The following is a 57,671-nucleotide window of genomic DNA, read 5'->3' as shown; positions in this document are numbered from 1 at the left end:
AATGGTCAATTTCGTGCTGGAAGACGATAGCAATAAGTCCCTTAAGACGCAGCTTTATCTCCTTATTATCAAGGTCGACTCCCTTAACAGTGACTCTAGCATATCGCGGCACGAAACCAGGGATGGTCTCATCCACAGACAAACAGCCTTCGCCGCCAGTTAAATAAGACTTTTCAACAGAATGACTGATTATTTTAGGATTAAACAAGCAATAGCTGTAAAGTTTTCCATCCTCATCTTTAGCATGAACAGCAATCATGCGTTTTGGAACATTAATCTGTGGTGCTGCAAGGCCCACACCGCCCCTTAAGCCATACTTTTCAGCTTTTTCAGGGTCTTGGCTATTTATTAAATACTCCATCATGCTTTGTAAAATCTGTTTGTCTTCCTCGCTGGCAGGCAGAGAAACTTCTTCTGCTACATTTCTTAATGTCGGATGACCGTCACGAATGATATCCTTCATCGTTATCATACTGATCACGTCCTTTTGCATACATAAAATGATAAATACGAATATAAGTCTAACAGACAAATGCTAAAAAGTTAATCTTTTGGAATTCATCCAAAATTATATGAAAAATAAAATACTAGAATAAGTAATATAAAAGAAGAGAACGGAATAGCTTTTAATAGAAGATTACTATTTGGGTTTTCGTAAAGGTATTTGCCCTTATGTTTCACAAATGGCAGAATAGAGTGGTTATATCATAAAACCATACAGCATTATATTTATACTTAATAGCAAATGAAACGAGAGTGGGGAGGATATAATTGAAAAAAGCGAAAAGACTGGCAGCAGCAGCACTTATGATTGTCATTATTACCAGCTTGTCCGCTTGCAAGGGCTTCGAATCTTCTGGTGAAAAAATGCATGGCAAGCTGGAAAAGGTAGTAGAGCTAGAGAAAGAGTTTGAGGATCAGCAAGATCCGCTAGTAAAACTAGAAAAGAGTGAACAAGAGATTTACGCCAACATCATCTCGTTAGGGCTCGAAAAAATGGATGAAATAAAAAGTCTCTCAGATGAGGCACTTGCATCAGTAGCCAAACGGGAAGAATATATGAATAAAGAGGAAGAAAGCATCCAGAAATCAAAGGAAGCTTTTAAGAAGGTTAAACCAATTATTGAAGATATGGATGAAGATGAAAAAGACCTTAAAGCAAAAGCAGAGGAGTTATACAATGTCATGATAGACAGGTATGAAGTGCATGACCAATTATATGCAAATTACACTACCGGCTTAAAGTATGATAAAGAGCTGTATGAAATGTTTAAAGACAAAGATGTAAAAATAGATGCGCTTGAAGAGCAGATTAATAAAATTAATGAAGTATATCAAAAAGTGCTTGCCAATAATGAAGAGTTTAATAAATTGACGAAGCAATACAATGAACAGAAGCTCGATTTTTATAAAAAAGCGGGAGTCGAAATTAAAGTAGAAGAAACACAAAATAAATAGACTAAAGTAAGCGTCTTAAGAGATTGGATGCCAGATAGGTATTGGATGTATATTCATTTACTTATCTGGGCATTCATTACACTAGGGCGCTTTTTGTTTTACATAGGCGTTTTTTAGGATGTTTTCGACAAAATGGCGAGCTGGAAAAAAATGTTGATATTATAATACAGATTCGGATAGTGTTATTTTTATAGTACAGATATATAACAGCTGATAATACAGTTTAAATAAATTTTTTTTAGCAAAATAAAAAAATACACAAAAAACATAGTACTTTAAGATTGACGGATAATATTTATGTATATTAAACTTATACATGTATTAAAAAGTTGTATTAATATATTTTATTGTACTTATTGATACAGAACATACGGATACCGAATTATTTATAAAGACGTTTTTTCTAGCGGATTTTGTGGAAAACTGCATAAGTATGGTTTTTTTTAAGTTGAAAAACAATGTGGAGGATAAACTAGAAAGCGCTGTCTAACTAGGTTACCACATTTTCATTACCATGAAACAACGAAAAGAAAATGCGTTAGATTTTTTTTGATGCGTCTTTTTAAAAAGAAAGGAAAGGGTGGCTTAAATGGCTTCTAAAACGAAGAAGGCTCAATTAGATGTGCAAGCACAGCTTGAACAAGTAGAAAACCAATTTCAAACACTTCAGATTCTAAATGAAGAGGGCGAAGTGGTAAATGAATCTGCAATGCCTGATTTAAGTGATGAGCAATTACAAGAATTGATGACTCGCATGGTGTACACTCGTATTCTTGACCAACGCTCAATTTCTTTAAACAGACAAGGTCGTCTAGGTTTCTATGCACCGACTGCAGGTCAAGAAGCTTCTCAATTAGCTTCTCAATTTGCATTGGAGAAAGAAGATTTTATTCTTCCAGGATATCGTGATGTTCCTCAGTTAATCTGGCACGGACTTCCTTTATACCAAGCATTCTTATTCTCTCGTGGACATTTCAAAGGTAACCAAATGCCTGAAGGTGTTAACGTAATTTCACCGCAAATCATCATCGGTGCACAATACATCCAAACTGCTGGTGTAGCACTAGGTATGAAAAAACGCGGAGCGAAATCAGTAGCTATCACATACACAGGTGACGGCGGTGCTTCACAAGGTGACTTCTATGAAGGTATTAACTTTGCTGGTGCATTCAAAGCTCCTGCTATCTTTATCGTACAAAACAACCGTTTCGCAATCTCTACTCCAGTTGAAAAACAATCTGCTGCAAAAACGATTGCACAAAAAGCAGTTGCTGCTGGTATCCCAGGTATCCAAGTAGACGGAATGGATCCATTGGCTGTTTATGCAGCTGTTAAAGATGCTCGTGAAAGAGCTGTTAATGGTGAAGGTCCAACATTGATCGAAACACTTACTTATAGATATGGTCCACATACAATGGCTGGAGATGACCCAACTCGCTACCGTACATCAGATCTTGATAGCGAATGGGAAAAGAAAGATCCATTGGTTCGCTTCCGTAAATTCCTAGAAAACAAAGGAATCTGGAACGAAGAAAAAGAAAACGAAGTAATCGCTCGTGCTAAAGACGAAATTAAAGAAGCAATCAAACTTGCTGATGCTGAACCACAGCAAAAAGTAACTGACTTGATCAACAACATGTTTGAAGAGCTTCCAAATAACTTGAAAGAACAATATGAAATCTATGCAGCAAAGGAGTCGAAATAAGCCATGGCGCAAATGACAATGATTCAAGCAATCACTGATGCGTTACGCACAGAATTACGTAATGACCCGAACGTTTTAGTATTCGGTGAAGACGTAGGTGTTAACGGCGGTGTATTCCGTGCAACGGAAGGACTTCAAAAAGAATTCGGCGAAGATCGTGTATTCGATACTCCGCTAGCTGAATCCGGTATTGGTGGTTTGGCTGTAGGTCTTGGTCTTCAAGGCTTCCGTCCAGTTCCTGAAATCCAATTCTTCGGTTTCGTATATGAAGTAATGGACAGCATCAACGGTCAAATGGCTCGTATGCGTTACCGTTCAGGCGGACGTTACAATTCACCTGTTACTATCCGTTCTCCATTTGGCGGTGGTGTTCATACTCCTGAGCTTCACTCAGACAGCTTAGAAGCACTTGTAACAACTCAACCTGGTTTGAAAGTTGTTGTTCCATCAACACCTTACGATGCAAAAGGTCTATTGATTGCTGCGATCAGAGACAATGATCCAGTTGTTTTCCTTGAGCATTTGAAATTATACCGTTCATTCCGTGAAGAGGTACCTGAAGAAGCGTACACAATCGAAATCGGTAAAGCAGACGTTAAACGTGAAGGTAAAGACCTATCATTGATCGCTTACGGTGCAATGGTTCACGAATCACTTAAAGCTGCTGAAGAACTAGAAAAAGAAGGATACTCTGTAGAAGTTGTTGACTTGCGTACAATCAGCCCATTGGATGTTGATACAATCGTTGCTTCTGTTGAAAAAACAGGAAGAGCTGTTGTAGTTCAAGAGGCGCAAAGACAAGCAGGTATCGCTGCACATGTTATCGCAGAAATCAACGAGCGCGCTATCCTTAGCCTAGAAGCTCCAGTATTGCGTGTAGCTGCTCCTGATACTGTTTATGCATTTACACAAGCTGAGAACATTTGGCTTCCAAATTACAAAGATATCATTGAAACAGCTAAAAAAGTCCTTACTTTCTAATAAAGTAGTTATTAGTCAGGGATAATAAGAAGCAACGTAAATAATGGAAATGTAGGAGGTTGAATTACTTTGTCTTTTCAATTCAGATTACCGGATATCGGTGAAGGTATCCACGAAGGTGAAATCGTAAAATGGTTTGTTAAACCAGGCGATAAAGTTCAAGAAGACGACGTTTTGTGTGAAGTACAAAACGATAAAGCAGTAGTAGAAATTCCGTCTCCAGTTGACGGTACAGTAGAAGAAGTACTTGTAGAAGAAGGTACAGTTGCAGTTGTAGGTGATATCCTAATCACTTTCGATGCTCCTGGTTATGAAGACATTCAATTTAAGGGCGACCATGGACATGACGCTCCTAAAGAAGAAGCTAAAACAGAAGCTCAAGTACAAGGCACAGCAGAAGCTGGCGATACTGTAGCTAAAGAACCAGTCCAAACTCCTGCTGCTGCAGAAGAAGTGGATCCAAACAGACGCATTATCGCTATGCCATCTGTACGTAAATATGCTCGTGATAAAGGTGTGGAAATCCGCACAGTATCTGGTACTGGCAAAAACGGCCGTATTTCAAAAGAAGATATCGATGCATTCTTGAACGGTGGAGCTGCTGCACCTGCTGCAACAGAAGCTGCTGAAGCTACTCCAGCTGCAGAACAAGAAGCACCAAAACCACTTGCGATTCCAGAAGGCGACTTCCCAGAAACTCGCGAAAAAATGAGCGGTATCAGAAAAGCAATCGCTAAAGCGATGGTAAACTCTAAACATACAGCTCCACACGTAACACTTATGGATGAAGTAGAGGTTTCAAACCTTGTTGCTCACCGTAAGAAATACAAAGAAGTTGCTGCTGCTAAGGGTATTAAATTAACGTTCTTGCCATATGTTGTTAAAGCATTGACAAGTGCATTAAAAGAATTCCCAGCACTTAACACTTCTTTAGATGATGCTACAAGCGAAATCGTTCACAAGCACTACTACAACATCGGGATCGCTGCTGATACTGAAAAAGGACTTCTAGTTCCTGTTGTAAAAAATGCTGATCGTAAAGGAATTTTCAATATTTCTAACGAAATCAACGAACTTGCTGGTAAAGCTAGAGACGGTAAACTTGCTCCAGCTGAAATGAAAGGTGCTTCTTGCACAATTTCAAACATTGGATCTGCTGGCGGACAATGGTTCACTCCAGTTATTAACCACCCAGAAGTGGCTATCCTTGGAATCGGACGTATTGCAGAAAAAGCGATCGTTAAAGACGGCGAGATTGTTGCTGCACCAGTATTAGCTCTATCTCTAAGCTTCGATCACCGCATGATCGACGGAGCTACTGCTCAAAATGCAATGAATCACATCAAGCGTTTGCTAAACGATCCAGAACTATTGTTAATGGAGGCGTAAAAACATGGTAGTTGGAGATTTTCCTATTGAAACAGATACTATAGTCATTGGTGCTGGCCCTGGTGGGTATGTAGCTGCAATCCGTGCGGCGCAACTAGGACAAAAAGTAACAATCGTTGAGAAAAATGTATTGGGCGGAGTTTGCTTAAACGTAGGCTGTATCCCATCAAAAGCATTAATCACAGCAGGTCATCGTTTTGAGACTGCTAAGCATTCTGACGATATTGGGATTACTGCTGAAAATGTAAAAGTAGATTTCTCAAAAGTTCAAGAATGGAAAGCAAGTGTTGTTAACAAGCTTACTGGCGGTGTAGAAGGCCTTCTTAAAGGAAACAAAGTAGATATCGCTTATGGCGAAGCATACTTTGTTGATGCTAACACACTAAAAGTAATGGATGATAAGTCATCTCAAACTTACACTTTCAAAAATGCAATTATTGCAACTGGATCTCGTCCAATTGAAATTCCTGCATTCAAATACTCTAAACGTGTTCTAGATTCTACTGGTGCACTTTCTCTTAAAGAAATTCCAGAGGAAATCGTTGTTATCGGTGGAGGTTATGTAGGTACTGAGCTTGGTGGAGCATACGCTAGCTTCGGAACTAAAGTAACTATTCTAGAAGGTGCTGACGATATCCTTAACGGTTTCGAAAAGCAAATGTCTTCATTGGTAGTTCGCAACTTGAAGAAAAAAGGTGCGGAAATCATTACTAAAGCAATGGCTAAAGGTGTCGAAGAAACAGATACTGGCGTTACTGTAACATATGAAGCAAAAGGTCAAGAGCAAAAGATCGAAGCTGACTATGTATTCGTAATGGTTGGAAGAAAACCAAACACAGACGAACTAGGTCTTGAACAAGTAGGAATTGAACTTGCTGAACGCGGACTTATCAAAACTGATAAGCAATGCAGAACTACTGTAAGCAATATCTTTGCAATCGGTGATATCATTGAAGGACCACCACTTGCACATAAAGCTTCTTATGAAGGTAAAATTGCTGCAGAAGTTATCGGTGGTCACAATTCTGAAATCGATTATCTTGGAATTCCTGCTGTTGTGTTTGCTGAGCCAGAATTGGCTACAGTTGGACACACAGAAGCTTCTGCTAAAGAAGCTGGAATCGAAGTTACAGCTGCTAAATTCCCATTCGCTGCTAACGGCCGTGCACTTGCACTTAACCAAAGCGAAGGTTTCATGAAGCTTGTTACTCGTAAAGAGGATGGCCTAGTAATCGGTGCTCAAATCGCTGGTGCAAACGCATCTGATATGATCGCTGAACTTGGTCTAGCAATCGAAGCAGGAATGACTGCTGAAGACTTGGCAATGACTATCCATGCTCACCCAACATTGGGAGAGATCACTATGGAAGCTGCTGAAGTAGCAATTGGTAGCCCAATTCATATCATTAAGTAATAATAAAAAAACCTCTCTTTATAGAGAGGTTTTTTTTGTATTATTTAACAGTTTTCTATGCTTGGGTGCTGAGAATGGTTTGCAAGTTTGAGGGGACTATATAATGGAAGGAAAAATCGTTATTATACGGCATGAATTGTGAGGACATGCATAAATATAGTGTATCATACTTACATTTCATAATGGACGAACTTAAGCGGAATGGAGAGTGGGGTGTTTTCCTTGAAGGTTTATACGACAATTCTACTGCAACTTATGTTATGGAGCGGTTACTCTATCATTGAATGGCTGTCAGAACATGACCTTTTCATTTATAAAGTGGTGATGTTTGGCGTGTTTTTATACTTGGCTGTTATACTAGGGAATTACGTAAATAGGTCGCAAAGGAAAACCATGCTGGCTACTGCCATAAGTCTTTCTATTTATGGCTCCTTTCAGATGATTATGAGTATCATAGCAGTCGTTTAAGAGTGAATAAGGGTTCCTATCAATGTTTAGCATAACTTCTTGCCTTCCAGTCATTGTGGGCGTCTCACGCAACATTATATACAAATAAAAAAAGCCTTCTATAATAGAAGTCTTTTTTCATATAGTAGATCTTTAAAAATTAAAGTTCATCTTTTTTATCTTTTTTTCTGCCATTTTTATTAATTGCTTTTGTGCTGAAGCTTGCAACTACTGTGTATACACTGAAAATTAATAAGAAATAACAGATGAATGTAAACACAAGTGGAAATGGTTGAAGCTTTGTTTCCGTTTCTAAAGGTGATTGGAAAGTGAATTCAGCAGGGTAGGCATTTTCCTCTTCGGGTAATTGCACCTTTTGTTCAGCAAAGGGGATAGGTCCGCCAAAAACCAATGTTTCTTTCTGTTCTAACGGTTTTTTCTCTAAGTAGTTATGAAAGATGAACGGGGAACTTAAGCTGACGATAAGACTGATAATTGCAACTATAATAACTCTCTTCAATGAATAATTCTCCTATCTTTATCTATCTTTTCCCGCAAATAAATATATACGGATGCAGGTAGTTGCATCCGTATATGATTATGCAAATTTAAATTTAGCGGATAGCTTTATGTTCTTTAATAACGCGCAGTTTTTTGAAATCATAATCCTCAGGACCTTGCACAGGTAGTCCTGCTTCCATATTCCTGCGAATGTATTCCAGATTGTCCTCTGTAATAATTTCTCCAGGAATGAAAATAGGAATTCCCGGTGGATAGACCATGATGAATTCAGCAATAACTCTTCCAACAGAGTCATTAAAATCAACAAGCTCTGTTTCCGAATAGAACGCATCACGAGGAGTGACGGCAAGCAACGGTATATTAGGAAGCATTACTTTTGCTTCTACCTTGCCTGCTTTACTATGACATTCTTTGGACAGTTCATTTAATGCATGAAGGAGCATGTCTGCTTCTTTTTTTGTATCTCCTGGTGTAATAATACAAAGGATATTATATAAATCAGACATCTCTACTTCAATATTATAATGCTTACGCAGCCATTCTTCCACATCATGGCCTGTTAAGCCTAAATCCTTCACAGAAATAACTAGTTTAGTCGGATCAAAGTCGAAGGCCATAGATGAACCAACGATATCTTCACCTAAGCAATAAAGATGTTCGATTTCATTCACTCGTCTGCGAATGTTTTGGGCAAGCTCAATCGTATTATCAAGAAGTTTTTTTCCTTCTGTTGCTAAACGTTTTCTTGCTACATCTAATGATGCGAGCAATAAGTATGATGTGCTCGTTGTAGTCAGCATGCTCATAATCGCTTGGACGCGTTTATAATTAACAAGATTGCCCCTCATATTCAAAATGGAGCTTTGCGTCATCGAACCACCTAGCTTATGAACGCTGGTTGCTGCAATATCTGCGCCTGCCTGCATTGCTGACATTGGCAGCTCGTCATGGAAGTGTATATGCACACCATGAGCCTCATCGACGAGGACTGGTATATTATAAGAATGGGCTAAATCCACAATTTTTTTTAAGTCTGCAGCTATGCCAAAGTAAGTAGGATTTATTACTAATAAACCTTTTGCATCTGGATGTAAATCTAGGGCATGCTGAACAGCTTCCACTGTTATACCATGCGAAATGCCAAGCTCTTTATCCACTTCTGGGTGGATGAATATTGGAATAGCACCAGCAAAAACAATGGCAGACATAATAGATTTATGAACATTTCTTGGTACGATTATCTTATCTCCTGGACCACAAACGCTCATAATCATGGTCATAATGGCGCCGCTGGTTCCTTGTACCGAGAAAAAGGTATAATCAGCACCAAATGCTTCCGCTGCCAATTTTTGCGCTTGTTTAATAATTCCTTTCGGTTGATGAAGATCATCAAGTGGACCAATGTTTATTAAATCGATGGAGAGGGCATTTTCTCCAATAAACTCTCTAAACTCTGGGTCCATTCCATTTCCCTTCTTATGTCCAGGAATATGAAATTGAACAGGATTTTTTTTTGCATGTTCCAATAAACCGTGGTATAACGGTGTTTCGTATTGTGACAATTTATTACCACACCTCTTTAAGTTAGTATTTTGTTTGCCGTTTTCATAACGGATTTTGATCCTCCTAAAAATAGAAGTTTTCCACTGTTTGTAAAAACAAATGGATATTGGGTTTTACCCTTAAAAACTTATTAAATTCATAAAACAAAAGAATTATAGCACTTTTTATTTTTTTTGCATACAATTAGTTTTTACTATAAAGGAAAGAATTATTGTAACGAATTTATAAAATATATATTTGCCTTGTAATAACAGCCTAATTTCCGCAGTGAATTAAAGCTGGAAAGCATGTAGAAGTGTTTTAAACTGCGGCAGAATGCGTATAGTAGGAAGGTGTTTTACAATTTGTTTTTATTCCACTAAAATAAAGAGAACTAAAAATTTTAAAAAACAAAAGAGGTACTTATATGGAATATCAATACCCGATAGATATTGATTGGTCAACAGAGGAAATAGTTGAGGTAGTAAAGTTTTTTGAATGCATCGAAGCAGCATATGAGAAGGGGATTGAAAAGGAAGCACTTATGGAACAGTATAAGTTGTTCAAAAAAATTGTCCCTGGTAAAGCACAAGAAAAAAATGTATGTGATGAATTTGAAGAAGTCAGCGGCTATTCTACGTATCGCACTATAAAGAAGGCGAAGGAAGCGGAAGCTGGAACTAAAATAAAAATGCCTTAATAGAAAAGAGGAAGAAAACATATTGTTTTCTTCCTCTTTTTTTAGATGGATAGTTTATAAAATGGCAGCAACGTTTCATATGTGTTGTCCACTAATTCAGCAAACTTTGCTCCGTCTTGTAAGATTGGATCATTTGCATCGAAATGTCTGCCAACAAGGAATTCTGCTTTTTTGACATCTCTGAATCTTTCCAATGCCTTTTGTAAGTCAATTTCAGCTATTGGGAAAGACTCTTTTTTCATATGATCCATTGATACTACAAAATCTCCAGGGATTTCTGTAGAGAATCGCTCCATATTCTCTAAAAATACATTTGCGATGCTGCTTTTGTTTGGAAGCTCGTAAATATAGGCAAGCCATATAAATACATGATCATCAAATAATCCAAGCTGGAAATGCGGATGCTGCTTATAGCCTCGTTTGTTCCCTGCAATTGCCATCCATGTATCCTTCGGAGGATTTACGGTGCGGCGTGCATGCTTCGCAATATGCAAATGCATTTCGATTCCTAGCTTGCTTGAAAGGCTGTCAGTCAGCTCTTGACCAATCTCCTTAAATTTCGGCTGTATGCGAGTTTGGATTGCTTCCATTCTTTCCTCTAAACCATCTATTGTAAATGTTTCGAAATCGTTTTTGTTAAAACCAGCAAATTTCATAATTTCTAGAAACTCCTTTACTCGTTTATATCTTAGCTTTTTGGGTAAACAGATTGTAAGAAGGAAAGCAAGTTAGTTAGAGAGCGTGTGATCATTTCTCTAAAACTTTTCTTAAATTAACTATCTGCTTACAGTAATTCCTAATTCTGTACCGCTATTCTGTATTTTAGCATACATATTGCTGACAAGAGAAATGATTAGGACTAAAGGTTAGGTAATAGCACATATTTGTACCACTGATAAGGAAAGCGACATATTATATAAGAAATAAAAGAAGCAATCCACTAAAGTCTATGGAAGGGGTGTACTGTCCGTGAAACAATTAATGAATTCATCAAAAAGAAATAGACTAGAAAATGAGAAGAAAGCTGTTTTGCGATTAGAAATGGATTATGAGCTTGCTACATTATTTGATGCAATTAAGGAAAACAATGAAATGCAGAAAAAAGCTAGCAAACAGAAGCTTGAAAAGATTCGACAGGAACTTCTGAGACTTAAGGCATTATAGGTAGCGGTTTAAAAATCATAAATAAAACCCTTCTCCCGGTTTTATTTATGATTTTTTCCGTTGTTGTCATTTTGTTGGAATTTATTTCTTCATGCATGATAAAATAACGATAAGCAAAAATATAAGAATAGCATACGGAATAGGGCAGCCTGAAAAAATTATTTCAGTACGAGAAGGATGAGAATATGACAAATTGGCAAGAGGTCGATACATATGCGAAACTTTGGATTAAAGAAGCGGGGGATAGGATAAAAAAATCCTTCACCAAAGAATTAGTAGTAGAAACAAAATCTAACAAAAATGACTTAGTTACAGAAATAGACAAAGGGACAGAACAATTCCTAATAAGTAAAATAAAAGAGGTATACCCGGAACATCATATTCTAGGCGAAGAGGGCATGTCATCAGGAGTTAATGACCTGAAAGGGGTTGTCTGGATTATTGACCCGATTGATGGAACGATGAATTTCGTCCATATGCAACGGGACTTTGCCATATCAATCGGAATATACGAAGATGGAGTCGGCCAAATCGGACTTATTTATGATGTAGTCGCTGATGAACTTTATCATGTGAGAAAAGGGAACGGCGTATATATGAACAAAACGAAATTGAAGCCGTTAAAGCCTACTAAAGTGGAAGAAGCTATCATCGGCTTGAATGCAACATGGGTAACGGAGAATAAAAGGATTGATCCTAAATATCTTGCTCCGCTTACGAAGGATGCAAGAGGCACCCGCTCGTTTGGTTCAGCTTGTCTGGAGCTTGCCTATATCGCAGCAGGACGAATGGATGCCTATATAACGTTAAGGCTGTCTCCGTGGGATTATGCTGCAGGCAAGATAATGGTCGAGGAGCTCGGCGGTAAAGTAACCAGTCTCAAAAATGAAGAACTTGATATGCTGACGCAAAATTCATTCTTTGCCTCAAAACCAGATCTTCATGAAGAGATATTGCAAAACTATTTAAATAATGGAAAATGGTGAGACAGCAAATAATTGCTGTCTTTTTTAAATGTAAATAATGTTTCCGTTTACATTTATTTTTTTACTGTTTTTTTTGTTTTAAGAGAAAAACCCTTTAGGTTATTCTCATTTTCTATGGTATAATGACTCAGTTATAATGTGTAAACTAATGATAAACGAGATAGACATTTCAGGTAGGAGTGAAATTTTTGAAGATTAGAGAAGATATTCGTAATATCGCTATTATTGCCCACGTTGACCATGGGAAAACAACGCTAGTTGACCAGCTGTTAAAACAATCTGGTACATTCCGTACGAATGAACATGTAGATGAGCGTGCAATGGATTCAAATGATTTAGAAAGAGAACGCGGTATTACAATCCTTGCAAAAAATACTGCAATTCAATATAAAGATACAAGAATCAACATCTTGGATACTCCAGGACATGCTGACTTCGGTGGAGAAGTAGAACGTATCATGAAAATGGTTGATGGTGTGCTTCTTGTTGTCGATGCATATGAAGGCTGTATGCCACAAACACGTTTCGTTCTTAAAAAGGCGCTTGAGCAAAACTTAACGCCAATCGTCGTAGTTAACAAAATTGACCGTGATTTCGCACGTCCAACAGAAGTTATCGACGAAGTACTTGATTTGTTCATTGAACTTGATGCATCTGAAGAGCAGCTTGAATTCCCAGTTATATATGCTTCTGCAATTAACGGAACTGCAAGCACAAACCCAGAGCAGCAAGATGAAAACATGCAATCATTATATGATGCAGTTGTTGAGCATATTCCAGCTCCAGTTGATAATAGAGATGAGCCGCTTCAATTCCAAGTATCTCTTCTTGACTACAATGACTATGTAGGACGTATCGGAATTGGCCGCGTATTCCGCGGAACAATGAAAGTAGGTCAGCAAGTTGCTTTAATGAAGCTTGATGGAACGGTAAAACAATTCCGTGTAACAAAAATCTTTGGTTTCTTCGGTCTGAAAAGACAAGAGGTAGAAGAAGCTTATGCTGGAGACTTGATTGCAGTTTCTGGAATGGAAGACATCAACGTAGGAGAAACAGTATGTCCTGTTGAGCATCAAGAAGCATTGCCTGTATTGCGCATTGATGAGCCGACATTGCAAATGACATTCCTAGTGAATAACAGCCCATTTGCAGGTAGAGAAGGTAAATACCTGACTTCAAGAAAAATTGAAGAAAGACTTCGTGCACAATTAGAAACAGATGTAAGCTTGCGTGTAGAAAACACAGATTCTCCTGATGCATGGACAGTATCTGGACGCGGTGAATTGCATTTGTCTATCTTGATTGAGAACATGCGCCGTGAAGGTTATGAACTACAAGTTTCTAAGCCAGAAGTTATCGTTCGTACTATCGATGGAGTTCGTTGTGAGCCAATCGAGCGCGTACAAATCGATGTGCCAGAAGAGCATACTGGAAGCGTTATGGAGTCTATCGGTGCCCGCAAAGGTGAAATGCTAGATATGATCAACAATGGTAACGGCCAAGTTCGTTTGATCTTCAATGTACCTGCACGCGGACTAATCGGATATACTACTGAGTTCTTAACACTAACTCGCGGTTACGGAATCATCAACCACACATTTGACAGCTACCAGCCAATGGCTTCAGGTCAAGTAGGCGGAAGACGTCAAGGTGTGCTTGTCAGCATGGAATCTGGTAAAGCATCTACTTACGGTATCATGCAAGTAGAAGACCGCGGTATCATTTTCGTAGAAGCTGGTACAGAAATCTATGAAGGAATGATCGTCGGAGAACACACTCGTGAAAATGACATCACTGTTAATATAACGAAAGTAAAACAAGCGACAAACATCCGCTCAGCAAACAAAGACCAAACAGCTACAATGAAAAAACCAAGAATCATGACTTTGGAAGAATCTTTAGAATACTTGAATGACGATGAGTATTGTGAAGTAACGCCTGAATCTATCCGTCTTCGTAAGAAGATCCTTGATAAATCAGAGCGTGAACGTGTAGCGAAAAAGAAAAAGCTTGCTGATCAATAATAAATAAAAAAGGCTGTTCCTTTAGGGAACAGCTTTTTTTGTGTTTGATTTTTGAGTTCTGTTGAGATAGGTACTAGCGCTTTTATAGGGGCGTGTGATTGTTTGGGGAGGAGGTCATAAGCCAAATAAGCCAATGAGGTTGAAAACCGCACCTCCTTGGCTTATTCGTCTTATGCTAGTCGCCGATAAGCAGGCGCTCTCCGCTTTTCAGGTGTCTAGCTCCGAGCGCCATCGGCTCGAGTCATAAGCCAAGCTGTCAAAGGGAGGTAAAGAACACCTCCCATTGCCACCTCGTCTTATGCTAGTCGCCGATAAGCAGGCGCTCTGCGCTTTTCGTAATGTCTAGCTCCGAGCGCCATCGGCTCGAGTCATAAGCTAAGCTGTCAAAGGGAGGTAAAGAACACCTCCCATTGCCACCTTGTCTTATGCTAGTCGCCGATAAGCAGGCGCTCTCCGCTTTTCTTAATGTCTAGCTCCGAGCGCCATCGGCTCGAGTCATAAGCCAAGCTGTCAAAGGGAGGTAAAGAACACCTCCCATTGCCACCTTGTCTTATGCTAGTCGCCGATAAGCAGGCGCTCTCCGCTTTTCTTTTACCATTCTTCTTCTTTTATTTTGCTTCTGTAGAGTACGAATTTTCCGGAGTCGATTCGTTTTTGTGTGTTTTCGGTTATTCTTGTTTCGCATTCTTTGCACATATATGTGTGAATGGGTCTGTTTCTTAGTCTTTTTGCTTGAAAGGAGTTTTCTTCAATATCTTCGATTTTGTCGCATATTACACATTTCACTCTCAATACGTGCACCTCTAATCAATCTTTGTTATTTATTTGATTATAGGTTTATTATAATAAAAAATGCTGTGGAAATCGAATGTTAGTCTTTCAAGTGATTGTTTGATTGTTCGTCTTGGTCTTTTTTGAGCTGATTCTTTTCGTTTTCGTTCAGTTTATTGTCAGGTGTTTTCAGATTGCTGCCTGGGTCGTTATTCAGGATATCTGCTGGTAATTCTGGGATAATTCTGCCGGTAATGTCGGCGAGTTCATTGAATATGCCTTGTACTGGTTCACCGTCCTGGATGTCTTCGGCAATTTCTGCTAGGCGCGCATTGATATCAGGATCTGCAACAATCATCGCATTTGCGCCATTTGGGTCGTTTTTAAGGCTTTCTGCTACAGCATACTTAATGGAGCCAACCTCTGATCGGTCTAAGTTAGAATTTATATCAATTCCGACAATAGCATATCTTCCTATTACTACGGCTGTGGCATCATTCACATTAGGAATGCTTGTTGCTAAATTTACAAGACGCTCGGAAATTTCTTGGCCGGATTTTCGATTTACATCATCTATCGTTGAGTTTTTAACGTCCGCTAGATCGTTGTCTGTTTGTGCATCACGATTACCGTTAGCGGCACAGCCAGCAAGCAATAGTACAAGACAAGTACATAAAATGCTTTTTTTCATGCAGGATTTCCTCCTTTTATGATGATTCCTCTAAAATTTTTTTACACTTCTAATGTTTATTGTGCAAAATATCTTCTATCTTTATTCGATAAAACATATATTTTATCAAGGTTCTTTCCGATATCGGAGAGTAGGGCAACTCATGACGTTTTAGAGCAGGAGGCATCAGTTTGAGTAAAATTTATGTTTTAGATACAAATGTCTTGTTACAGGATCCTTATTCCATTTTTTCTTTTGAAGAAAATGATGTAGTCATTCCAGCAGTAGTTTTAGAAGAGGTAGACAGCAAAAAAAGGTATATGGATGAAATAGGGAGGAATGCAAGACAAATATCCAGACTAATTGACAATCTAAGAGAATCAGGAAAGCTGCATGAAAGAATACCACTCGAAAATGGCGGCACATTACGAATCGAATTGAACCATCGCTCTTTTCACCAGCTGCAGGAAATTTTTGTGGAGAAAACAAACGATAACCGCATTCTGGCAGTTGCAAAAAACTTGTCTTTAGAGGAAGAGAAAAAAGAGGATGGACGAACTGTCATACTGGTTAGTAAGGATACGCTCGTCCGAGTGAAGGCAGATGCAATCGGCCTTGAATCAGAGGATTTTCTGAGCGACCGGGTGGTGGAAAACGATCATCTTTATACTGGTTTTACGGATGTACAAGTAACCTTAGATATATTAAATAAGTTTTATGAAAAAGGGCAGCTGCTTATTTCTGAATTGGGAGCTGGTTATAATACAGGAGCTTTTTATCCAAATCAATTTATCCTCCTGAAGGATGTACTTGGTTCGTCCTCATCAGCGTTAGCAGTGGTGGATGCAACTCGTAAGTATGTGAAGAAGCTCATTTTTGATCATGAACATATATGGGGAATTCGTCCGAGAAATGTTCAGCAGACGATGGCGATTGAACTGCTGCTGAAAAGAGACTTGCCGCTTGTCACATTGATTGGCAAGGCTGGAACAGGTAAAACTTTGCTTGCATTAGCATCAGGTCTGATGCAGACAGAGGATTATGGAGATTATAAAAAACTGCTTGTTGCAAGACCGATTGTACCAATGGGGAAGGACTTAGGTTTTCTTCCTGGAGAAAAGGAAGAGAAGCTGAGACCTTGGATGCAGCCTATCTTTGATAATCTGGAGTATCTTTTCAATACAAAAAAACCAGGAGAGCTGGAAGCAATACTAGCTGGAATGGGGTCTATTGAAGTAGAGGCGTTAACCTATATAAGGGGAAGAAGCATACCAGATCAGTTCATCATCATTGATGAAGCGCAAAACTTAACAAAGCATGAAGTGAAAACGATTCTGACACGAGTGGGAGAAGGCAGTAAAATAGTACTCATGGGAGATCCGGAGCAAATTGACCATCCGTATCTTGATGCTTTCAATAATGGTTTGACATATGTAGTCGAAAGGTTTAAAGACCAGCAGATTGCAGGGCATGTCAAGCTTGTCAAAGGAGAGCGGTCTGGTTTAGCCCAATTGGCTGCAGACCTGCTGTAATAAAGTATGTGCATCTATTTCAGGCTGTTGTGACAGTATATCCTTCTGAAAGTGTGTCTGATAAAAACGCATCTCGATTGACAGCTTGAGATCACGTTTAGAAAGATAAGCGGTTTCAAAACAGCCTGGCATAGTTGGATTTAAAGTACTTTAGTTAGTAACCATAAAAAGGGCAAGCTGATATAACTAAAAAGCAATGTTTAAGTAAGTTCAAATCCTGTGATGGACGTTAACGGCGTTTGGTCTATTCCTTTGTTTTTAAAAAATAAATGAATAGGTCCGCTGTCCGTTAGCGGCTTACCGTTTTTGCAGAAAAGCAGCACCATATCATCTACAACGCTTAGTGGGTAAGTAAGCTCCTTTTCTGCAGATTGGATCACAATTTGCTCTGCTTCTTTTAATGGCTCGGCATTTTTTATAAAAGGCGCAAGCGGCATGTAAAATGTACCTGTTATTATCTCTTGTTTTTTAAATTTTTTTCCTGCAGCTTTTTCAGGCAAATGTGCACCTTCAAGCAATTCCCGGTCCCAGTGCTTCGAAACCTCTTTCGTATATGCTTCCAAATCAGACTCAGATTGCGTCAAAGCAAATATTTCCTCACTTGTTTTTTTTCGGTCATCAAAAATCCAAACACTTGGATCGATAGTAATTGGAAATGCGACTAATCCCTTTACTTGCATGATTTGGTTCATATTTTTATCTCTCCTGTCTGTATGACTGCAATTAGTATGTATGTTTTTAGTATATCTTGTCTATGTTTCTTTGTCAGTTTTTAACTTTCGGCAGGTAAGGAGAATTCTAGATTAGCTTTCCTGTAAATAACTTTCTTGTGATAGTTCTTGCAATTTTCCTATGTTGAGTTTAAACTTTATAGATAGGATAATCGCTCGGAAACGGGGGGATAGGGTTGACTTCTGATATGATCATAAACCATAAAGAGAAAGCAAATGCACTGTTAAAAGCAGATGCTGACAAAATACTAAAGCTTATAAAAGTTCAAATGGATAATTTAACAATGCCGCAATGTCCTTTATATGAAGAAGTTCTGGATACACAAATGTTTGGATTATCCAAGGAGATAGATTTTGCTATTCGGTTAGGGTTAGTGGAAGAAAGCGTCGGCAAGAAGATACTAGACGAATTAGAAAAAGAACTCTCAGTATTACATGAAGCGTCTATAAGAAAATAATAAGCGAACTCAAACAAACGAACTTATTGTTTGAGTTTTTTTATTGTTGAAATCCATGTGATATTTTTTATATCATGTTAGAATAGTAAAAGCAGCAAAAGAAAAACTTCCAAGCTAATAGGCAGGAATTGAAACAAATGGCAGCGAATGTATTGTCATTGCTTAAACTTTAGTAAGGGGTAGCAGCGGATGTTCAAAAAAATCTTAAAATCATATGATTATACACTGATTGTTGCAATGGTATTACTTTCTCTATTTGGAGTAATTATGATATACAGTGCCAGTATGGTATCATCTGTCCAATATTATGGGGAAGACAGCAGCAGTTTCTTTTATAAGAAACAGATTCTTAACTTGCTTGTGGCAGGAGTGGCCTTTATTGTTGTCGCCCTTTTTCCTTATAAGGCATTTATGAGCAATAGATTTCTCGTTCCCATGGTTTTTATATCGTTAATTGGTCTTTTCGGTGTTTTTATTCTTGGTCATGTGGCAGGAAATGCACAAAGCTGGTATAAGCTTGGAACTGCAAGCCTGCAGCCTGCGGAATTCGTTAAGCTGTCGGTGATTGTTTATCTCTCCGCCATCTATGCGAAAAAGCAATCTTACATAAACGAATTTAACAGAGGGGTTGCACCGCCGCTCGCATACTTATTGCTTGTATGTATGCTAGTCGGCTTACAGCCTGACTTTGGAACAGCAGCGATAATCTTCATGATTGCGGCAACGATTATTATCTGTTCCGGAATGAGTTTGAAGAACTTGTCAAAGCTAGCCGGCATCGGCCTTGCTGTAGTGGCAATTGCTGTAGTAGTTCTTCAGCTTTTTGGCAAAGATGTCTTGACTGAAAAGCAGCTGAGCAGGATTTTCGTATTTATGGATTCGCCTTTTGCTGAAGACATGGTCCAATCCACCGGCTACCAAATGAGCAACTCGCTTATTGCCATAGGCGGAGGAGGCTTAAAAGGTCTTGGATTAGGACAGGGTATACAAAAGCTCGGATATTTAACAGACGGCCACACAGACTTCATTATGGCGGTAATTGCAGAAGAGCTCGGTATTTTTGGGGTAGGTTTTGTAGTCGTATGCTTAAGCTATATTGTGTTAAGAGGTATATATATTGGATTGAAATGCAAAGATCCTTTTGGCAGCCTCCTTGCAATCGGGATTTCAAGCATGATTGGCATCCAGTCTTTCATTAACATCGGCGGTGTGTCAGGAGTGATACCTCTAACAGGTGTTCCGCTCCCTTTCGTAAGCTACGGAGGGTCATCGCTTGTACAGCTCGCCATAGGCATGGGAATATTGCTGAATGTTTCGATGTTCACTAAATATGAAAAAGTGTATAAAAATCGAGAAGAGGCTGTTCCTGAGGTTCCTTTGAGAAAAAGAATCGCACAGCAGGAAAGAATCTAGCATAAAGAAGATGCCCTAGTGGATTAGGGCATCTTCTTTAATTTTCCTATGTAAGTGAAGTATATCCATTTCAGTTATTTTATTTGGCTAACGGGGCAATTAGATTTATAATAGATTGTGGGTCGAAGGAATCTATTTCGCATAGAGAGACTTTTATTTTTTTGTAAAAAAATGCGGAAAAAAAGATTGAAATATGTTTTAATTATAAAAGGGCCTTTTTTCATCGTTTAAATGTTGTTAATAATTGTGAAATTGGGCACAAACAATCATTTACCTTTATGTTTATATAAAGGAAAGATGAGTTTAAGTGGGAATGAACAGTAATTCCAATTGCACTTTTAAGCTTTTTATAAAGGATATAGATTTGGTTTAAATAAGGGAGGAAACATCTATGGCAAATTATAGAGCGTATCCTGAAGCTCAGGTTGACGGGGAAGAATCATTGCCAAAAACATCTGCGTGGAAGGATTTCTTAGCGCTGATCAAAGTAGGTATTGTAAATTCTAACCTAATTACAGTCTTTACAGGATTGTGGCTGGCGCTGCATTTTTCTGGAGAGAAATTTTTGGTGAATATCGACACAGTCTTGTATACATTAATTGGTTCAGCCTTAATTATTGCAGGATCTTGTGCACTAAACAATTATATTGACAGGGATATTGATCCGCTGATGGAAAGAACTAAGGAGAGACCGACTGTTACTGGGAAAGTCACACCAGGCAAGGTTGCAGTTCTCGGATTCGGTTTGCTTGCAATCGGAACATTCTTTATGCTTCTAACGACTATCTCTGCAACGGTGATTGCATTGGTAGGAGCTTTCAGCTATGTGGTTGTCTACACAATGTGGTCTAAGAGAAGACTTGTTTCAAACACAGTTATCGGTAGCTTTTCCGGTGCTGTTCCGCCTTTAATCGGTTGGGCGGCAATTGATCCGAATCTTGATATTATGGCATGGAGCTTGTTCTTAATTATGTTCTTCTGGCAGCCACCGCATTTCTATGCATTGGCAATTAGAAGAGTAGAGGAGTACAGAGCAGCAGGAGTGCCGATGCTTCCTGTTGTAAAAGGCTTTGAAGTAACAAAAAAACATACGTATGCATGGGTTATCGCTTTACTTCCATTGCCATTCTTATTAGTGAAACTTGGTATTCCTTTCTTAATTCTGGCAACATTGCTTAATATCGGCTGGATTATCACAGGTATTATTGCAAGCAAGAAAAAGGACGAGATTAAATGGGCGACTGCTATGTTCGTATATTCTCTTCAATATATGACCATTTTATTCGTTGCCATGGTCCTTGTCACATTCATCATCTAAGTAAGAGGATATTCTATCAATGGATAGACACGATCATTCAACATAACTCCAATACTTAAGGCAGACTTACTTAACAGTAATTCCTAAAGCAGGCACAGTATACTTGATTCTTGCTTTAGGAAGCCGTTAAGATGAAAGGGAAAGCTAGACAAACTTTGGAGAGATTGTCGAATAGAAGTGTTATCCTTTTGCTAGAATATCCTTTTTTTGTCTTGCTTGTTTCATACATATTTTTATTGTGTGCAAGGTACACTTGTTAAAAGCTTAGGGAATTCCCTTTAAAAATACTTATTTAGAGAGGGTTTGAAAATGAATTATTCACTACCGGTTTTACCTACTATTAGCACTGCATTTATTGTATTGAGTGCGATTTTTGTCGCAATTGGCTGGGGCTTAATAATCAAACGAAAATTGGAAGCACATCAAAAAGCAATGCTTATTGGCGCAATCTGTGCGGTTATTTTCTTTGTCATCTACGCTTCCAGAACTATTTTTATCGGGAATACTGCATTCGGTGGACCAGATGATATTAAAATATACTACACAATATTTCTGATTTTTCATATCACTTTAGCAACAACAGGCGCTGTGTTAGGAATTACGATGCTTGTCACAGGTTATAAGAAGAAATATGAAATTCACCGTAAGATTGGCCCAACTACGAGCATTATCTGGTTCTTCACTGCCATTACCGGTGTTGCGGTTTATTTACTGCTTTATGTAATCTATCATGGCGGAGAGACTACCTCTGTTATTAAAGCTATACTAGGATTTTAATTTCTAAAAAGTTCAGTCTATCAGATTTTATTTTAATAATGCTATACTATTTAGTAAGCAGCAAACATATAATGATAGAAATGATGGTAGAGAGGGGGTTCAGCCTCTGAAGACATTACTCAGAATTGTAATTATTATTTCTATATTGCTAGCGGTCTGGTTTTACATGAGTATTACTGATACAAGTGAAAACTCTGATGCCCTTGTAGATGACGGCACGAACTCAGCGAAAGTCGATGAAGGTCTTTCAGAAGAAGCGGACGAAGACACATCGATTTCAATGCCTGAAGAGGGGCTTGGAAGCATGATCGGCAGCAGTGCAAAGGACCTTGTCAAAAAATACGGAGAACCAGCAAGAAAAGACCCATCCAATTACGAATATGAATGGTGGATATACAATCAAGATTCCTCTAAATATTTTCAGGTTGGTGTGCTCGATGATAAAGTGGTGACGATTTTTGCAATTGGACAAGATGTGAACATAGCTCCGTACAAGATTGGCGAAGAAATCGGCAATATATATGAAAAGACACCAATCGAGACAAATATCAGTTTGAATTATGAGGACTCCTCCTACCGGTTTGAGCTTTCAGAAGATGAAATTAACAACAGGCCTCTTGTGAAAATGGGCGATTATTATGTGCAGCTGTACTTTGATAAGTTTACAGGAACACTCTCAAGCGTCCGTTATATGGATGCACGAACATTGCTTCAAATCAGGCCGTATGAGCTTGTATACAGAGGAGAGCTTTTGGAAGCAGATTTGGTAGTGAAGGAAAATGAAGCTGTTGAGGATGGCAATGAACGTCAAATATTAGATATTACGAATGTTATTAGAAGCAGGTTTAATTTAGGGAAGGTTCAATGGGATGAAGACACAGCAACAGTAGCTTTAGGTCATAGTGTAGATATGTATGATACGAAGAATTTTTCCCATACATCTGATAAATATGGCGACCTGGAGGAACGGCTCAAGACAGGAGATGTTTTTTATCAGCTTGCAGGGGAAAATATAGCAGCGGGATACACAGATGCAGCTGCTGTTATGGAAGGCTGGCTGAACAGCAAGGGGCACAGGGAATGCCTCTTGAATGAAAGCTTCACCCATTTAGGTGTAGGAGTATATAATAAATACTACACGCAAAACTTTATTGAAAAATGGTAAAAGGTTAACTGCAGCACTTTTATTGCTAAGAATCCACTTAACAATAAAAGTGCTTTTTTATGCCCAATTTTCTTTTGCCAACTAGGCACCTTTTAAGGAAGTTAACATATAGTAAGGTAGGCAAATTCAGCGTAATAGAGGTGAAAAAAGCATGTCAGGTAAACAACTTCATCCTTCAGTCCAACAATTTAAAGAGTTTGTGAAAGAGAATCCCCACATTATTCAAGAGGTGAGAAGTGGCGAAGCAACATGGCAGCAGTTATTTGAAGATTGGTACTTGCTGGGAGAAGAAGACGCTCGCTGGAGCAGTGAGCAAAATACAGGGCAAAGTACAGAAAAAACCGAAGAGACAGGAACAAATACAAGTAAATCATTATGGATGTCTTCTATTATGGATTCCATAAAAAATATGGATCAAAATCAGCTGCAAGGCTATATCGCTAATATCAACCAAGCGCTTGGTACAATTCAAGGTGTCATTGCGCAGTTTTCTCCAAACAGCAGCCCCTCTCAAGAGGCCAGCAAAGGTAAAGTGCAACAGCCGACAGGTCCTTTTGCATTTAGAAAAGATTAAGGAGGCAAATCTTTGAGGAAAAACGTGAAAGAGTACTTAGAGGAAAACAGGGAATTGCAGCAATTTATTCGGGAACAGCCGCTTTGGTACAGACAATTAAGCAGAAATCCAGGTGAATTACAGAGTTTTGAAGTTGCTTCATTACATTATTATAAAAAGACTATTCCTCATCATGTGGAGAAGTTTTCCAATGGTGTCCAAATGGCCTCGATGATGGTCGGGATGTTCCAAGCAATGAACTCACAATCGTGATGGTAAATTTTCGGCACTCTGTGTGAGTAAAAAGGGAAGCAGCAGCGAATACTAAACGAAAAGAATTCATGTTAGGGAGCTGTTCCTTATGAAAAAAATTCTAATGTTTTGTATTCCTGCTTTATTCCTTTTGAATGGCTGCAACAATGACGTTCCAGATCCTCAAGTGAAGGAGGAAGGACAAGCAGCAATGAATTTAGGAAGTGAAACAGCATTAGCATCAGCATACGTTCAGAGTCAAGATATTACCGTGCATTACCTCATTAAGGGTAATAATGTTTATATTGATTGTAAAGCACCATCTCTTTCTTTTCGCGAAGACAGTGGCAAGGAAACAGGGAAAATTATATTAGAAATGGACGGCAAGACTGTAGGGGAATACAAAAGCGCAGCATTTGTTGTCAGGAATGTAGAAAGCGGCCAGCACCAAGCTCTTCTTAAAATTATTAATAACAAAGGGATAAATTTGTTTCAAAAAGAATTTACCGTGACAATCAACTAAGTCCTGTTAAGGCAAGTTTTATGTACAGCTGTTTTCGTAACAGATTGCTTTCTTTTCTCGTATTTATCAGTTAAAATGAGAATTGGAGGTGAGCTAATCGTGCTTGCTACAACTGAAATGCTTATGTTACAAGAAGAGGCAGAGTCCATAGCGGAAATGATATTGGAATCAGATGTGGCAGAACAATATCGTATGCGCATGGCAAACCTTATAACTGATAAAGAAACACAGGGGAAAATCATTTCTTTTAATGAAATGAAAGAACTGTACGAAGAAGTGCAGCGCTTCGGCAAATATCATCCTGAGTATAAGAGAGTTATGATGGAAATCAGACAGCTCAAAAGGGATATGGATATGGACGAGAATGTTGCTGCATTTAAGATAGCAGAAAATAATCTGCAAAAATTGCTCGATGAGGTCAGTGTTATCATCGGAAGATCTGTTTCTGAATTCGTAAAGGTACCAACAGGAAACCCGTTCTTCGATGAGCTTTCCGGCTGCAGCGGAGGCTGCGGAAGCGGAGGCAGCTGCAGCTGTTCGGCATAAATGATAGAAGGCGATGATGATTGCTTCATCGCCTTTTTTATGGATTAATGAAGGCGGAACCTTTCTAAAATTTACATAATTCATATGAATTTTTTTATTGCTATGCTAGAATATAAAAAAATAGAAGCGGGGGAATATCATGCTAGGGCAGAGACAAGGCATCATCGTGTACCTTTATTCGTTGAAGCAGGCGAAAATGCTGCGCAGATATGGAAATGTCCACTATATTTCCAAACGATTAAAGTATGTTGTGCTATATACTAATTTAACGGAAACAGAAGCTCTAATGGAAAAGTTAAACTCCTTTTCATTTGTGAAAAAAGTAGAGCCTTCGTATAAACCGTTTTTAAAAATGGAATTTGAAAATTCTAAACCGGACAAAGCAAAAGAATATGATTATAAGATGGGCATATAAAAAAACTAAGAATACATCTTGGTTTTTTTATTTTGAAAAAAAAAACCTGCAAGCTATTTGCTTGCAGGCTCCTTCTATATCCTCTTACAGGAAAGAAGGTAAAGGGAGAGGAGAAACCGGAGGAAGAACTTATGGGGAAACGTAAGTCTTCTCCGCGGTTGGCAACAACATCCTCGAATAGATGTTGTTAATTACAGTATTGCCAAGGAAGCGCACCTTATACATCAAAGTTTGCTTTTTTGTGAAAAATTAAAAACAGCTTGAGATTTGTGTGTGCCGATATCTGATTCTTTATAGAAGTGTAAATGAGTGTTGGAATCCCGGGAATGTTTATGATAGGATAGTCAATGATAAACTATCAACTAATAAATCAGTGGTGATGTATGATGAGAGTCGTTTCAGGAACGAATAAAGGCATTTCATTAAAGGCGGTGCCTGGCAATTCGACAAGACCGACTACGGATAAAGTGAAAGAAGCAATCTTCAATATGATTGGCCCGTATTTTGAAGGCGGAATTGGTCTCGACCTGTTTGCCGGCAGTGGTGGATTAGGGATTGAGGCGTTAAGCAGGGGGCTTGAAAAGGTCATTTTTGTTGATAAGGATGGAAAAGCTATACATACAGTTAAGACGAATATCGCTGCTTGCAAATTGGAAGCTAAAGCAGAGGTTTATCGCAATGAAGCAGACAGGGCGCTTAAAGCGCTAATAAAAAGAGATGTAGTTTTTGATTACATATTTTTAGACCCGCCTTATAAAAAACAGCAATTGGAGAAATTAGTCCTGATTATTAATGAAGAGGGCCTCCTTGCTGATGATGGTGTAATAGTTTGCGAACATGGTTCAGAAGTAGCACTCCCGGAAAAAATCGGCAGTTTTCAGCAAATTAAATATGAAAAGTATGGAATCATTGCTGTATCGATTTATTCAAAACAAACAGATATGGAGGAAAATGCATAAATGGCTAGTATTGCAGTATGTCCTGGCAGTTTTGATCCAATCACAAATGGTCATATCGACATTATTAAAAGAGGGGCAAAAGTTTTTGATCAAGTTTATGTTTGTGTTTTAAACAACTCATCGAAAAAGCCGTTTTTTTCTGTGCAGGAAAGACTTGAGTTAATAAAGGAAGTAACAAAGGACATTCCTAATGTAACTGTCTCCTCATATGAAGGTCTTCTTATTGAATATGCGAAAAGTGTCAATGCAACTGCCATCATTCGCGGCCTTCGTGCTGTTTCTGATTTTGAGTATGAGATGCAGATCACATCTATGAACAGAGTCTTATCAGATGAAATTGAAACTTTTTTTGTGATGACAAATAACCAATATTCATTTTTGAGCTCTAGTATTGTGAAAGAGGTCAGTAAATACGATGGAGATATATCTGAACTCGTACCGCCATCGGTTGAGAGTGCGTTAAAGGAAAAATTTCGTCAGTTAAAAAGTACAGATAAAAAGGGATTGTGAAGATTTTTCACAATCCCTTTTTTGTTAAACTGTCCGTTTCTTTCCTGGAAGCCGGAAGAAAAGGATGACAACATAAACGGACAAGCAAATAATGGTAAATGCCGGACCTATCTCCATCCATTTTTGCATAGCTTGGCTAATCCATCCCTGGTCTTCTAAAAACGCGGGCATCGCAAACGCTGGTTTATCATCATTAAGGAAATTCGCGCTGAAAACATCCCAGAACAAATACGTGTAAATACTTGCAAAAATAGCTTGCAGAATTCGTGCGAAGAAGAACGGCTTAAAACCAATATCTGTTTGTGCTAAGATACTTGCAACCTGTGCTTGCACACTCAATCCGCAAAAGCCAAGAATCATGCTTGTCACAATTGCTTGTTGCATTAAAGTGCTCGATTCTACTCCGCTTGTTAATTTACTTCCCAGCGTAATCTCGAAAATCCCGGCAATAAATGGGATAGACAAAGCGGTGGAGAAGGAAAAAAGCTCAAAGAATTTATCTATGAACCCAGCCAAAAGGGAAGTTACCTGCAAGTGAAACAGCAAGCGATTAATAACAGAAAAAAGAATGATGAACCCGCCTACCATTAATAGAGACTGTATGGAAGATGTTACAGCATCACCTAGCAGCTTTCCTAATGGACGCTTATCCTTCAAGCGGGTGTGATGAAGCTCCCGCAATGCACGCTTCAAAGAAGGAACTTTGCTGCTCTTTTTATCTTTCGGAATCTTTTCATCTACTCCGTAAAATCTCATACAAAGACCGACAGTAAAATTCGCTAAGTAATGGGCTCCTGCCAGCAGAAATCCAAGCTTCGGATTATGAAAGAAAGCAGCAGAAACGGCGCCGATAATGAACATCGGGTTAGAAGCATTTGAAAAGGAAACGAGCCTTTCAGCTTCAACCTTCGTAATTTGCTTTTCTTCTCTTAACCTGGCTGTTAATTTTGCTCCTGTAGGGAAGCCGGATACCATCCCCATCGCCCATACAAACCCGCCGACACCTGGAACTTTAAAAAGTGGGCGCATTACCGGTTCTAGTAAAACCCCTAAAAATCGAACAACTCCAAATCCGATTAAAACTTCAGATAAAATGAGAAAAGGAAGCAATGATGGAAAGACGATTGTCCACCATGTGTTTAGACCGTCCTTGGATGCTTCGACTGCTGTTGCAGGGAATGTAACTAGTGCAAAAGCTAAAAAAGATGCAGTGCCAGCTAGAATTATGGTTTTCACTTTCGAACGATACAAGAATATATTCCCTCCCCTTTATAAAACATCTATTTCAAACTCGTCCTTTTAGCCCTCTACCAAACAATATACTCATAAGCAGAAAAAAAAGACCATAAGATTACTATGACCAAATTAAATAATTGGAGGGTTTTCCTTTAATGAATAGACCGAAGATTGGATTAGCACTTGGTTCCGGCGGTGCCAGAGGGTTTGCGCATATCGGAGTCATCAAAATATTAAAAGAGGCCAATATTCCGATAGATTATATCGCAGGAAGCAGCATTGGAGCGATAGTTGCTTCCCTTTATGCGGCAGGCTCAGATATTGACAGACTTTATTTCATCTCTAAATTTTTTAAACGAAAATATTATCTTGATTTCACACTCCCGAGAATGGGTTTTATAGCAGGAAACAAAGTGAAAGAGCTTATTCATTTGTTTACGTATGGAAAAAATATTGAAGATTTGGATTTCCCTATTGCGATTGTCGCAACAGATTTGTCGTTGGGAGAAAAGGTTGTCTTTAAAAAGGGGCCGATTGCAGAGGCTGTCAGGGCAAGCATTTCGATTCCAGGCATTTTTGTGCCGGAAAAAATGGACGGGCGGCTTCTAGTGGACGGAGGAGTAATCGACAGGATTCCTGTTTCTGTCGTGAAAGAAATGGGAGCAGACTTAGTGATTGCCGTTGATGTAGCAAATGTAGGCAATGATGCCGAGATAAGCTCTATATACGATGTCATCATGCGCAGTATTGACATTATGCAGCGGGAGCTTGTTAATTATCGGGAAGAGGCGAGTGATTTTATGATAAGGCCCCAAGTTGAAATGTTTAACAGCAAGGCTTTTACCGATTTAGAGAAAATAATTGAAAGAGGAGAAGAGGAGGCAAGACTGCATACAGCTAACATAAAAAAAGCGATAGCAAAATGGAAAAGAGAAAAAAAGGAATGACCTGTTTTTACTTGGTCATTCCTTTTTTTTATTCATCTACCATGATAGGAACATGACTGTATTCCATCGCTAATAGCTCCTTCTGGTTTGCAGGGTGTGCACCCAGTGCATAAATAGATGCTGCTCGTATGTCTAAGTCAATTTGATGATGTTGTATGGAAGAAAGCTTGCTGATAAGTGGGAGTTTAAGTGTCTTTTTGTGCTTCTTCAAATAAGCTCTCCCTAGTTTTGTGCTGCCTAACAGTCGCAAGTATGCAGGTGTGTCGTTCTTTTGTATTTCCCCTTTTGTTGTGTTTGTCAGAATATGGACACATATTCGCTGGAGCCTTGTCCAAGTGTAGCGTTTCGTTTTCAACAAGGACATGAACTCCTGAAAGGAATCTGCTTTTTGACAAATCGCCAAAATTCGGTTCTCAATACCTTCCTCCACTTCATAAATCGTTTGCAGTTCACTCGGTGACATTTGTATAAGCCTAAACTTAAGATATGGCCAGTAATTTTCCCATTGATGAAAAATAGAGAAGGTTTGTTTGTAGTCTTCTAAGATCTTCAGAGTAGTGGTATTCACGTAGGGTGCAATCGTTTGAACGCTATGTTTTTCAAAAATTTCCTTGCGGATGCTCGTAGCGCTGGCAATAGTCTCGGAACTAAAATATGAATCATGATAATTTGCTTTAATCCGCGGAATTGTATAAAGACCCATCTGCAAGCCTTTTGACATTACTGCTTTTACATACTCAAAGCCCAAAATATTGTTTGGCAATGTTAAGTCGGCAATATTATCCTCACCTGTTGTTAAATCCGTAAAGGCAAGTGACATTGCTTTTGGATAACTGCAGCCTTCCTGCAGATGCTGCTTGATCCTTTCAGCGAATAAAGCATTCTTGCTAGTCAAGATATGGTATGCATTCATAAATTCATTAATTTTTCCAGACTCGCTGCCAAAGCAAACAGCATCACAGTGTAAACTGTCCAACAACTGCACTGCTCCTTGTGCAAAAATGGTTGCATGTTGTACGCTAAACGCATAGGGAAGTTCAATGACAAGATCAGCACCGCCAGAAATCGCCATCTCTGCTCTGTGCCATTTGGAAACTAATGCGGGTTCGCCCCGCTGCAGGAATGGTCCACTCATAACTGCTATGACAATATCTGCATCTGATAATTCCTTTGCTTTTTGGATATGATGTAAATGTCCATTATGAAATGGATTATATTCGACAATTATCCCAACAGCTTTCATTTCAAATCTCCTTACAAGTTTCTTTCAAGAATGATTGGCATTGCTTTCGTAACTATATCGATTAAAGCTCAATTTCTTATCCTAGAATACATGATAAAGAAACGATAAGCAAAGCTTATAAAGCAAGGATTCTTTTTGCGAAAAAAGGTGCAGCCATAATATTTGCAATTCCGTCTTTTCGAGGTAGAATAGATACAGTGCTATTGCATTAGAATTGCAAACCCATCATGCTTTTAAGTATAAAAGGGAAAAGCAAAGATAGTGTAAAGAAAAAATATTGACAAATAATTATATGAAAGCTATAATTACCTTTGTTGCCTTGGGGTGATATATATGAAATGGACGTTAAGCCAGTTACAAAAATACCGAAGTAAGGGACTATCTATTGATGAAACAATCAACGCAGATGGAATTAAGGAAGTTGATTCCTCCATCAGGCGTGTATCTCCTATGCATATTACAGGAAGAACAGATATTGATTCAAAGAAAGTGACTTTTCATTTAAAAATACAAGGTCATTTAGTATTACCTTGCTCTCGTACTTTAGTAGACGTGGATTATCCAATTAATGTAGAAACGACTGAAACTTTCCTTTTGAATGTTCCGGATTATGAAACAGGAGAAGAGGAAGTTCATCAAGTAAAGGGCGATGTAATTGACTTATTGCCAATTATAGAAGAAATACTTTTACTTGAAGTACCAATGCAAGTCTTCTGTGAAGACAGTACAGAAGAGGGTGCTCCTCAATCCGGTAAGGACTGGGAAGTTATCCATGAGCAAGAGAAGAAGGAGAAAGTTGATCCTCGGCTTGCAGGACTTGCGAAATTTTTTGAAAATGAGTAAAGCTCCTTGCTTTATGCTTGGACAAACAAGAAAACCTGAGAATGGATTGTATCTGCTCTCAAGACTTTCTTAATACTCTTTAAGGAGGTGGGAAGAATGGCTGTACCTTTTAGAAGAACATCTAAAACTGCAAAAAGAAAACGTCGTACACATTTTAAATTACAAGTGCCTGGTATGGTAGAATGCCCTAACTGTGGTGAAATGAAACTTGCTCACCGCGTATGTAGCGCTTGCGGAACATACAAAGGTAAAGAAGTTGTAAGCAACTAATTTTCCTTTGAAAAAAGCACCGGACAAATAGTCCGGTGCTTTTTTTGTGCTTAAGTTAATCTTAGGAGAAAAAAACACTTAGTTATTTGTATAATAGAGGTATTAAATAGTAGTGACGAAGGAGGCAGCTTTGGCGTGATTGTGGTCAGTTCCTGTTTAGCAGGGTTGAAGGTAAGATATAACGGGTCGCATAGTCTTAATGAAAAGATTAAAGAGCTGATTGACAAAAAAGAGGCGATTGCCGTTTGTCCAGAATTGCTGGGAGGTTTTCAGACACCAAGAGAGCCCTGTGAAATTAAAGGCGGCAATGGCTATGATGTGCTCGATGGTCATGCAATTATAATAGATAAAAGTGGGAATGATGTTACAGATTTATATGTAGATGGTGCCTTTAAAACACTGGCTGTTGTGAAGCAGCTGCAGGCGAGTACAGTCGTTCTTAAAGAGTCTAGCCCATCTTGTGGTAGCAGCTATATATACAATGGTAATTTTGAAGGGATACAGCATGAGGGAGCAGGAATTACAACAGCGCTATTAAGAAGGGCAGGAATTAAAGTTATATCAGAGAACGAACTCGCAAAAGCGTTGCTGTGATAGACTAGCTTTTTAGAAAATTTCAGAGTAGATTCTTTGTGAAATGCAGGTTTAGGCCAATAACTAGTCTAGTTAAGACAAGTCTTGTTTTGTTCTAGTGTGATTTTAAATATTTTTTTTCTAAAAGACTAAATATCAGTCTATCTTTTCTAGTATACGCATATGTATGAATAAAAAACACTAGGAGGGATTTAGCTGATGTCAACAACAAGACAAGATGCTTGGTCAAAAGATGAAGATATACTGCTAGCAGAAGTAGTACTCCGTTTAATTAGAGAAGGTGGAACACAGCTTCAAGCGTTCGAGGAAGTAGGAAAGCTATTAACAAGAACAAGTGCAGCATGCGGATTCCGCTGGAATTCATATGTGCGCAAACAATATAAATCAGCTATTGAATTAGCAAAGAGCCAAAGAAAGCAGTTAAAAAAAGGTTTTGTTCTTGTGGAAGAGCCAGTGGAAGAAGTTTCTTTCATAGGCGGTCAGCCAGAGCCTGTTGAAACGAAAAACTTTGAAGAAATTTTAGAATATTTAAAAGATATATATCAAAAATCTTTACAGCTTGAAGAACATCATAAGCTTGATAATGCAGCTGTTAAAGAGACTGCTGAACTTGAAGCAAAAATTAGTGAGCTGCACAATGAGAACCAAAAGCTCCAAAAGGAATTGCAAACAATGGATGAAGCCTATAAAGCGCTAGTTGATTTGATGGAAAAGGCTCGTAAAATGGTTGTATTTAAAGAAGAAGAAAAACAACAAAACGCTTAACAAAAGCAACATGGTCTTGCCCCCTTGAACCTTTCTTTGCAAAAGGATTCAAGGGGGCTTTTTCGTCTAAACGGATATATCTCCCTATAAAATTTTTCATTCATAATTATTTTTTCTGATCATATGGAACTGTTTTTGCTTTACACCTTTTATATTTATAGGTACTTTGGTCTTAATTGCTACTAATTTAGCTGGAAAATGTTAAGATGGTACTACAGAATAATAAAGAATACAGGGGAAAAGGTGTTGAAATGAAAATAAGCATTATCGGCGGTGGGGCTATTGGCTTGCTTTGTGCAGCTTATTTAGCACCAAAACATGATGTAACCGTATTTGTCCGCACACAAAGCCAAAAAGCACAATTAAGGGAAAAGGGACTGACCCTCTTTTTGGCGAATAAAGAAGAACAGCATCATTTTACGGTAGAATTATTTGAAAATTGGGATGGAGCAGGAGATCTGTCCATCATAACTGTTAAGCAGTATCAGCTTTTGCCTGTGATGAAAAAAGTGACGGAACTGTCATCCGAAATCAGAGGGCTTTTGTTTCTGCAAAATGGAATGGCTCACCTGGAAGCACTAAATAGTTTGGCAGTGGAAGAATTATATGTTGGGATTGTAGAGCATGGTGTGATGAAGCTCGACAGCACTTCTATTAGACACACCGGAATCGGGACGATTCAAATTGCTAGTCTACCATTTAAAGACCAAGTCCGTTTGAATCTGACAGGCACTATTCTAGAGCAGGACAGTATTCCAGGATTTTTGGTGCAGATTCAGCCAGACCCGATATTGATGATGCAAAAAAAACTGGTAGTAAACTGTTTGGTTAATACATTGACAAGCATTTTGGAAGTGACTAATGGCCAGCTACTCGAAAATCCTCACTATAAACGACTTCTAGCACCTTTTTTAGCAGAGATAACGGATACCTTCGGCTGGAATGAACAAAAAAAAGAGACATGCAAACAGTACGTTTGGAAGGTTATTAAGCAGACAGCTGCAAATAAGTCTTCTATGCTGAAGGACATAGAGGCAGGGAGAGAGACAGAAATTGATGCTATCTTAGGGTATGTGTTGAAGATTGCTGCACAGACAAATAAACATCTGCCGTTATGCGCTGCCTATTATGCCATGCTAAAAGGCAAAGAGCAGGAAAGGAAAGGGGGGATATAATGTTTCAATTTACGTCTGCAGTCATTAGTTTTTTCGTTGCATTCCCAGTTATTTGCTATCTTTTGATATTTATCCTCAGTAAACAAATGACGAAAAAACATAAATTATCTGTACATATTGCGTTAGATATAAGCACGCTCTTTTTTATCATTTCTGTCCATTTTTTAATTATATCTATTTGGGGAAAGTCCATGCTGTCTTATATATTGTTAGTGATCCTTTTTATTGGTGTCTTCATTGTGATCCTTCATTGGAAAGTGAAACAAGAAATTATTTATAAGAAAGTCTTCCGAGGATTTTGGAGAATTAACTTTCTGCTCTTTTTTTGTGCCTATCTTTTTTTAATGGCATACGGACTCGTCTACTATGTAATGAAACAGTTTGGCATATAGCTAATGAGCATATCTGAAAGAAAAAGACAATTTTTAAGCAAAGTCTTTTTCTTTTTTTTAAAGAGAATGCTATACTCTCTATGTATGTAAAGTATAGGTTATTTTCTTTAAGCAATATAATAATCACGGACGACATAAAATAATAAATAAAAATGAAAACTTTTTTGATGAGAAAGGAAGTACATAAATGGAGATGGTAAATCTCTCGTTGCCAGCGGGGAATCAGTTTGTGACAGATTATTTATCACAGGACGATAAAGTGAAAGGTTTTTATCATTATAATCATGGTGATAAAGATAGTTATTTTCAAAGGGTGAAGGAACTGGAGAAGAGACAGTTCATGAGAAATGAATTAGCTGATCATATTGCTGGTTATATGAGAGCTTTTCCGCAATCAGAGAAAGTCCAGCAAAATATCGCCAATTTAAGAAAGGACAACAGTGTTGTTGTCATTGGTGGACAACAGGCTGGTATACTTACAGGCCCGCTCTATTCTGTACATAAAATCATCAGCATCATTCTCCTTGCAGAAAAAAAGGGTAGTGAGCTTGGAATACCTGTAGTTCCTGTATTTTGGATTGCTGGTGAAGATCATGATTATTTGGAAGTAAACCATGTATTTGTGCCTGGAGCAGAGAAAATGGAAAGAAAAACATTCCCGCAAAGGGTAGTGGAAAAGAAGATGGCTTCCGATATTGAGCTCGATAAAGAAATTTGTTATGCATGGGTAGAGAAGCTAATCAAGGCTGATGGCGAAACAGAGCATTCAAAAGAGCTCTTGGTATTAGTGAAAGAGGCAGTTGATGCATCCCATACTTTTGTTGACCTGTTCAGCTATTTAGTGATGCACTTATTCCAGGAGTTTGGTTTACTGATTGTTGATTCAGGTGATAAAGCATTACGTGTTCTCGAAAAAGAAATTTTCTTAAACCAAATAGACCAGTTTAAAGAAATAGGAGAAGCTGTTCAAAAACAGCAAACGATTGTTAAAGAAAGCGGCTATTCTACAGTTATTGAAATGAGTGATAATCCTGTCAACTTGTTCTATTATGATGAAGAAAATTCAGAGAGAATACTGCTTACATATGATGAAGAAAAAAGTCTGTTTGTCGGTAAAGACCAGACAGTACATTTTACGTTAGAGGAATTAAAGGAAATCGCAAGTGAATTCCCTCATAAGCTTAGCAATAATGTGGTGACAAGACCAATCATGCAGGACCTTCTTTTCCCGACACTTGCGTTTATTGGCGGTCCTGGGGAAATCGCTTATTGGGGCGAGTTGAAGCAGGCTTTTGAACAAATGAATATTAAAATGCCGCCAATTGTACCGCGTCTAAATATCACCTTGCTTGAGAGATGTGTGGAAGCTGATATGGAAGAGCTTGGTTTAACGCTCGCAGATGTATTACAGTCAGGCACAGAGGAAGCATGCAACTCGTTCCTTGCAGCTGTTAGCAATGATAAGGTGGATGATCTTATTGTTCAGTTGAAATCCGACATTGCCAATAAATACAAGGATTTGCAAAGTGAAATGGAAAAAACCATGAAAGGCATGCTGCCATTGCTTCAAAAGAATGAGAATCTCCTGCTTAATCAAGTGGATTTCCTCGCTAAAAAGGTGGAAATGGACCTAAAGACGAAGCATGAGGTGATTTTAAATAAGTATGCACGAATTGAACGATGTATCAGGCCAGACGGGATACCGCAAGAGCGTGTATGGAATATTTTCTACTTTTTGAATCACTTTGGTCTTCATTTCCTTGAAGATGTACTGAAGCTGCCGATGGAGTTTGACGGCAGCCACAAGGTTGTTAAATTGTAATATTTGTAGCTGTCCTGTTAAAAAGGGCAGCTTTTTTTGCGTTTATCAGGCAAAATCAAACATTTTTCCTCAAATGTTCAGTAAAACAGCCGAAATAAAAGGCGAAACCGCAAAATTTGCTTATAAAAATACAGGGATATCTCTTGCAGGAAATGCATAATACAGATAGAATTTATGTATCAGTGGTGGAAAGTGGGGGAATGTGGTACATTGAGGTTAGAAAGTGGGGGTTGCAGGTATGTTTATGGGCGAATATCATCATAATGTTGACGCCAAAGGTCGTTTGATCGTACCTGCGAAATTTAGGGACCATTTAGGGGAAACCTTTATACTAACCCGCGGACTTGATCAATGTTTATTCGGTTACCCGCTCTCAGAATGGGAGATAATAGAAGAGAAGCTGAAGGCGCTGCCTTTAACGAAAAAGGACGCTCGGGCTTTTACACGTTTTTTCTTTTCTGGAGCCACAGAATGCGAGCTCGATAAACAAGGGCGCATTAATATTGCTTCCCCGCTTGTGCAGTATGCAAAGCTGGAAAAGGAATGCATAATTTTAGGTGTATCCAATCGCATCGAAATCTGGAGTAAATCACTCTGGGAAGAATATTTTTCAGAATCTGAGGATTCTTTTGCAGAAATTGCAGAAAATATGATTGGCTTTGATATTTAAAAATGGTTTTTAGAATAATCTATAGACAGGTGGACAACATGTTTAAACATACTACAGTATTGCTGAATGAGGCCGTTGACGGCTTAAATATACAACCAGATGGCATTTATGTCGACTGTACGCTTGGTGGAGCAGGACATAGTGAACTGATTCTATCCAAACTATCTGACAAAGGCAGACTGATTGCTTTTGACCAAGATGAGACAGCTATCATGAATGCAGAGAAAAAACTTGAACCCTATAAGGACAAGCTGACAATCGTCAAAAGCAACTTCAGCAATTTAAAGGAAGAAATACATAATCTTGGAATTACAGGTGTGGATGGGGTGCTTTACGATTTAGGTGTTTCCTCACCTCAGCTAGATACACCAGAAAGAGGCTTCAGCTATCACCATGATGCCCCTCTCGATATGAGAATGGACAGTGATGCAGATATATCTGCATACGAAGTTGTTAATAATTGGAAGTATGAAGATTTAGTGAGAATCTTTTTCCGTTATGGGGAAGAGAAATTTTCAAAGCAAATCGCCCGCAAGATTGAAGCGGCAAGGGAAACAAAGCCTGTAGAAACGACTGGGGAGCTTGTTGAATTAATTAAAGACGCAATTCCAGCACCTGCAAGACGAAAAGGCGGACATCCGGCAAAAAGAGTATTCCAAGCCATCAGAATTGCTGTAAATGATGAATTGGGTGTTTTTGAAGACTCCATTGGACAAGCTATTTCATTGTTAAATAAGGGCGGAAGAATAAGTGTCATTACCTTCCATTCCCTTGAAGATAGAATTTGCAAGGCTGCATTTAAAAAGGCGAGCGATTTACCTGACTTACCGCCAGGTTTGCCAATCATTCCTGATGAGTTTCAGCCAGAGTTAAAGCTAATCACTAGGAAACCGATTGTTCCGTCTGAAGAAGAGCTTGAAGAAAATAACAGAGCAAGATCTGCGAAGCTTCGCATTGCAGAGAAATTATAAAAACTTTAGGAGGTATACAAATGAGCAATTTAGCGCGAAAGCTGCAGCAGGAACAGTTTCAGCAAGAAGAAAAACAAACATTTAAAAAGGTAATAAAGCAAACTAAATCATTATTATCTCCTGGAGAAAAACTGCTTGGAATTGCTTTCGTTGCATTGCTGTGCATTGGCGGTGTGAAGATTGTCAGCAACCAAGCAGAGATTTATCAAGTGAACAAGGATATCCAAGTTGCCGAAGGCTCGATTTCTAAGCTTGAGAAGTCCAATAAGGAACTGGATATTGAAGTGAAGGATTTGAGCAGCTTTGAAAGAATTAGGGAAGTGGCAGAAAAACTTGGCCTTGATTTTAGCAAAGATAATGTAAAGGTTGTGCAATAAAAAATGATTCGAAAGCAGCAGAATATTAACCTTGGAGCAGCCATCTTGTTTTTATTTTTCTGTCTGCTCTTTTTTATTTTAATCGTCCGGTTTGCCGTCATTCAATCAACAGGGAAAGTCTCTGGTGAGGTGCTGGCAAAAGAAGCTGAAAAAAAATACAGCTCCTCTATGGTATTAGAAGCGTCGAGAGGGACGATTTATGACAGAAATAAAGATGTGATTGCAGAGGATGCGTCATCCTATAAGCTTGTAGCAGTTACAGACAGTTCTTTGAGCAAGAATGATACTGAAAATCCAATTCATGTGGCTGATCCAGAAAAAACGGCTAAAGAGCTTGCTAAATATATTGATATGGAAGAATCAGAGATATATAGAATCTTGACAAAAGAAGGAGCTAAGCAGGTAGAATTCGGATCTGCAGGTAAAAATCTTTCTTATGAAACAAAGAAGAAAATTGAAGACTTAAAGCTTCCTGGTGTTCTCATAGTGGAAGGGAAAAAACGCTTCTATCCTAATGGAACATTTGCTTCCCACGTCATCGGGTATGTAGAGGAAAAGGAAGATGAGGCAACAGGTAAATATACAGCTACAGGTAAACTGGGCATTGAAGAGAGCTTGAATAATCTTCTCACAGGTAAAGACGGTTACTTAAATTATAAGCGGGATATTTGGGGATATATACTGCCAGATTCAGAGGAAGATATAACACCTGCTCAGAACGGTGATGACGTCTATTTGACATTGGATAAAAAAATTCAATCCTTCCTAGAAGATACGATGTCGAAGGTGCAGGAGAAGTATAATCCGAAAAAGATGATTGCGATTGTGGCAAATCCAAAAACTGGTGAAATTTTAGCTATGAGCCAGCGGCCTAGCTTTGACCCGGAAACATTGGAAGGAATCAATGCTACTTGGCATAATGAAGCAATCGAAACTTCCTATGAGCCTGGGTCAACGATGAAAATCTTCACATTGGCAGCGGCGATTGAAGAGGGCAAGTTTGATGCAAACGCAAAATATCAATCAGGTTCATACAAAGTAACAAAAAATTCGCAGACAATCCATGACCATAATGGAAGCGGCTGGGGATCAATAACTTATTTAGAAGGAGTTCAGCGCTCATCTAATGTGGCCTTTGCAAAAATTGCGAAAGAACAGCTTGGCTTTGAAAAGCTGCGAGAGTACATCACAAACTTTGGACTTGACCAAAAAACAGGGATTGACTTGCCGCATGAAGCGAACAGCTCGATTGCCTTTACTTGGCCTGTTGAGAAAATTACAACTGCATATGGACAAGGAACAGCCTTGACTCCTATTCAGCAAATCCAAGCGGTAACGGCCATTGCCAATGACGGCAAAATGGTCAAGCCACATGTAATTGACAAGATTGTTGATCCGAATACGAATAAAGTGGTAAAACAAGTGAAAACAGAGGTTGTCGGAACACCTATTTCAGCAGCTACAGCTAAAGAAGTTCGCGACATTTTAGAAACAGTAGTGACAGATCCTAAAGGGACAGGCTATAAAAAATATAATGTTGATGGGTACAGTGTTGCCGGTAAAACGGGCACGGCCTCCATTCCGAAAGCAGGCGGCGGCTATTTAACAGGAAGCAGCAATTATGTTTTCTCCTTTTTAGGAATGGCGCCGAAGGACGACCCAGAACTTGTTATGTATGTGGCAGTTCAGCAGCCTGAATTGAAAGAAACACAAACAGGTTCTGACCCTGTTGCTGAAATCTTTACATCTGTTATGAAGAGCAGCCTTCAATATATGGAGATTCAGCCTACTGCTGACAGTTCCCTGCAAACAGTTGATGTCCCAGATCTTGCTGGTATGAGCACATCTGTAGCGGAAAAAGAACTGAAGAAATCTGGTTTAGAACTGGTAGTAACAGGTGAAGGTAGCACGATTACAGACCAGCTCCCTGCTGCAGGGGAAAGTTATCTCGAAGGAGAAAAAATTGTCGTGAAGACAGACGGAAAAGGAACTGTGCCAGATATGATTGGCTGGTCATTGCGAGATATACTAAAAGTGACAGACTTGCAGTCCTTAAAGCTGAAAACGAACGGCAACGGCTATGCGACAAAGCAAAGCATAAAAGCAGGTAAAACAGTCAAGGAAAATGATACATTAACGATACAATTGAAAAAACCAGAATAAAAAATAAGGTCCGCATGCAGCGGGCCTTATTTTTTTGTAAAGGGATGGTAAATGCCTGCAACTTCTATAGTCTTTGATTCTAAACAGAGGTGTACAAGCATATATTGGAACGAGCCATAGAAAAAGGAGGTTCTAAATGGATGCGGGTTTCAAACGTAACCGTTCGTAAGCGGTTGACGATTGCTTTAATTGTAGGCATTGCTATTTTTTTTATCATTGACTTGAGACTTGGGTATGTGCAATTTTTTCTTGGGGATGAATTGACAAGTAAAGCGAAAAGCTTATGGAGCAGACAAATTTCCTTTGAGCCGGAACGAGGCGAAATTGTTGACAGGAACGGTGTTGCATTAGCGACAAATATCAGTGCTCCAACCGTGTATGTTGTTCCGCGGCAATTAAAGGACCCAGCAGATGCTGCTGAAAAGCTTGCGGCAGTCCTAGAAGCGGACAAGGAGAAGATATATAAAGAGTTAATTCAAAAAGAAATGAGTGTCAGATTGCCTGAGGGCAGAAAGATTTCTCACGAAAAGGCAAAAAAGGTAAGAGCGTTAGATATTGACGGTGTGTATATAGGCGAGGATTCTAAAAGGTCTTATCCTTACGGAAACTACTTGTCACATGTTTTAGGATTTGCAGGGATAGATAATCAAGGCTTAATAGGTCTTGAACTGGAATATGATGATGAATTAAAAGGCTCGAAGGGGTCTGTGCAATATTATTCTGATGCTAAAGGGCAGAGGATGAATGATATGGCAGATGATTACGAAGCCCCTGTTAACGGAAACGACTTGAAGCTGACAATTGACACGAGAGTGCAGACAATTATAGAGCGGGAGCTGGATATCGCCGAACAGACTTACAACCCAGACAGCATAATCGCCATTGCGATGAATCCGAATACAGGTGAAATTATGGGGATGTCAAGCAGACCTGGCTTTGACCCGGCAGATTTCCGTAATGTTTCATCAGAGGTTTTTAACCGAAACTTGCCGATTTGGAGCGCATATGAGCCGGGATCGACATTCAAAATTATTACCCTTGCTGCAGCCTTAGAAGAAGGCAAGGTAGACTTGGAAAAAGACACATTTACAGACCCAGGTTATGCTGATGTCGATGGAACGAAGCTGAAATGCTGGAAGCGCGGCGGGCACGGTGCACAAACCTTTTTAGAAGTTGTCCAAAACTCCTGTAACCCTGGATTTGTATCGTTAGGGCAAGAGCTGGGTAAGGATACTTTGTTTAAATATATTCGCAGCTTCGGATTTGGCGAAAAAACCGGAATTGATCTTCAGGGAGAATCGAAAGGTATCCTTTTTAACTTAGATAGGGTCGGACCTGTTGAGCTTGCGACAACTGCCTTTGGACAAGGTGTTGCTGTAACGCCTATCCAGCAGGTGACAGCATTATCAGCAGCCATCAATGGTGGCACATTGTACACGCCATATGTGGCAAGCGAGCTGATTGACCCAAACACAGGTGAAGTCATTATGAAGAAGGAGCCAGTTGCAAAAAGGAAGGTAATATCCGAAGATACTTCGAAAAAAATCAGGGAAGCGCTGGAAAGCGTCGTTGCCCAAGGCTCAGGGGGGAAAGCCTTTGTAGATGGGTACCGTGTCGGCGGGAAGACAGGAACAGCCCAAAAAGCTTCTGGCGGAAAATATTTAGAGAATAACTTTATTGTTTCCTTTATCGGTTTCGCACCAGCAGACGATCCTGAGCTTGTCGTGTATGTGGCGGTCGATAATCCGAAAGGTACAGTCCAATTTGGTGGAGTAGTAGCAGCTCCGATTGTAGGAAGCATCATGGGTGACAGCCTTCGCGCGCTTGGAGTGAAGGAAAGGAAGGATCAGCTGGAAAAAGAATATAAATATCCAGAAAATCCTTTAATCGAAGTTCCAGATTTAGTAGGCCTGACGAAAAAAGAAATCAGTGAAGTTTTCCTTAACCTCAAGATTGAGCCGAGCGGAAGCGGAGACACTGTTATCAAGCAGTCGCCAGAGCCGGGAACAAAGGTAAAAGACGGCTCAACCATTCGTTTATACTATAATAATTAACCACACCTTTTAAGATAAAGGCGGCACAATCGCCGCCTTTATTTTTCATTATTACGGAGAAAAAACCGAACACGATGGCACAATTCCTTTTTATCATGTAAAATATAAACGCTAAGAAAAAATGCATTTTCTAACATTGGTCATGCATTTGATATAATATTAGTATTTATGAATAAAATGAGTACATATGGATTTATTAGAAAAGAGGATTTGAATCATGCAGTTAAAACAATTATTAAAAAGCTTAGGGCCATATGCTTTATATAATGGAACAGATGCAGAAATCACTTCAATTGAAAATGATAACCGCAAAGTGGGTCAAGGCAGCTTGTTCATCTGCATCAAAGGATTTACTGTCGATGGACATGATTTTGCTCATAAGGCTTATGAGGCAGGTGCCGCTGCTATCCTTGCAGAAAGAGAATTAGCGGAAGACTTTGACATACCGGTCATTATTGTAAAGGACACGAAAAGGGCGAGCAGCATTCTTGCTGACGCGTTCTATGGTCATCCAACACAAAAGCTAAAGCTTATCGGCATAACAGGAACAAATGGCAAAACAACAACAAGCCATCTGATTGAGACAATCCTGCAAAAGGCTAATAGACGTACAGGTATCATTGGAACAATGTATACAAAAATAGACAATGAAATTCAGGAAACAAAAAACACTACACCAGAAGCAGTAACTTTACAAAAGATTTTTCATCAAATGACAGAAAAACAGGTGGATACTGCCGTGATGGAAGTTTCTTCCCATGCCTTATATGAAGGCAGGGTGTTTGGCTGCGATTATGATGTGGCAGTGTTTACGAACTTGTCACAGGATCATCTAGATTTCCATGGCACGATGGATGAATACAGAAGAGCAAAAGGCTTGTTATTCACAAGGCTGGGCAATGTTTATTCAACAAAACATCCGAAATATGCTGTTTTGAACAAGGATGATGCTGCAAGTGAAGAATATGAAAAACTGACAGCAGCAATTGTCGTTACGTATGGAATTGACAAAGATGCAGACATCATGGCGAAGGATATACATATCGATGCAGGTGGAACGAAGTTTGAATTAATAACACCTGCAGGAAGCTATGCCGTTTCCCTGCAAATGGTCGGCAAATTTAGTGTATATAATGCTTTAGCGAGTATTGCAGCAGCGTTTGTGAGCGGCATTCCAATGGAAACGGCTATTTCCGCCCTTGAATCAGTAAAGGGTGTGTCAGGCAGATTTGAGACAGTTGATGCAGGTCAGGATTTTTCTGTTATCGTCGACTATTCTCATACACCAGACAGTCTTGAAAATGCCCTTGTAACCATTAAAGAGTTTGCAAAAGGTGATATTCATGTTGTTGTCGGCTGCGGCGGTGACAGAGATAAAACGAAGCGTCCTTTAATGGCAGAGATAGCGTGCAGATATGCCGACCATGCTATATTTACAAGCGACAACCCAAGAAGCGAGGACCCGCTTGAGATATTGAAAGACATGGTTTCAGGCGTTCCTGGCAAGGGATATAACGTCATTGCCGACAGAAAAGAAGCTATTGATCATGCGGTTAAGACTGCAAAAGCAAATGATGTTATTTTAATTGCAGGTAAAGGGCATGAAACGTATCAGCAAATAGGAGCACAAACTTTTGACTTTGATGACCGCCTTGTAGCGAAAGAGGCGATATTAGGAGTGAAAAAATGACACTGTCCTATAAAACTATTCTGCAGGCAATTCCTGATGCGAAAGGATACGCAAATGAAGAGATAAACTTTTTGACGGTTTCTTTTTTCAGTGATGAACAGCAGACTAAAGGACTGTTTGCGCCCTTGTATGGCAAAGAGTCCGGGGATTTGTCCACAGCAATTGCAAATGGTGCAATAGGAGCAATATGGGACAAAGAAGAAGAAATACCATCCTATACACCAAATCATTTTCCAATATTCTATACAAATGATATAAAGAAAGGCTTATACAAAATGATCGAACTATATGAACAAAACTTAAATGGACAACAACAAGCTAAATTTATTTATGCAAAAGACAAAAGCGCGAAGGCCTTGGAAACATACGACGGAGCTGTAATCAAAAATGTGCTTGGCGCTGTGAAAGGAGGGGAATGAACATGATGGAGAAAGTTATCTTTTTTACAATAATATTAGGGTTTTTAATAACGGTTCTTACTTCACCAGTTTTTATTCCCTTCTTGAGAAGGCTGAAATTCGGACAAAGCATTAGAGAGGAAGGCCCAAAATCCCATCAGAAGAAATCAGGGACGCCAACAATGGGCGGACTGATGATTTTATTATCTGTTGTCGTAACAACACTCGTAATGACTTATAAGTTTACAGAGCCGACTATGAAAACATACATGCTCCTTTTTGTTATGTTAGGATTCGGATTGCTTGGCTTCTTGGATGATTTTATTAAAGTTGTGATGAAAAGGAATTTAGGATTAACTTCCAGACAAAAGCTTTTAGGTCAAATTGTTATTTCCGTTATTTTCTATTTTGTGCTGATGCAAAATGATTTCTCAACAAGCATCAATATTCCGCTGATTGATAAATCATTTGATCTCGGTTGGTTTTATGTTGTATTCATCGTCTTCTGGCTTGTAGGTTTTTCAAATGCAATCAACCTTACAGACGGTTTAGACGGACTAGTGTCCGGAACCTCTGCCATAAGCTTTGGTGCGTTTGCGGTACTTGCATGGAGCCAGTCACAGTTTGAAATCAGCATTTTTTCTGTGGCAATTGTCGGTGCTGTTTTAGGCTTTTTAGTATTCAATGCCCATCCTGCGAAGGTATTTATGGGAGATACAGGTTCATTAGCTTTAGGAGGAGCAATTGCGGCAATCGCTATTTTAACGAAGCTGGAAATTTTGCTTATTCTAATCGGGGGAGTCTTTGTTATCGAAACATTGTCAGTTATCCTTCAAGTAATTTCCTTTAAGTCAACAGGAAGAAGGATTTTCCGAATGAGCCCGCTTCACCATCATTATGAGCTTGTAGGCTGGTCAGAATGGCGCGTTGTTGTGACATTCTGGAGTGTAGGATTGCTGTTTGCAGTATTAGGAATTTATATTGAGGTGTGGTTATAAAAATGAAACATATCACTGATTATCATCATAAAAAGGTACTTGTATTAGGTCTTGCGAAAAGTGGCGTTAGCGCTGCTTCTCTTTTGCATAAATTAGGGGCGTTTGTGACTGTGAACGACAGCAAGCCACTTGGAGAAAATCCTGAGGCGCAAGAATTGCTGGAGCAGGGGATTACGGTTATATGCGGCAGTCACCCTGTGGAGCTATTAGAGGAAGGATTTCAATTAATTGTGAAAAATCCTGGTATTCCATACTATAACCCAATGGTTGAAAGAGCTGTAGAAAAAGGGATTCCCATCATTACAGAAGTGGAGCTTGCTTATAAGGTTTCTGAGGCTCCTTTTCTTGCGATTACTGGTTCAAATGGCAAGACAACGACAACTACCCTATTGTTTGAGATGCTTGAGGCTGCCAGCAAAAAGCCACTGATTGCGGGGAATATTGGAACTGTTGCTGCAGATGTCGCACAAAAAGCAGAAGCTGACAATCAAATTGTTATTGAGCTTTCATCATTCCAGCTGATGGGGATTGATCAATTCAAGCCGAAAGTCGCGATTATTACGAATATTTATGATGCCCATCTGGATTACCATGGCACTAGGGATGAGTATGCAAAAGCGAAGGGTAATATTACAAACAACCAGGATGAGCATGATTACCTTATTGTCAATGTGGAGCAAGAAGTGGTAATGGATATTGCCCGCAGAAGCAAAGCAACCATCATTCCTTTTTCAACAGTAAAGCCCCTTGAATTCGGAGCATTTGTAAAAGATGGTTCTATTTACTTCCATGATGAAAAAGTGATTGAGGTTAAGGATATCGTATTGCCTGGCGCTCATAATTTGGAAAACATTTTGTCTGCCATTGCGGCAGCGAAGCTGACTGGTGTTGACAATAACAGCATTCACCGTGTATTGAGCTCATTCAAAGGGGTAAAACACAGATTGCAGTTCATTGATGAGATCCAAGGGAGACGCTTTTATAATGATTCAAAAGCAACGAATATCCTTGCGACGGAAAATGCGCTTGCAGCGTTTACGGCACCGACCATTCTTCTTGCTGGAGGCTTAGACAGAGGCAATGAGTTTGATGAGCTCATTCCGTCCCTTAAAAATGTCAAGGCGATGATTACGTTTGGCCAAACTGCTGAAAAACTGGAGCGAATTGCCAAAGAGGCAGGAATAAAAACTATCCAACGTGTCGATAATGTGGACAAAGCTGTACCGGCTGCTTTCCAGCTATCTGAGGAAGGCGATGTTATCCTTCTGTCACCAGCATGTGCAAGCTGGGATCAATACAAAACTTTTGAAGTCAGAGGAGACATTTTTATTGAAGCGGTGCATAAGCTTAAATAAGGGCTTGTTTACATCCATCGTTTCAAATTAGGAAAATGATGATTAAGGTGATTTTATCACCTTAAAAGGGATAGGAATGTCACCCTTCATTCTAAAGTCCGATGCAAGCCCTAATACTTGCAACTCGAGGTGTGGAAAAGGTGCCGACAAAAAAAACAACTCCCGACATATTCCTTATTATCATCACGTTTACATTACTGGCGATAGGACTGATCATGGTGTACAGTGCAAGTGCTGTATGGGCAGATTACAAGTTTGATGATTCTTTCTTCTTTGCAAAAAGACAGATGCTTTTTGCCGGAGTCGGAATTGTCGCCATGTTTTTCATCATGAATATCGACTATTGGACTTGGAGAACATGGGCGAAAATTATCGTTATTGTATGTTTTGTTCTGTTAGTATTTGTACTTATACCGGGAATTGGGAATGTCCGTAATGGATCGCGCAGCTGGATTGGAGTGGGAGCATTCTCCATTCAGCCATCAGAATTTATGAAGATGGCGATGATTGCTTTCCTAGCAAAATTTCTGTCAGAAAATCAGAAAAAGATTACTTCCTTTAAAAAGGGGCTTGTACCAGCATTAGGCATTGTATTTTTAGCGTTTGGGATGATTATGCTTCAGCCTGATTTAGGGACAGGCACCGTCATGGTTGGGACAAGTGTTGTGATGATTTTTATCGCTGGTGCAAGAATACGGCATTTCGTGTTTCTCGGTTTGATTGGACTAGCCGGCTTTGTCGGACTGGTTGCTTCAGCGCCGTACCGGATAAAAAGGATAACTTCTTTCCTTGATCCGTGGTCAGACCCTCTTGGAAGCGGCTTTCAAATCATTCAGTCTTTATACGCGATAGGACCAGGAGGATTGTTTGGCCTAGGGCTTGGAGAAAGCAGACAAAAATTCTTTTACTTGCCAGAGCCGCAAACGGACTTTATTTTTGCGATTCTTTCAGAAGAGCTTGGATTTATTGGAGGCTCTTTGATCCTGCTGCTGTTTTCCTTACTGCTGTGGAGAGGCATTAGGATTGCCCTCGGAGCACAAGATTTGTTTGGAAGCTTGCTAGCTGTAGGAATTATCGCAATGGTTGCCATTCAAGTTATGATCAATATCGGAGTTGTAACAGGCTTAATGCCAGTTACTGGGATTACACTGCCGTTCTTAAGCTATGGCGGATCTTCCTTGACATTAATGCTTGTGGCAATAGGGGTTTTATTGAATGTGAGTCGCTATTCGAGATATTAAATAAAGAGAAGCAGCATTACACGGAGAGGATGGCTTAAAGCCTTCCTTTTTTTTATGCGTTCAGCAGGTAATTTTATTTAAAATCTTCATATAATTCACTAATATAAACAAATGATAACAATTATTTCACTACGAATGTAGGGAGAGGGGAGGGGAAGGGGGAGGATGCTCAAATAAAATGCTTGTTTGACAAGGGGTTATTAATGCAAGCCCCGCAAATGAAGCTCTTTTTATCCTTCAATAAATGTATTACAATTTGTTTTCAATTTTAGTAAATTACACGAATAGGTTTAAAATATAGTACAATAGGGAACATCTAGTTTTGGGCTTTAAGAAAATCCTCCAAAATATTCAAAGAAGATAGTTTCTGTTTTTCATAAATAAAGCTATAATAAAGAAGATTTGAAAATCGTAAATAAATGCTTAAATAAGCAGCTAGAACAAGTACGTGTTATGAGGTGGGAAAATGAAAATAGTGGTTAGCGGCGGTGGTACCGGAGGACATATTTATCCAGCACTTGCCTTAATCCGTGAAATACAAAAAGAAGTCAAGGATGTCGAGTTCTTATACATAGGAACAGAACAAGGGCTAGAGAGTAAACTAGTGCGCCGTGAAAATATTCCATTTAAAGCGATACATATAACTGGTTTTAAACGAAAGCTCTCACCTGAAAATGTGAAAACCGTTTGGAGATTTATTTCTGGTGTCAATAAATGCAAGAAAATCTTGAAAGAATTCCAAGCAGATGTGGTAATTGGAACAGGCGGTTATGTTTGCGGACCTGTAGTGTATGCTGCCGCAAAAATGGGGATTGCTACGATTATTCATGAACAGAACAGTGTGCCTGGATTGACTAATAAATTCTTGAGCAAGTATGTCGATAAAGTGGCAACATGCTTTGCCGAAGCAGAACAGTTTTTCCCGAAGGAAAAGGTTGTTCTAACAGGCAACCCTCGTGCATCGGAAGTATTAAACCAGGATGCAATTAAAGGAAAGCTTTCTGCCGGACTTAAACTTAATAGCCCAGCTGTGCTAATCTTTGGAGGCTCAAGAGGAGCGAGACCGATTAATGATGCGGTTATTGCTGCATTGCCTGAGTTTGGGAAGAAGGATTATCAGATCCTTTATGTAACGGGAGAAGTCCATTATGAATCAGTGAAGAAGGAAGTCGAAAAAGTCGGCAATCCGGAAAATGTGATTATCAAACCGTTTGTGCATAATATGCCAGAGGTGCTTGCAGGAATTGACCTGACAGTAGCAAGGGCTGGAGCTACAACATTGGCTGAGCTCACGTCCCTTGGAATTCCAAGCATTTTAATCCCAAGCCCTTACGTGACGAATAACCATCAAGAGAAAAACGCCCATTCACTTACTAATAACGGTGCAGCAAAACTATTGCTTGAACGTGAATTGACTGGTGATAGCCTGGTGAAAGACATCGATGATATTATGCTGCAGCCTGAAAAGTTGAAAAGCATGAAAGCTGCTTCATTGGAATTAGGGATTCCAGATGCTGCGATGAGACTTTTCAATGTTATGAAGGATGTCACAAAATAATCAGTTGGGTGGGAAAAGTTTTCCGTTTCCCATCCAGACTTTTCTTCAATTAATGTAATCAGGATGCTATAATCAAACATTAGAAGAGTTAAGTCTATTATATTTGTAATAGACAAGCTTTATCACCTTGAAAGTCATGAAAAAAGTTTCAAAACAAGACATTTTCTGCTTTAAATAAAACAGATATATTCCGATATATATTAAGTGATTATGAAACGGCAGCTTACATACTGTTGCTTGTTTGTTAGAGGTGGTTATTTGGATAAAGGGAAGATTGTTTCCATTGAAGATAGAATTCCTAAATTGAAACAGCAGCGAAAAAAGAAAGCAAACAAACGCCTCATATTTCTGCTCATGCTATTTTTTCTCCTCATTGGATGCATTATTTACTTTCAGTCACCATTAAGCAATGTGAAAGAAACAATCGTGACAGGAAACATCTTGTATACGGAAGGGGAGATAGAGGAAATCAGCGGAATCAGCTATTCGACAAATATTTGGACTATAAAAAAGGACAAGATTGAAGAAAAACTGAATGCACTGCCTGAAATCAAGTCATCCTCTGTTTCTTTAAAGCTTCCAAACAAAGTGAATATTGAAGTGGAAGAATATAAACGGATTGCTTACATGGTAAGCGGCAATAAGTATATTCCCATTCTGGAAAGCGGAACTGAATTAGAGGGAAGAAGCTCTGAATCAACACCGTATGATGCTCCGCTCATTATGGATTTTGATAATGACAAAGCGCTGGAGAAAACAGTCAAGGAGCTGAAAAAACTCCCAGCTGGTGTTTACAATGCTATCTCTGAGATCCATTACACACCGAAAAAAACGGATTCATACCATATTAATGTATTTATGAATGATGGATTTGAAGTGGCAGCCTCTTTAAGCACTTTTGCAGAGAAGATGGAACACTATCCATCGATTATCAGCCAATTGAATCCAAAGAAAAAGGGTGTTATTGACTTAGAAGTCGGCTCTTATTTCAAGGAGTATGGATCATCAGAAGGAGAGGAAAATAGTGAAGAATAAACGAAAGGGGAGCCACGTAATCTTTTCTTTTGTTTTTCTTGTACTAGGGTTCATTGTTGCCTTTGCCTTCCAAATGGCCAATGCTGAAGACGGTCCGAAAAGTTTGAGTGACAGCCAGTTTGATCGGGATCTTGCATTGCGAAATGAGCTGATCGAACAAGAAGAAAGAAATAATGAGCTTTATAAAGAGCTCGAACAAGTTCAAAAGGATCTGTCCAATTACGAAAAAGAGCTCTCCACAAAAGCGGATGCCTATTACAATCTTGCTGAAGATGCCAATAATTACCGCATGTATTTAGGCAAGGTTGGCGTTGTGGGACAAGGAGTGCAGGTTACTCTAGAAGATGGGAATTATGATCCGAATGATGATAATGTTAATAATTATCTTGTTCATGAACATCATATCTTTGAAGTGGTGAATGAGCTTTATGTTTCAGGCGCAGCAGCCGTTAGTATTAACGGCCAGCGCTTAAGCCATGATTCTTATATTCTATGTAATGGACCTGTGATTGAAATTGACGGAAATCAGTATCCTGCTCCATTTGTGATTACTGCCATTGGAGACAGTGAAGTAATGGAAGGTGCATTAAACATTAAAGGCGGAGTGAAGGATACATTGGTGAATGAAAACATCAAATTCACACTCGAAAAGAAAGAGACCATTACAATGGAGGCACTTAGAACAAATTAGGTGAAAAGAGATGTGCTGCCGAATATTTATTATGGAAGTATGGTGAAGGCATGAACAAAAAACTTTTCACTATGACAATAATCTTGCTAGTAATCGGGTTTATGCTTGCCGTTCAATTCCAAACAGTCAAAAAGCCGAAGGTGAGAGACACAAGGGATACTTGGGAGTTAAAGCAAGCCCTTCTCAAGGAAAAAGAAACGGAGCTTAAGCTGTTAAGCGATATTCGTGCAAACAGCCAAAAAGTCGACGAGTATAAAAGCGACAGCTCACAGACGAAAGAAGAGCTCCTTCAAGAGACAATTGCTGAGCTGAAAGATGATATTGGTCTTACAGAAAAAGCTGGATATGGAATCGTTATTTCCATTCAGCCTGTCAGCTCAGATTTGCTGATGGGTGATGAGCAAGGCGCCATTACAGCCGATCTTTTGAAACGGCTCATTAATGAGTTGAATTTGTACGGCGCAAAGGAAATAGCCATTGACGAACATCGTTACATTAATACTTCTGTCATTAGGGATATTAATGGGGAGACAAAGATGAACGGTTATTCTGTCAACAAATTTCCTTTGACGATAAAAGTGATTGCTGCAGATAAAAACAGTGCCGAGCAGCTGTATAATCGCATGAAGGTTTCACAATCAGCGGATGATTTCTTTATGGACAATCTGTTGCTGGATGTTAAAAAGCCGCAGCAAACAATAACCATTCCAGCATATGAAGACAATATCCGGATTCGGTATATGAAGCCTGCAGGAGATGAAGAAGGAGGCGGTGCTTAATGTGGCTGCCTATATTTGGCCTTATTATCGGCATATCACTTGGTCTTATGACAGATATTACAGTCCCGGATGAATATGCCAACTATTTGTCAATTGCAGTACTAGCAGCACTCGATACGCTGTTTGGCGGCATCAGGGCGCATTTGCAGAACATATATGATGAAAAGGTGTTTGTATCAGGTTTTTTCTTTAATATTCTCCTTGCTGCAAGTTTAGCTTTTCTCGGTGTTCATCTTGGTGTAGACTTATACTTAGCTGCCATATTTGCCTTCGGTGTAAGGCTGTTTCAAAATATCGCAGTCATTAGAAGAATCATCTTGACAAAGTGGGAAAATAAACGAGAAAAAACTGAAAAAAATCAATCATAAAAAAGGGAATATATTAGTTTTGGCGAATTATTTAATAAATAATATATTAATAGGGAATTTTATTCATTAAAATTTAACATTCGCTAAATAAGCAGGATAGCTGTTGTTCACTTATTTTTAAAAAGCAAAAGGAGGTGCCCGAGAATGAACAGCAATGAATTTTATGTAAGTCTAGACATCGGTACATCCAGCGTGAAAGTAATCATCGGCGAAATGATTAATGAGTCCTTAAACATTATTGGAGTAGGCATCGTACCTTCTGAAGGGTTGAGGAAGGGTTCTATTGTCGATATAGATGAAACCGTTCATTCCATACGAAGAGCTATTGAACAGGCGGAAAGAATGATTGGTGTAGAAATTAAACAAGTTATTGTTGGCGTTTCGGGAAATCATGTAAGCTTGCAGCCCTCACATGGAGTAGTGGCAGTTTCAAGTGAAAATCGTGAAATAACAATAGAAGATGTCATGAGAGTAAAGGATGCAGCACAAGTTGTTTCCATTCCGCCTGAGAGGGAGATAATCGACATTATCCCAAAGCAGTTTATCGTGGATGGTCTTGATGAAATTACAGATCCTCGCGGGATGATAGGCGTCCGCCTTGAAATGGAAGGAATCATTATAACAGGCAGCAAGACAATATTACATAATACGCTTCGCTGCGTGGAAAAAGCAGGCCTTGAGATTGTTGATATTACATTGCAGCCTCTTGCCGCTGGTTCCTTCGCGCTGTCAAAGGATGAAAAAAATCTTGGAGTGGCACTGCTTGATATTGGAGGCGGGTCTACTACAATCGCTGTTTTTGAAAATGGCTTCTTGAAAAAAACAAGCGTCTTGCCAATCGGAGGAGATCATATAACAAAAGATCTGTCCATTGGCTTGCGAACAACAACCGAAGATGCAGAAAAAATCAAAGTGAAATATGGCTATGCCTATTACAATCACGCATCAGAGGAAGAAGTATTCAGCGTTCCGATTATCGGAAGTGACCAGCATCAGCAGTTCAACCAACTGGAAATTGCCGATATTATTGAAGCAAGATTGGAAGAAATGTTTGATTTAGTGATGGACGAGCTAGAAAGACTAGGTGTGTATGATCTTCCAGGCGGTTTCGTACTTTCTGGAGGAGTCGCCGGAACAAAAGGCATTTTGGAATTGGCCCAGGAAGTTTTCCAAAATCGGGTCCGCATCGCGATACCTGATTATATTGGTGTAAGGGAAGCTCAATATACAACTGCTGTCGGCTTGATTAAATTCTCATACAAGAACAACAAGCTGCAAGGCGGCAGTATTCAACAGGCTGAGCCTGTTGCAGTTGGGGAACCAAAGGAAAAAAGAGCACCAAAACAGGCTCCACCAAAAGCTTCATACGAAAAACAGCCTGTCGAAAAAGGACCTTCCAAGCTAAAGAAATTTATGGGATACTTTTTCGATTAAAAGATAAAAAACATAAGAACTATTAAAATGGTATGTTTACTCCATATCACCAAGATTTGAGACGCGGACAGTTCGATACTGCTGAATATCGACGAATTAGGAGGATTTGTCATGTTAGAATTTGATACAAATATAGATTCATTAGCTGTAATAAAAGTTATTGGTGTCGGTGGCGGCGGGAACAATGCTGTCAATCGAATGATTGAACATGGTGTTCAAGGAGTAGAGTTTATTGCAGTAAATACGGACGCACAAGCGTTGAACTTATCAAAAGCTGAAGTGAAAATGCAAATCGGCGGCAAACTGACAAGAGGTTTGGGTGCCGGTGCTAACCCTGAAGTGGGTAAAAAAGCTGCAGAGGAAAGCAAAGAACAAATCGAAGAGGCTCTAAAAGGAGCTGATATGGTATTTGTTACTGCAGGTATGGGAGGCGGAACAGGTACTGGTGCAGCTCCTGTTATCGCACAAATCGCAAAAGACATCGGCGCATTAACAGTTGGTGTTGTAACAAGACCGTTCACATTTGAAGGCAGAAAGCGTTCAACACATGCAGCAAGCGGTATCTCTGCTCTTAAAGAAGCTGTAGATACTTTGATTGTCATCCCGAATGACCGCTTGCTTGAAATTGTGGATAAGAGCACTCCGATGCTTGAAGCATTCAGAGAAGCAGATAATGTACTCCGTCAAGGTGTACAAGGTATCTCTGACCTTATTGCAACACCAGGGTTAATCAACCTTGACTTCGCTGATGTGAAAACAATCATGGTTAACAAAGGATCTGCATTGATGGGAATCGGTGTTGCATCAGGAGAAAATCGCGCGGCAGAAGCAGCGAAAAAGGCAATTTCATCACCGTTGCTTGAAACATCTATCGATGGAGCGCAAGGTGTGTTAATGAACATTACGGGCGGATCTAACTTAAGCCTATATGAAGTTCAGGAAGCAGCTGACATTGTCGCTTCTGCATCTGACCAAGATGTTAACATGATCTTCGGTTCTGTTATTAACGAAAACTTAAAAGACGAAATTGTCGTAACAGTAATTGCAACTGGATTTAACCAAGATGCGATTCAAGTATCTGCTTCAAGGCCATCTTTAAATAGCATGAAGCCTTCAAGCAACCCTAGCAGCTCACGTGAAGTGAAACGCGAGGAAAATCCAAACAGTGCAAAAGAGCCTGTACGCGGAAACTCAATCCAAACAGGTGAAGATACATTGGATATACCAACATTCTTACGTAACAGAAATCGCAGAAGATAAAAAAAAGCGGGATAATTTCCCGCTTTTTTTTTATGCTTTCATAGCCTGGGAAATAATTTCATTTTAAAAAAACTGAAAATTTACCATTAGAACAAACTTATAGCAGAAGGCAAGAAATAGTGACAAAATCTGTTGTTAATAGAGAAAATTTCTGATTTTTTGATTACAGGAAGTGACACACTTTCCTCAAGCAGTAGGTTATACTTTTTCGTAACAGATTAATAGAGTTAGATGAGCAAGCAATCATGCCATAAAACTTTAGGAAGGAGGCTCAAACTACTTGGCCGTTTATTTAGATGTCATATGGCTGCTAAATTTCTTGTTTGACAGCTTGCTGCTCTACTTGACAGCCATCATCTTAAAAAGAGACGTAAAGCTTTGGAGAGTGCTGTGCGGCGGCCTGATAGGATCGATAATCATTCTTTTGGCAGTTACTCCATACCACATCTATACAAGTCACCCGATTTCAAAGCTAGGCTTCTCTTGTGTGATGATTTTGACTGTTTTTGGCTTTAAAAGACTGCGCTATTATCTTAGTGGATTAATGACCTTTTATTTTGTCACCTTCCTGATTGGAGGGGTCCTGATTGGCAGCCATTATTTTGTTCAGTTTGATTTTCAATTATCTTCTTCTGTTATGCTAGCTAGTGTTAAAGGTTTTGGTGATCCAATCAGCTGGCTGTTTGTATTGCTTGGCTTTCCAGCAGCCTGGCATTTTTCTAGAAAGAATGTAGAAAGCATTGAAATAACAAAAATCAAATATGAAGAGATTGTCCAAGTGAGCTTTCAAATAGCCGGTAAGGCTTTTACTTTAAAGGGGCTCGTTGACAGCGGCAACCAAGTATATGATCCAATTTCAAGAGTTCCCGTCATGTTTGTATCTATTAATGGAATGGGCGATGATCTGCCAGCTGAGTTATGTGAAATTGTTGATGACTCGGAAGCGACTATTCATGGGCAAAAGCAGCTAAGTGATGACTGGCAATACCGGATGCGCATTATCCCCTATAAGGTGATGGGGAAAGAGCATCAGCTCATGATTGCCATTAAGCCAGAACAGCTTGTCATTGAACAAAAAGATGACAAATATTTAGTGGAAAAAGGGCTGATTTCTTTTACAAGACAGCAGCTTTCATCAGATGATGCTTTTTCATGCATTGTGCATCCTAAAATGCTGACAGGCAAAAAAATCAATGTGGTAAACGAAGGAATGGTTAGTTAATATACTATACTCTTTTGATACATCATTTAGAAGGAGGACAATTATGAAAAAACTAAAGCTTCGCTTAACTTACTACTGGTATAAGCTATTAATGAAATTAGGTTTGAAAACAGATGAAGTTTTTTATATTGGCGGAAGCGAAGCATTGCCTCCACCGTTAAGCAAAGAAGAGGAAGAAGAACTGCTTCTGAAGCTGCCAGAAGGTGATCAGGCAGCAAGATCGATTTTAATTGAACGTAATTTGCGTCTTGTTGTTTATATTGCCAGGAAATTTGAGAATACGGGCATCAATATTGAAGACTTAATTAGTATTGGAACCATCGGACTAATAAAGGCTGTCAATACTTTTAATCCTGAAAAGAAAATCAAGCTTGCTACATATGCATCAAGATGTATCGAGAATGAGATACTGATGTATTTGAGAAGAAACAATAAAATACGGTCAGAGGTTTCCTTCGATGAACCGCTGAATATTGACTGGGATGGCAATGAACTGCTGTTATCAGATGTAATGGGTACAGAGGAAGATATCATCACGAAAGACCTCGATGCAAGCGTCGATAAAAAACTGCTCATAAGGGCATTGCATCAGCTTTCTAAAAGAGAGAAGCAAATTATGGAGCTGCGCTTCGGCCTTGGAACAGGCGAAGAAAAGACGCAGAAGGATGTAGCAGATATGCTTGGTATTTCTCAGTCCTATATATCCAGATTGGAAAAAAGGATTATAAAAAGACTGCAAAAGGAATTTAATAAAATGGTGTAGAGTGATCTGTCAGCTAAACTTCAACTAACAAGGATGAATTAATTCTTCTTTCTTGTTAGAAAGTGCGGCTGGCATTTTTTGTCGAATAAAAAATTTTTTTGTGCGAATTATTATTGCAGAAAAACATTGTACTGATAGTTTTTTGAAGAGAAAACGGTAGTGAATTTGGATTAGGATGGAAAATCACTTATGCATATTTTTCCTTCTCAAGGAGATACTGTTTTTTGTACAGCAGCTCCTGTGAGGAGGGAAATAGATTGACTCGAAATAAAGTAGAAATTTGCGGTGTGGATACATCTAAGCTTCCAGTATTGAAAAACGAAGAAATGAGAGAGCTCTTCAAGCAAATGCATCAGGGAGATATTACCGCAAGAGAAAGTCTCGTTAATGGAAATCTCCGCCTTGTATTAAGTGTGATTCAAAGGTTCAACA

General features: G+C 39.1%; 60 protein-coding genes (2 of these 60 running past the window's edge). 51 read left to right on the top strand and 9 right to left on the bottom strand.

The genetic code is table 11. The features are described 5' to 3' along the window. Window positions 1-472: the 5' portion of a peptide deformylase gene (def, locus tag M3600_RS01155; RefSeq protein ID WP_251644610.1), read on the bottom strand. Its footprint begins 83 nt before the window's first position; 472 of the gene's 555 nt are visible here — the first part of the coding sequence; the start codon lies at window positions 470-472; the stop codon falls past the left edge of the window. 299 nt (window positions 473-771) lie between these two features. Between def and M3600_RS01150 the strand changes: the two genes are divergently transcribed. From M3600_RS01150 to M3600_RS01125, 6 genes are all read left to right on the top strand, one after another. After that, window positions 772-1,458 carry a YkyA family protein gene (locus M3600_RS01150; protein ID WP_237941157.1) on the top strand — a complete coding sequence of 229 codons (687 nt, stop codon included), beginning with the start codon at window positions 772-774 and terminating at the stop codon, window positions 1,456-1,458. Window positions 1,459-2,047: 589 nt separating this feature from the next. After that, window positions 2,048-3,163 (top strand): pyruvate dehydrogenase (acetyl-transferring) E1 component subunit alpha, encoded by a 1,116-nt coding sequence (pdhA, locus tag M3600_RS01145; RefSeq protein ID WP_233314593.1) that lies wholly within the window; start codon window positions 2,048-2,050, stop codon window positions 3,161-3,163. Between the two features lie 3 nt (window positions 3,164-3,166). Further along, complete coding sequence (locus M3600_RS01140; RefSeq protein ID WP_233314591.1) at window positions 3,167-4,144, top strand: alpha-ketoacid dehydrogenase subunit beta; 978 nt, start codon at window positions 3,167-3,169, stop codon at window positions 4,142-4,144. Between the two features lie 69 nt (window positions 4,145-4,213). Further along, entirely contained in the window at window positions 4,214-5,533 is a 1,320-nt protein-coding gene (locus tag M3600_RS01135) for a dihydrolipoamide acetyltransferase family protein (protein WP_233314590.1), read from the top strand. A gap of 4 nt (window positions 5,534-5,537) precedes the next feature. Further along, a complete protein-coding gene (lpdA, locus tag M3600_RS01130) occupies window positions 5,538-6,947 on the top strand; it encodes a dihydrolipoyl dehydrogenase (protein WP_251644609.1) in 1,410 nt (469 codons plus the stop codon). Window positions 6,948-7,160: 213 nt separating this feature from the next. After that, a complete protein-coding gene (locus M3600_RS01125; RefSeq protein ID WP_311315869.1) occupies window positions 7,161-7,415 on the top strand; it encodes a hypothetical protein in 255 nt (84 codons plus the stop codon). A gap of 139 nt (window positions 7,416-7,554) precedes the next feature. Here M3600_RS01125 and M3600_RS01120 read toward each other — a convergent pair whose 3' ends face one another. Together M3600_RS01120 and M3600_RS01115 are read right to left on the bottom strand one after the other, a co-directional pair. Next, entirely contained in the window at window positions 7,555-7,914 is a 360-nt protein-coding gene (locus M3600_RS01120; protein ID WP_233314571.1) for a hypothetical protein, read from the bottom strand. Between the two features lie 94 nt (window positions 7,915-8,008). Next, on the bottom strand, window positions 8,009-9,478 hold the full coding sequence (locus tag M3600_RS01115) for an aminotransferase class I/II-fold pyridoxal phosphate-dependent enzyme (RefSeq protein WP_233314568.1): 1,470 nt from the start codon (window positions 9,476-9,478) through the stop codon (window positions 8,009-8,011). 407 nt (window positions 9,479-9,885) lie between these two features. On the opposite strand from M3600_RS01115, the gene M3600_RS01110 reads away from it, so the two are divergent. Continuing rightward, window positions 9,886-10,158 (top strand): UPF0223 family protein, encoded by a 273-nt coding sequence (locus tag M3600_RS01110; RefSeq protein ID WP_233314565.1) that lies wholly within the window; start codon window positions 9,886-9,888, stop codon window positions 10,156-10,158. 41 nt (window positions 10,159-10,199) lie between these two features. Here M3600_RS01110 and M3600_RS01105 read toward each other — a convergent pair whose 3' ends face one another. Continuing rightward, window positions 10,200-10,814, bottom strand: coding sequence for a YktB family protein (locus M3600_RS01105; RefSeq protein WP_233314564.1), 615 nt, complete (start codon window positions 10,812-10,814; stop codon window positions 10,200-10,202). A 313-nt stretch (window positions 10,815-11,127) separates the two neighbouring features. Between M3600_RS01105 and M3600_RS01100 the strand changes: the two genes are divergently transcribed. From M3600_RS01100 to typA, 3 genes are all read left to right on the top strand, one after another. Beyond that, a complete protein-coding gene (locus M3600_RS01100) occupies window positions 11,128-11,322 on the top strand; it encodes a hypothetical protein (RefSeq protein ID WP_233314562.1) in 195 nt (64 codons plus the stop codon). Between the two features lie 185 nt (window positions 11,323-11,507). Then, the gene (locus M3600_RS01095; RefSeq protein ID WP_233314560.1) at window positions 11,508-12,308 is read left to right on the top strand and encodes an inositol monophosphatase family protein; all 801 of its coding nucleotides are present in this window, start codon (window positions 11,508-11,510) and stop codon (window positions 12,306-12,308) included. Between the two features lie 188 nt (window positions 12,309-12,496). Further along, the gene (typA, locus tag M3600_RS01090) at window positions 12,497-14,332 is read left to right on the top strand and encodes a translational GTPase TypA (RefSeq protein WP_233314557.1); all 1,836 of its coding nucleotides are present in this window, start codon (window positions 12,497-12,499) and stop codon (window positions 14,330-14,332) included. A gap of 591 nt (window positions 14,333-14,923) precedes the next feature. On the opposite strand, the gene M3600_RS01085 is transcribed toward typA, so the two are convergent. After that, window positions 14,924-15,124: a YlaI family protein gene (locus M3600_RS01085; protein ID WP_233314545.1), complete on the bottom strand. Its 201-nt coding sequence runs from the start codon at window positions 15,122-15,124 to the stop codon at window positions 14,924-14,926. A gap of 79 nt (window positions 15,125-15,203) precedes the next feature. Continuing rightward, a complete protein-coding gene (locus M3600_RS01080; protein WP_233314542.1) occupies window positions 15,204-15,794 on the bottom strand; it encodes a YhcN/YlaJ family sporulation lipoprotein in 591 nt (196 codons plus the stop codon). A 170-nt stretch (window positions 15,795-15,964) separates the two neighbouring features. On the opposite strand from M3600_RS01080, the gene M3600_RS01075 reads away from it, so the two are divergent. After that, window positions 15,965-17,305 (top strand): PhoH family protein, encoded by a 1,341-nt coding sequence (locus tag M3600_RS01075; protein ID WP_233314536.1) that lies wholly within the window; start codon window positions 15,965-15,967, stop codon window positions 17,303-17,305. 200 nt (window positions 17,306-17,505) lie between these two features. Here M3600_RS01075 and M3600_RS01070 read toward each other — a convergent pair whose 3' ends face one another. After that, window positions 17,506-17,997, bottom strand: coding sequence for a peptidyl-prolyl cis-trans isomerase (locus tag M3600_RS01070; protein ID WP_251644608.1), 492 nt, complete (start codon window positions 17,995-17,997; stop codon window positions 17,506-17,508). Window positions 17,998-18,212: 215 nt separating this feature from the next. On the opposite strand from M3600_RS01070, the gene M3600_RS01065 reads away from it, so the two are divergent. From M3600_RS01065 to coaD, 12 genes are all read left to right on the top strand, one after another. Beyond that, window positions 18,213-18,494 carry an Fpa/YlaN family protein gene (locus M3600_RS01065; RefSeq protein ID WP_233314534.1) on the top strand — a complete coding sequence of 94 codons (282 nt, stop codon included), beginning with the start codon at window positions 18,213-18,215 and terminating at the stop codon, window positions 18,492-18,494. A 189-nt stretch (window positions 18,495-18,683) separates the two neighbouring features. Further along, window positions 18,684-19,907: an FtsW/RodA/SpoVE family cell cycle protein gene (locus tag M3600_RS01060; protein ID WP_251644607.1), complete on the top strand. Its 1,224-nt coding sequence runs from the start codon at window positions 18,684-18,686 to the stop codon at window positions 19,905-19,907. Window positions 19,908-20,298: 391 nt separating this feature from the next. Continuing rightward, a complete protein-coding gene (gene cyoE, locus M3600_RS01055; RefSeq protein WP_233314531.1) occupies window positions 20,299-21,225 on the top strand; it encodes a heme o synthase in 927 nt (308 codons plus the stop codon). A 309-nt stretch (window positions 21,226-21,534) separates the two neighbouring features. Further along, window positions 21,535-22,002 (top strand): DUF420 domain-containing protein, encoded by a 468-nt coding sequence (locus M3600_RS01050; RefSeq protein WP_233314530.1) that lies wholly within the window; start codon window positions 21,535-21,537, stop codon window positions 22,000-22,002. Window positions 22,003-22,108: 106 nt separating this feature from the next. After that, window positions 22,109-23,167 (top strand): CAP domain-containing protein, encoded by a 1,059-nt coding sequence (locus M3600_RS01045; RefSeq protein ID WP_396953775.1) that lies wholly within the window; start codon window positions 22,109-22,111, stop codon window positions 23,165-23,167. 151 nt (window positions 23,168-23,318) lie between these two features. Next, entirely contained in the window at window positions 23,319-23,741 is a 423-nt protein-coding gene (locus tag M3600_RS01040; RefSeq protein WP_233314528.1) for a YlbD family protein, read from the top strand. Window positions 23,742-23,753: 12 nt separating this feature from the next. Next, on the top strand, window positions 23,754-23,993 hold the full coding sequence (locus M3600_RS01035) for a YlbE-like family protein (RefSeq protein WP_233314527.1): 240 nt from the start codon (window positions 23,754-23,756) through the stop codon (window positions 23,991-23,993). Window positions 23,994-24,081: 88 nt separating this feature from the next. Beyond that, a complete protein-coding gene (locus M3600_RS01030) occupies window positions 24,082-24,495 on the top strand; it encodes a hypothetical protein (RefSeq protein ID WP_233314526.1) in 414 nt (137 codons plus the stop codon). A gap of 99 nt (window positions 24,496-24,594) precedes the next feature. Next, complete coding sequence (locus tag M3600_RS01025) at window positions 24,595-25,041, top strand: YlbF/YmcA family competence regulator (RefSeq protein ID WP_233314524.1); 447 nt, start codon at window positions 24,595-24,597, stop codon at window positions 25,039-25,041. Window positions 25,042-25,180: 139 nt separating this feature from the next. Next, window positions 25,181-25,456: a YlbG family protein gene (locus M3600_RS01020; RefSeq protein WP_233314523.1), complete on the top strand. Its 276-nt coding sequence runs from the start codon at window positions 25,181-25,183 to the stop codon at window positions 25,454-25,456. Between the two features lie 386 nt (window positions 25,457-25,842). Next, complete coding sequence (gene rsmD, locus M3600_RS01015; RefSeq protein WP_233314790.1) at window positions 25,843-26,415, top strand: 16S rRNA (guanine(966)-N(2))-methyltransferase RsmD; 573 nt, start codon at window positions 25,843-25,845, stop codon at window positions 26,413-26,415. Next, window positions 26,416-26,925, top strand: coding sequence for a pantetheine-phosphate adenylyltransferase (gene coaD / locus M3600_RS01010; RefSeq protein WP_233314522.1), 510 nt, complete (start codon window positions 26,416-26,418; stop codon window positions 26,923-26,925). Between the two features lie 24 nt (window positions 26,926-26,949). Here coaD and ylbJ read toward each other — a convergent pair whose 3' ends face one another. After that, entirely contained in the window at window positions 26,950-28,176 is a 1,227-nt protein-coding gene (gene ylbJ, locus M3600_RS01005) for a sporulation integral membrane protein YlbJ (protein ID WP_233314521.1), read from the bottom strand. Window positions 28,177-28,316: 140 nt separating this feature from the next. Between ylbJ and M3600_RS01000 the strand changes: the two genes are divergently transcribed. Further along, complete coding sequence (locus tag M3600_RS01000) at window positions 28,317-29,108, top strand: patatin-like phospholipase family protein (protein WP_233314520.1); 792 nt, start codon at window positions 28,317-28,319, stop codon at window positions 29,106-29,108. Window positions 29,109-29,136: 28 nt separating this feature from the next. On the opposite strand, the gene M3600_RS00995 is transcribed toward M3600_RS01000, so the two are convergent. Then, window positions 29,137-30,351 carry a nucleotidyltransferase gene (locus M3600_RS00995; protein WP_251644606.1) on the bottom strand — a complete coding sequence of 405 codons (1,215 nt, stop codon included), beginning with the start codon at window positions 30,349-30,351 and terminating at the stop codon, window positions 29,137-29,139. Window positions 30,352-30,684: 333 nt separating this feature from the next. On the opposite strand from M3600_RS00995, the gene M3600_RS00990 reads away from it, so the two are divergent. From M3600_RS00990 to sigG, 27 genes are all read left to right on the top strand, one after another. After that, window positions 30,685-31,194, top strand: coding sequence for a YceD family protein (locus M3600_RS00990; protein WP_233314518.1), 510 nt, complete (start codon window positions 30,685-30,687; stop codon window positions 31,192-31,194). Window positions 31,195-31,290: 96 nt separating this feature from the next. After that, entirely contained in the window at window positions 31,291-31,464 is a 174-nt protein-coding gene (gene rpmF / locus M3600_RS00985) for a 50S ribosomal protein L32 (RefSeq protein WP_016200993.1), read from the top strand. A 135-nt stretch (window positions 31,465-31,599) separates the two neighbouring features. Further along, window positions 31,600-32,058 (top strand): 2-thiouracil desulfurase family protein, encoded by a 459-nt coding sequence (locus M3600_RS00980; protein ID WP_251644605.1) that lies wholly within the window; start codon window positions 31,600-31,602, stop codon window positions 32,056-32,058. Window positions 32,059-32,256: 198 nt separating this feature from the next. After that, window positions 32,257-32,823: an RsfA family transcriptional regulator gene (locus tag M3600_RS00975; RefSeq protein ID WP_233314515.1), complete on the top strand. Its 567-nt coding sequence runs from the start codon at window positions 32,257-32,259 to the stop codon at window positions 32,821-32,823. Between the two features lie 251 nt (window positions 32,824-33,074). Further along, entirely contained in the window at window positions 33,075-33,998 is a 924-nt protein-coding gene (locus tag M3600_RS00970; protein WP_237941160.1) for a 2-dehydropantoate 2-reductase, read from the top strand. Next, window positions 33,998-34,390 carry a DUF3397 domain-containing protein gene (locus M3600_RS00965; RefSeq protein WP_233314513.1) on the top strand — a complete coding sequence of 131 codons (393 nt, stop codon included), beginning with the start codon at window positions 33,998-34,000 and terminating at the stop codon, window positions 34,388-34,390. Before M3600_RS00970 ends, M3600_RS00965 begins: the two co-directional genes overlap by 1 nt. A gap of 187 nt (window positions 34,391-34,577) precedes the next feature. Next, window positions 34,578-36,212 carry a bacillithiol biosynthesis cysteine-adding enzyme BshC gene (gene bshC, locus M3600_RS00960; RefSeq protein WP_251644604.1) on the top strand — a complete coding sequence of 545 codons (1,635 nt, stop codon included), beginning with the start codon at window positions 34,578-34,580 and terminating at the stop codon, window positions 36,210-36,212. A 238-nt stretch (window positions 36,213-36,450) separates the two neighbouring features. Continuing rightward, a complete protein-coding gene (mraZ, locus tag M3600_RS00955) occupies window positions 36,451-36,882 on the top strand; it encodes a division/cell wall cluster transcriptional repressor MraZ (protein WP_233314511.1) in 432 nt (143 codons plus the stop codon). Window positions 36,883-36,920: 38 nt separating this feature from the next. Continuing rightward, window positions 36,921-37,853 carry a 16S rRNA (cytosine(1402)-N(4))-methyltransferase RsmH gene (gene rsmH / locus M3600_RS00950; protein WP_233314510.1) on the top strand — a complete coding sequence of 311 codons (933 nt, stop codon included), beginning with the start codon at window positions 36,921-36,923 and terminating at the stop codon, window positions 37,851-37,853. Window positions 37,854-37,873: 20 nt separating this feature from the next. Continuing rightward, entirely contained in the window at window positions 37,874-38,230 is a 357-nt protein-coding gene (ftsL, locus tag M3600_RS00945) for a cell division protein FtsL (RefSeq protein WP_233314509.1), read from the top strand. A gap of 3 nt (window positions 38,231-38,233) precedes the next feature. Continuing rightward, window positions 38,234-40,393 (top strand): penicillin-binding protein, encoded by a 2,160-nt coding sequence (locus M3600_RS00940; RefSeq protein WP_237941161.1) that lies wholly within the window; start codon window positions 38,234-38,236, stop codon window positions 40,391-40,393. 140 nt (window positions 40,394-40,533) lie between these two features. Beyond that, window positions 40,534-42,447 (top strand): stage V sporulation protein D, encoded by a 1,914-nt coding sequence (locus tag M3600_RS00935; RefSeq protein WP_237941162.1) that lies wholly within the window; start codon window positions 40,534-40,536, stop codon window positions 42,445-42,447. Between the two features lie 217 nt (window positions 42,448-42,664). Beyond that, complete coding sequence (locus tag M3600_RS00930) at window positions 42,665-44,137, top strand: UDP-N-acetylmuramoyl-L-alanyl-D-glutamate--2,6-diaminopimelate ligase (RefSeq protein WP_251644603.1); 1,473 nt, start codon at window positions 42,665-42,667, stop codon at window positions 44,135-44,137. After that, the gene (locus M3600_RS00925; RefSeq protein WP_233314501.1) at window positions 44,134-44,556 is read left to right on the top strand and encodes a hypothetical protein; all 423 of its coding nucleotides are present in this window, start codon (window positions 44,134-44,136) and stop codon (window positions 44,554-44,556) included. Before M3600_RS00930 ends, M3600_RS00925 begins: the two co-directional genes overlap by 4 nt. A 2-nt stretch (window positions 44,557-44,558) precedes the next feature. Continuing rightward, entirely contained in the window at window positions 44,559-45,533 is a 975-nt protein-coding gene (gene mraY, locus M3600_RS00920; protein ID WP_233314500.1) for a phospho-N-acetylmuramoyl-pentapeptide-transferase, read from the top strand. Window positions 45,534-45,535: 2 nt separating this feature from the next. Continuing rightward, window positions 45,536-46,888, top strand: coding sequence for a UDP-N-acetylmuramoyl-L-alanine--D-glutamate ligase (murD, locus tag M3600_RS00915; RefSeq protein ID WP_237941164.1), 1,353 nt, complete (start codon window positions 45,536-45,538; stop codon window positions 46,886-46,888). A 140-nt stretch (window positions 46,889-47,028) separates the two neighbouring features. Next, window positions 47,029-48,129: a stage V sporulation protein E gene (gene spoVE, locus M3600_RS00910; RefSeq protein WP_233314498.1), complete on the top strand. Its 1,101-nt coding sequence runs from the start codon at window positions 47,029-47,031 to the stop codon at window positions 48,127-48,129. 466 nt (window positions 48,130-48,595) lie between these two features. Continuing rightward, a complete protein-coding gene (gene murG / locus M3600_RS00905; RefSeq protein WP_233314496.1) occupies window positions 48,596-49,687 on the top strand; it encodes an undecaprenyldiphospho-muramoylpentapeptide beta-N-acetylglucosaminyltransferase in 1,092 nt (363 codons plus the stop codon). A gap of 258 nt (window positions 49,688-49,945) precedes the next feature. Further along, window positions 49,946-50,722 (top strand): cell division protein FtsQ/DivIB, encoded by a 777-nt coding sequence (locus M3600_RS00900; protein ID WP_251644602.1) that lies wholly within the window; start codon window positions 49,946-49,948, stop codon window positions 50,720-50,722. After that, window positions 50,712-51,413 (top strand): DUF881 domain-containing protein, encoded by a 702-nt coding sequence (locus M3600_RS00895; protein ID WP_251644601.1) that lies wholly within the window; start codon window positions 50,712-50,714, stop codon window positions 51,411-51,413. The genes M3600_RS00900 and M3600_RS00895 overlap by 11 nt, the downstream gene beginning before the upstream one ends. A gap of 50 nt (window positions 51,414-51,463) precedes the next feature. After that, window positions 51,464-52,192, top strand: coding sequence for a DUF881 domain-containing protein (locus M3600_RS00890; protein ID WP_237941166.1), 729 nt, complete (start codon window positions 51,464-51,466; stop codon window positions 52,190-52,192). Then, window positions 52,192-52,560: a small basic family protein gene (locus M3600_RS00885; protein ID WP_233314492.1), complete on the top strand. Its 369-nt coding sequence runs from the start codon at window positions 52,192-52,194 to the stop codon at window positions 52,558-52,560. The genes M3600_RS00890 and M3600_RS00885 overlap by 1 nt, the downstream gene beginning before the upstream one ends. A 144-nt stretch (window positions 52,561-52,704) precedes the next feature. Beyond that, complete coding sequence (gene ftsA / locus M3600_RS00880) at window positions 52,705-53,994, top strand: cell division protein FtsA (protein ID WP_233314490.1); 1,290 nt, start codon at window positions 52,705-52,707, stop codon at window positions 53,992-53,994. Window positions 53,995-54,105: 111 nt separating this feature from the next. Beyond that, window positions 54,106-55,254 carry a cell division protein FtsZ gene (gene ftsZ, locus M3600_RS00875; protein WP_233314489.1) on the top strand — a complete coding sequence of 383 codons (1,149 nt, stop codon included), beginning with the start codon at window positions 54,106-54,108 and terminating at the stop codon, window positions 55,252-55,254. Window positions 55,255-55,534: 280 nt separating this feature from the next. After that, window positions 55,535-56,476: a sigma-E processing peptidase SpoIIGA gene (spoIIGA, locus tag M3600_RS00870; protein WP_251644600.1), complete on the top strand. Its 942-nt coding sequence runs from the start codon at window positions 55,535-55,537 to the stop codon at window positions 56,474-56,476. 43 nt (window positions 56,477-56,519) lie between these two features. Continuing rightward, entirely contained in the window at window positions 56,520-57,239 is a 720-nt protein-coding gene (gene sigE, locus M3600_RS00865) for an RNA polymerase sporulation sigma factor SigE (RefSeq protein WP_233314486.1), read from the top strand. A 257-nt stretch (window positions 57,240-57,496) separates the two neighbouring features. After that, window positions 57,497-57,671, top strand: the start of a protein-coding gene (sigG, locus tag M3600_RS00860; protein WP_233314485.1) for an RNA polymerase sporulation sigma factor SigG. Its footprint extends 605 nt past the window's final position; the window shows 175 of its 780 coding nt (coding positions 1-175); its start codon is at window positions 57,497-57,499; the stop codon falls past the right edge of the window.

Source organism: Niallia sp. MER 6, from assembly GCF_023714395.1.
Lineage (GTDB): Bacteria > Bacillota > Bacilli > Bacillales > Cytobacillaceae > Niallia.
This window is presented reverse-complemented; position numbering and strand designations above follow the sequence as displayed.

What these genes read in the sequence shown, in the direction of transcription:
- lpdA (WP_251644609.1), top strand. Translation starts at nt 5,538, where the DNA reads ATGGTAGTTGGAGATTTTCCTATTGAAACAGATACTATAGTCATTGGT.
- M3600_RS01105 (WP_233314564.1), bottom strand. Translation starts at nt 10,814, where the DNA reads ATGAAATTTGCTGGTTTTAACAAAAACGATTTCGAAACATTTACAATA.
- M3600_RS00970 (WP_237941160.1), top strand. Translation starts at nt 33,075, where the DNA reads ATGAAAATAAGCATTATCGGCGGTGGGGCTATTGGCTTGCTTTGTGCA.
- ftsL (WP_233314509.1), top strand. Translation starts at nt 37,874, where the DNA reads ATGAGCAATTTAGCGCGAAAGCTGCAGCAGGAACAGTTTCAGCAAGAA.
- M3600_RS00935 (WP_237941162.1), top strand. Translation starts at nt 40,534, where the DNA reads ATGCGGGTTTCAAACGTAACCGTTCGTAAGCGGTTGACGATTGCTTTA.
- M3600_RS01020 (WP_233314523.1), top strand. Translation starts at nt 25,181, where the DNA reads ATGCTAGGGCAGAGACAAGGCATCATCGTGTACCTTTATTCGTTGAAG.
- M3600_RS01140 (WP_233314591.1), top strand. Translation starts at nt 3,167, where the DNA reads ATGGCGCAAATGACAATGATTCAAGCAATCACTGATGCGTTACGCACA.
- M3600_RS01110 (WP_233314565.1), top strand. Translation starts at nt 9,886, where the DNA reads ATGGAATATCAATACCCGATAGATATTGATTGGTCAACAGAGGAAATA.
- M3600_RS01060 (WP_251644607.1), top strand. Translation starts at nt 18,684, where the DNA reads ATGTTCAAAAAAATCTTAAAATCATATGATTATACACTGATTGTTGCA.
- rsmH (WP_233314510.1), top strand. Translation starts at nt 36,921, where the DNA reads ATGTTTAAACATACTACAGTATTGCTGAATGAGGCCGTTGACGGCTTA.
- cyoE (WP_233314531.1), top strand. Translation starts at nt 20,299, where the DNA reads ATGGCAAATTATAGAGCGTATCCTGAAGCTCAGGTTGACGGGGAAGAA.
- M3600_RS01070 (WP_251644608.1), bottom strand. Translation starts at nt 17,997, where the DNA reads ATGAACCAAATCATGCAAGTAAAGGGATTAGTCGCATTTCCAATTACT.
- M3600_RS01030 (WP_233314526.1), top strand. Translation starts at nt 24,082, where the DNA reads ATGAAAAAAATTCTAATGTTTTGTATTCCTGCTTTATTCCTTTTGAAT.
- rpmF (WP_016200993.1), top strand. Translation starts at nt 31,291, where the DNA reads ATGGCTGTACCTTTTAGAAGAACATCTAAAACTGCAAAAAGAAAACGT.
- M3600_RS01080 (WP_233314542.1), bottom strand. Translation starts at nt 15,794, where the DNA reads ATGAAAAAAAGCATTTTATGTACTTGTCTTGTACTATTGCTTGCTGGC.
- sigE (WP_233314486.1), top strand. Translation starts at nt 56,520, where the DNA reads ATGAAAAAACTAAAGCTTCGCTTAACTTACTACTGGTATAAGCTATTA.
- rsmD (WP_233314790.1), top strand. Translation starts at nt 25,843, where the DNA reads ATGAGAGTCGTTTCAGGAACGAATAAAGGCATTTCATTAAAGGCGGTG.
- M3600_RS00995 (WP_251644606.1), bottom strand. Translation starts at nt 30,351, where the DNA reads ATGAAAGCTGTTGGGATAATTGTCGAATATAATCCATTTCATAATGGA.
- ftsA (WP_233314490.1), top strand. Translation starts at nt 52,705, where the DNA reads ATGAACAGCAATGAATTTTATGTAAGTCTAGACATCGGTACATCCAGC.
- mraY (WP_233314500.1), top strand. Translation starts at nt 44,559, where the DNA reads ATGATGGAGAAAGTTATCTTTTTTACAATAATATTAGGGTTTTTAATA.
- ftsZ (WP_233314489.1), top strand. Translation starts at nt 54,106, where the DNA reads ATGTTAGAATTTGATACAAATATAGATTCATTAGCTGTAATAAAAGTT.
- murD (WP_237941164.1), top strand. Translation starts at nt 45,536, where the DNA reads ATGAAACATATCACTGATTATCATCATAAAAAGGTACTTGTATTAGGT.
- coaD (WP_233314522.1), top strand. Translation starts at nt 26,416, where the DNA reads ATGGCTAGTATTGCAGTATGTCCTGGCAGTTTTGATCCAATCACAAAT.
- M3600_RS01095 (WP_233314560.1), top strand. Translation starts at nt 11,508, where the DNA reads ATGACAAATTGGCAAGAGGTCGATACATATGCGAAACTTTGGATTAAA.
- M3600_RS00885 (WP_233314492.1), top strand. Translation starts at nt 52,192, where the DNA reads ATGTGGCTGCCTATATTTGGCCTTATTATCGGCATATCACTTGGTCTT.
- M3600_RS00975 (WP_233314515.1), top strand. Translation starts at nt 32,257, where the DNA reads ATGTCAACAACAAGACAAGATGCTTGGTCAAAAGATGAAGATATACTG.
- M3600_RS00925 (WP_233314501.1), top strand. Translation starts at nt 44,134, where the DNA reads ATGACACTGTCCTATAAAACTATTCTGCAGGCAATTCCTGATGCGAAA.
- M3600_RS00940 (WP_237941161.1), top strand. Translation starts at nt 38,234, where the DNA reads ATGATTCGAAAGCAGCAGAATATTAACCTTGGAGCAGCCATCTTGTTT.
- M3600_RS00990 (WP_233314518.1), top strand. Translation starts at nt 30,685, where the DNA reads ATGAAATGGACGTTAAGCCAGTTACAAAAATACCGAAGTAAGGGACTA.
- mraZ (WP_233314511.1), top strand. Translation starts at nt 36,451, where the DNA reads ATGTTTATGGGCGAATATCATCATAATGTTGACGCCAAAGGTCGTTTG.
- M3600_RS01050 (WP_233314530.1), top strand. Translation starts at nt 21,535, where the DNA reads ATGAATTATTCACTACCGGTTTTACCTACTATTAGCACTGCATTTATT.
- M3600_RS01000 (WP_233314520.1), top strand. Translation starts at nt 28,317, where the DNA reads ATGAATAGACCGAAGATTGGATTAGCACTTGGTTCCGGCGGTGCCAGA.
- bshC (WP_251644604.1), top strand. Translation starts at nt 34,578, where the DNA reads ATGGAGATGGTAAATCTCTCGTTGCCAGCGGGGAATCAGTTTGTGACA.
- M3600_RS00965 (WP_233314513.1), top strand. Translation starts at nt 33,998, where the DNA reads ATGTTTCAATTTACGTCTGCAGTCATTAGTTTTTTCGTTGCATTCCCA.
- M3600_RS01040 (WP_233314528.1), top strand. Translation starts at nt 23,319, where the DNA reads ATGTCAGGTAAACAACTTCATCCTTCAGTCCAACAATTTAAAGAGTTT.
- murG (WP_233314496.1), top strand. Translation starts at nt 48,596, where the DNA reads ATGAAAATAGTGGTTAGCGGCGGTGGTACCGGAGGACATATTTATCCA.
- M3600_RS00890 (WP_237941166.1), top strand. Translation starts at nt 51,464, where the DNA reads ATGAACAAAAAACTTTTCACTATGACAATAATCTTGCTAGTAATCGGG.
- pdhA (WP_233314593.1), top strand. Translation starts at nt 2,048, where the DNA reads ATGGCTTCTAAAACGAAGAAGGCTCAATTAGATGTGCAAGCACAGCTT.
- M3600_RS00930 (WP_251644603.1), top strand. Translation starts at nt 42,665, where the DNA reads ATGCAGTTAAAACAATTATTAAAAAGCTTAGGGCCATATGCTTTATAT.